This window comes from Inhella sp. (genome assembly GCF_041912635.1).
Classification (GTDB): domain Bacteria; phylum Pseudomonadota; class Gammaproteobacteria; order Burkholderiales; family Burkholderiaceae_C; genus Inhella.
On the sequence record NZ_JAYRMO010000014.1, the window covers coordinates 1 to 53,069 of the forward strand.

59 protein-coding genes, 1 pseudogene and 1 riboswitch (1 of these 61 running past the window's edge) are annotated in these 53,069 nt (G+C 68.6%); of the genes and pseudogenes, 37 read left to right on the plus strand and 23 right to left on the minus strand.

Features of this window, described 5'->3' with window-relative positions:
* Nucleotides 1–213: pseudogene (locus ACE3QP_RS09785) on the plus strand (hypothetical protein); the annotation flags it as partial.
* A 64-nt stretch (nt 214–277) separates the two neighbouring features.
* Here ACE3QP_RS09785 and ACE3QP_RS09790 read toward each other — a convergent pair.
* The 4 genes from ACE3QP_RS09790 to ACE3QP_RS09805 all read right to left on the minus strand — a co-directional run bounded on the left by ACE3QP_RS09790 (nt 278) and on the right by ACE3QP_RS09805 (nt 4,879).
* Entirely contained in the window at nt 278–688 is a 411-nt protein-coding gene (locus ACE3QP_RS09790) for a hypothetical protein (protein WP_374435627.1), read from the minus strand.
* A gap of 239 nt (nt 689–927) precedes the next feature.
* Nucleotides 928–2,226: an isocitrate lyase gene (aceA, locus tag ACE3QP_RS09795; RefSeq protein WP_374435628.1), complete on the minus strand. Its 1,299-nt coding sequence runs from the start codon at nt 2,224–2,226 to the stop codon at nt 928–930.
* A 236-nt stretch (nt 2,227–2,462) separates the two neighbouring features.
* Complete coding sequence (locus ACE3QP_RS09800; protein WP_374435630.1) at nt 2,463–4,280, minus strand: diguanylate cyclase domain-containing protein; 1,818 nt, start codon at nt 4,278–4,280, stop codon at nt 2,463–2,465.
* Entirely contained in the window at nt 4,277–4,879 is a 603-nt protein-coding gene (locus tag ACE3QP_RS09805) for a MarC family protein (RefSeq protein WP_198109237.1), read from the minus strand. Before ACE3QP_RS09805 ends, ACE3QP_RS09800 begins: the two co-directional genes overlap by 4 nt.
* A 113-nt stretch (nt 4,880–4,992) precedes the next feature.
* On the opposite strand from ACE3QP_RS09805, the gene ACE3QP_RS09810 reads away from it, so the two are divergent.
* Entirely contained in the window at nt 4,993–5,463 is a 471-nt protein-coding gene (locus ACE3QP_RS09810) for an Lrp/AsnC family transcriptional regulator (RefSeq protein WP_198109236.1), read from the plus strand.
* Nucleotides 5,464–5,465: 2 nt separating this feature from the next.
* On the plus strand, nt 5,466–6,548 hold the full coding sequence (locus ACE3QP_RS09815) for an ABC transporter substrate-binding protein (protein WP_374435632.1): 1,083 nt from the start codon (nt 5,466–5,468) through the stop codon (nt 6,546–6,548).
* A gap of 225 nt (nt 6,549–6,773) precedes the next feature.
* Here ACE3QP_RS09815 and xerD read toward each other — a convergent pair whose 3' ends face one another.
* From xerD to queG, 3 genes are read right to left on the minus strand one after another with little or no spacing between them, the layout of a single operon-like run.
* Nucleotides 6,774–7,661, minus strand: a complete 888-nt coding sequence (gene xerD / locus ACE3QP_RS09820) for a site-specific tyrosine recombinase XerD (RefSeq protein WP_374435634.1) — start codon at nt 7,659–7,661, stop codon at nt 6,774–6,776.
* Nucleotides 7,658–8,626, minus strand: coding sequence for a tripartite tricarboxylate transporter substrate binding protein BugE (locus ACE3QP_RS09825; protein WP_374435636.1), 969 nt, complete (start codon nt 8,624–8,626; stop codon nt 7,658–7,660). The genes xerD and ACE3QP_RS09825 overlap by 4 nt, the downstream gene beginning before the upstream one ends.
* A gap of 28 nt (nt 8,627–8,654) precedes the next feature.
* Entirely contained in the window at nt 8,655–9,776 is a 1,122-nt protein-coding gene (gene queG / locus ACE3QP_RS09830) for a tRNA epoxyqueuosine(34) reductase QueG (protein WP_374435638.1), read from the minus strand.
* Here queG and tsaE point away from each other — a divergent pair.
* Both tsaE and ACE3QP_RS09840 read left to right on the plus strand, forming a co-directional pair.
* Complete coding sequence (gene tsaE, locus ACE3QP_RS09835) at nt 9,775–10,266, plus strand: tRNA (adenosine(37)-N6)-threonylcarbamoyltransferase complex ATPase subunit type 1 TsaE (RefSeq protein ID WP_374435640.1); 492 nt, start codon at nt 9,775–9,777, stop codon at nt 10,264–10,266. The genes queG and tsaE overlap by 2 nt on opposite strands.
* Nucleotides 10,263–11,642, plus strand: coding sequence for an N-acetylmuramoyl-L-alanine amidase (locus ACE3QP_RS09840; protein WP_374435641.1), 1,380 nt, complete (start codon nt 10,263–10,265; stop codon nt 11,640–11,642). The genes tsaE and ACE3QP_RS09840 overlap by 4 nt, the downstream gene beginning before the upstream one ends.
* Before the next feature lie 4 nt (nt 11,643–11,646).
* Here ACE3QP_RS09840 and ACE3QP_RS09845 read toward each other — a convergent pair whose 3' ends face one another.
* A complete protein-coding gene (locus tag ACE3QP_RS09845; protein ID WP_374435643.1) occupies nt 11,647–12,297 on the minus strand; it encodes a DedA family protein in 651 nt (216 codons plus the stop codon).
* Nucleotides 12,298–12,390: 93 nt separating this feature from the next.
* Between ACE3QP_RS09845 and mutL the strand changes: the two genes are divergently transcribed.
* The 3 genes from mutL to miaA are packed head-to-tail and all read left to right on the plus strand — an operon-like array spanning nt 12,391 to nt 17,088.
* Nucleotides 12,391–14,265 (plus strand): DNA mismatch repair endonuclease MutL, encoded by a 1,875-nt coding sequence (gene mutL, locus ACE3QP_RS09850; RefSeq protein ID WP_374435645.1) that lies wholly within the window; start codon nt 12,391–12,393, stop codon nt 14,263–14,265.
* 10 nt (nt 14,266–14,275) lie between these two features.
* Entirely contained in the window at nt 14,276–16,168 is a 1,893-nt protein-coding gene (locus tag ACE3QP_RS09855; protein ID WP_374435647.1) for a pseudouridine synthase, read from the plus strand.
* A complete protein-coding gene (gene miaA / locus ACE3QP_RS09860; RefSeq protein ID WP_374435649.1) occupies nt 16,153–17,088 on the plus strand; it encodes a tRNA (adenosine(37)-N6)-dimethylallyltransferase MiaA in 936 nt (311 codons plus the stop codon). Before ACE3QP_RS09855 ends, miaA begins: the two co-directional genes overlap by 16 nt.
* Here miaA and ACE3QP_RS09865 read toward each other — a convergent pair.
* Nucleotides 17,076–17,939 (minus strand): substrate-binding periplasmic protein, encoded by an 864-nt coding sequence (locus tag ACE3QP_RS09865; protein WP_374435651.1) that lies wholly within the window; start codon nt 17,937–17,939, stop codon nt 17,076–17,078. The two genes, miaA and ACE3QP_RS09865, sit on opposite strands and share 13 nt — an antisense overlap.
* A 124-nt stretch (nt 17,940–18,063) precedes the next feature.
* On the opposite strand from ACE3QP_RS09865, the gene ACE3QP_RS09870 reads away from it, so the two are divergent.
* The 4 genes from ACE3QP_RS09870 to ACE3QP_RS09885 are packed head-to-tail and all read left to right on the plus strand — an operon-like array spanning nt 18,064 to nt 20,217.
* Nucleotides 18,064–18,930 (plus strand): SPFH domain-containing protein, encoded by an 867-nt coding sequence (locus ACE3QP_RS09870; protein WP_374435653.1) that lies wholly within the window; start codon nt 18,064–18,066, stop codon nt 18,928–18,930.
* 11 nt (nt 18,931–18,941) lie between these two features.
* Nucleotides 18,942–19,475 carry a hypothetical protein gene (locus ACE3QP_RS09875; RefSeq protein WP_374435654.1) on the plus strand — a complete coding sequence of 178 codons (534 nt, stop codon included), beginning with the start codon at nt 18,942–18,944 and terminating at the stop codon, nt 19,473–19,475.
* 2 nt (nt 19,476–19,477) lie between these two features.
* On the plus strand, nt 19,478–19,687 hold the full coding sequence (locus ACE3QP_RS09880; protein ID WP_374435656.1) for a hypothetical protein: 210 nt from the start codon (nt 19,478–19,480) through the stop codon (nt 19,685–19,687).
* On the plus strand, nt 19,687–20,217 hold the full coding sequence (locus ACE3QP_RS09885; protein WP_374435658.1) for a histidine phosphatase family protein: 531 nt from the start codon (nt 19,687–19,689) through the stop codon (nt 20,215–20,217). Before ACE3QP_RS09880 ends, ACE3QP_RS09885 begins: the two co-directional genes overlap by 1 nt.
* An 18-nt stretch (nt 20,218–20,235) precedes the next feature.
* On the opposite strand, the gene ACE3QP_RS09890 is transcribed toward ACE3QP_RS09885, so the two are convergent.
* The gene (locus ACE3QP_RS09890) at nt 20,236–21,507 is read right to left on the minus strand and encodes a pectin acetylesterase-family hydrolase (RefSeq protein ID WP_374435660.1); all 1,272 of its coding nucleotides are present in this window, start codon (nt 21,505–21,507) and stop codon (nt 20,236–20,238) included.
* Between the two features lie 121 nt (nt 21,508–21,628).
* On the opposite strand from ACE3QP_RS09890, the gene ACE3QP_RS09895 reads away from it, so the two are divergent.
* From ACE3QP_RS09895 to ACE3QP_RS09920, 6 genes are read left to right on the plus strand one after another with little or no spacing between them, the layout of a single operon-like run.
* Nucleotides 21,629–23,416, plus strand: a complete 1,788-nt coding sequence (locus ACE3QP_RS09895; protein ID WP_374435662.1) for an ABC transporter transmembrane domain-containing protein — start codon at nt 21,629–21,631, stop codon at nt 23,414–23,416.
* A 28-nt stretch (nt 23,417–23,444) separates the two neighbouring features.
* Nucleotides 23,445–23,699, plus strand: coding sequence for a type II toxin-antitoxin system CcdA family antitoxin (locus ACE3QP_RS09900; protein ID WP_374435664.1), 255 nt, complete (start codon nt 23,445–23,447; stop codon nt 23,697–23,699).
* A complete protein-coding gene (locus tag ACE3QP_RS09905; RefSeq protein ID WP_374435666.1) occupies nt 23,700–24,014 on the plus strand; it encodes a CcdB family protein in 315 nt (104 codons plus the stop codon). It begins immediately after the preceding gene.
* Nucleotides 24,014–24,823 carry a thymidylate synthase gene (locus ACE3QP_RS09910; protein WP_374435668.1) on the plus strand — a complete coding sequence of 270 codons (810 nt, stop codon included), beginning with the start codon at nt 24,014–24,016 and terminating at the stop codon, nt 24,821–24,823. The genes ACE3QP_RS09905 and ACE3QP_RS09910 overlap by 1 nt, the downstream gene beginning before the upstream one ends.
* On the plus strand, nt 24,820–25,302 hold the full coding sequence (locus ACE3QP_RS09915) for a dihydrofolate reductase (RefSeq protein WP_374435671.1): 483 nt from the start codon (nt 24,820–24,822) through the stop codon (nt 25,300–25,302). Before ACE3QP_RS09910 ends, ACE3QP_RS09915 begins: the two co-directional genes overlap by 4 nt.
* A gap of 6 nt (nt 25,303–25,308) precedes the next feature.
* Nucleotides 25,309–25,896: a DUF4337 domain-containing protein gene (locus ACE3QP_RS09920; RefSeq protein WP_374435673.1), complete on the plus strand. Its 588-nt coding sequence runs from the start codon at nt 25,309–25,311 to the stop codon at nt 25,894–25,896.
* Nucleotides 25,897–25,920: 24 nt separating this feature from the next.
* On the opposite strand, the gene ACE3QP_RS09925 is transcribed toward ACE3QP_RS09920, so the two are convergent.
* Nucleotides 25,921–26,130: a putative motility protein gene (locus ACE3QP_RS09925; protein ID WP_374435675.1), complete on the minus strand. Its 210-nt coding sequence runs from the start codon at nt 26,128–26,130 to the stop codon at nt 25,921–25,923.
* 111 nt (nt 26,131–26,241) lie between these two features.
* A complete protein-coding gene (locus tag ACE3QP_RS09930; protein ID WP_374435676.1) occupies nt 26,242–27,456 on the minus strand; it encodes a 6-phosphofructokinase in 1,215 nt (404 codons plus the stop codon).
* Between the two features lie 102 nt (nt 27,457–27,558).
* Here ACE3QP_RS09930 and ACE3QP_RS09935 point away from each other — a divergent pair, with 102 nt between their 5' ends.
* The gene (locus ACE3QP_RS09935; protein ID WP_374435678.1) at nt 27,559–28,173 is read left to right on the plus strand and encodes a superoxide dismutase family protein; all 615 of its coding nucleotides are present in this window, start codon (nt 27,559–27,561) and stop codon (nt 28,171–28,173) included.
* Nucleotides 28,174–28,183: 10 nt separating this feature from the next.
* On the opposite strand, the gene ACE3QP_RS09940 is transcribed toward ACE3QP_RS09935, so the two are convergent.
* Complete coding sequence (locus ACE3QP_RS09940) at nt 28,184–29,314, minus strand: hypothetical protein (protein ID WP_374435679.1); 1,131 nt, start codon at nt 29,312–29,314, stop codon at nt 28,184–28,186.
* A 130-nt stretch (nt 29,315–29,444) separates the two neighbouring features.
* On the opposite strand from ACE3QP_RS09940, the gene ACE3QP_RS09945 reads away from it, so the two are divergent.
* The gene (locus ACE3QP_RS09945; RefSeq protein WP_374435681.1) at nt 29,445–30,212 is read left to right on the plus strand and encodes an exodeoxyribonuclease III; all 768 of its coding nucleotides are present in this window, start codon (nt 29,445–29,447) and stop codon (nt 30,210–30,212) included.
* A gap of 1 nt (nt 30,213) precedes the next feature.
* The gene (locus ACE3QP_RS09950; RefSeq protein WP_374435683.1) at nt 30,214–30,762 is read left to right on the plus strand and encodes a PaaI family thioesterase; all 549 of its coding nucleotides are present in this window, start codon (nt 30,214–30,216) and stop codon (nt 30,760–30,762) included.
* Here ACE3QP_RS09950 and ACE3QP_RS09955 read toward each other — a convergent pair.
* From ACE3QP_RS09955 to ACE3QP_RS09970, 4 genes are read right to left on the minus strand one after another with little or no spacing between them, the layout of a single operon-like run.
* On the minus strand, nt 30,752–32,032 hold the full coding sequence (locus ACE3QP_RS09955) for an NAD(P)/FAD-dependent oxidoreductase (protein WP_374435685.1): 1,281 nt from the start codon (nt 32,030–32,032) through the stop codon (nt 30,752–30,754). The two genes, ACE3QP_RS09950 and ACE3QP_RS09955, sit on opposite strands and share 11 nt — an antisense overlap.
* Nucleotides 32,033–32,039: 7 nt before the next feature.
* Entirely contained in the window at nt 32,040–32,666 is a 627-nt protein-coding gene (locus tag ACE3QP_RS09960) for a bifunctional 4-hydroxy-2-oxoglutarate aldolase/2-dehydro-3-deoxy-phosphogluconate aldolase (protein ID WP_374435686.1), read from the minus strand.
* Between the two features lie 4 nt (nt 32,667–32,670).
* A complete protein-coding gene (edd, locus tag ACE3QP_RS09965) occupies nt 32,671–34,476 on the minus strand; it encodes a phosphogluconate dehydratase (protein WP_374435688.1) in 1,806 nt (601 codons plus the stop codon).
* Between the two features lie 59 nt (nt 34,477–34,535).
* A complete protein-coding gene (locus tag ACE3QP_RS09970) occupies nt 34,536–35,165 on the minus strand; it encodes an NTP transferase domain-containing protein (RefSeq protein WP_374435690.1) in 630 nt (209 codons plus the stop codon).
* Nucleotides 35,166–35,274: 109 nt separating this feature from the next.
* On the opposite strand from ACE3QP_RS09970, the gene pdxH reads away from it, so the two are divergent.
* Entirely contained in the window at nt 35,275–35,913 is a 639-nt protein-coding gene (gene pdxH, locus ACE3QP_RS09975) for a pyridoxamine 5'-phosphate oxidase (protein WP_374435692.1), read from the plus strand.
* Here the strand turns inward: pdxH and ACE3QP_RS09980 are convergent, their stop codons facing one another.
* The 5 genes from ACE3QP_RS09980 to msrA all read right to left on the minus strand — a co-directional run bounded on the left by ACE3QP_RS09980 (nt 35,914) and on the right by msrA (nt 39,084).
* Nucleotides 35,914–36,438: a DUF3299 domain-containing protein gene (locus ACE3QP_RS09980; RefSeq protein WP_374435694.1), complete on the minus strand. Its 525-nt coding sequence runs from the start codon at nt 36,436–36,438 to the stop codon at nt 35,914–35,916.
* Nucleotides 36,428–36,676 (minus strand): hypothetical protein, encoded by a 249-nt coding sequence (locus tag ACE3QP_RS09985; protein ID WP_374435695.1) that lies wholly within the window; start codon nt 36,674–36,676, stop codon nt 36,428–36,430. The genes ACE3QP_RS09980 and ACE3QP_RS09985 overlap by 11 nt, the downstream gene beginning before the upstream one ends.
* Nucleotides 36,677–36,683: 7 nt before the next feature.
* The gene (locus ACE3QP_RS09990) at nt 36,684–37,796 is read right to left on the minus strand and encodes an FtsX-like permease family protein (protein WP_374435697.1); all 1,113 of its coding nucleotides are present in this window, start codon (nt 37,794–37,796) and stop codon (nt 36,684–36,686) included.
* Nucleotides 37,797–37,886: 90 nt separating this feature from the next.
* The gene (locus ACE3QP_RS09995; RefSeq protein WP_374435699.1) at nt 37,887–38,552 is read right to left on the minus strand and encodes an ABC transporter ATP-binding protein; all 666 of its coding nucleotides are present in this window, start codon (nt 38,550–38,552) and stop codon (nt 37,887–37,889) included.
* Complete coding sequence (gene msrA, locus ACE3QP_RS10000) at nt 38,545–39,084, minus strand: peptide-methionine (S)-S-oxide reductase MsrA (RefSeq protein WP_374435701.1); 540 nt, start codon at nt 39,082–39,084, stop codon at nt 38,545–38,547. Before msrA ends, ACE3QP_RS09995 begins: the two co-directional genes overlap by 8 nt.
* Before the next feature lie 97 nt (nt 39,085–39,181).
* Between msrA and ACE3QP_RS10005 the strand changes: the two genes are divergently transcribed.
* On the plus strand, nt 39,182–39,940 hold the full coding sequence (locus ACE3QP_RS10005) for a YdcF family protein (protein ID WP_374435703.1): 759 nt from the start codon (nt 39,182–39,184) through the stop codon (nt 39,938–39,940).
* Nucleotides 39,941–40,118: 178 nt separating this feature from the next.
* On the opposite strand, the gene ACE3QP_RS10010 is transcribed toward ACE3QP_RS10005, so the two are convergent.
* Complete coding sequence (locus ACE3QP_RS10010; protein WP_374435705.1) at nt 40,119–41,693, minus strand: UbiD family decarboxylase domain-containing protein; 1,575 nt, start codon at nt 41,691–41,693, stop codon at nt 40,119–40,121.
* A gap of 201 nt (nt 41,694–41,894) precedes the next feature.
* On the opposite strand from ACE3QP_RS10010, the gene ACE3QP_RS10015 reads away from it, so the two are divergent.
* The 14 genes from ACE3QP_RS10015 to tolQ form a co-directional block, all read left to right on the plus strand.
* Nucleotides 41,895–42,701 (plus strand): transglycosylase SLT domain-containing protein, encoded by an 807-nt coding sequence (locus ACE3QP_RS10015; protein ID WP_374435707.1) that lies wholly within the window; start codon nt 41,895–41,897, stop codon nt 42,699–42,701.
* 26 nt (nt 42,702–42,727) lie between these two features.
* Nucleotides 42,728–42,853, plus strand: a riboswitch (ZMP/ZTP riboswitch).
* 53 nt (nt 42,854–42,906) lie between these two features.
* Nucleotides 42,907–44,151 (plus strand): serine hydroxymethyltransferase, encoded by a 1,245-nt coding sequence (gene glyA / locus ACE3QP_RS10020; RefSeq protein WP_374435709.1) that lies wholly within the window; start codon nt 42,907–42,909, stop codon nt 44,149–44,151.
* Nucleotides 44,152–44,157: 6 nt separating this feature from the next.
* A complete protein-coding gene (gene nrdR, locus ACE3QP_RS10025) occupies nt 44,158–44,601 on the plus strand; it encodes a transcriptional regulator NrdR (RefSeq protein WP_198109202.1) in 444 nt (147 codons plus the stop codon).
* 85 nt (nt 44,602–44,686) lie between these two features.
* Entirely contained in the window at nt 44,687–45,226 is a 540-nt protein-coding gene (locus tag ACE3QP_RS10030) for a GspH/FimT family protein (RefSeq protein WP_374435711.1), read from the plus strand.
* Nucleotides 45,217–45,675, plus strand: coding sequence for a type IV pilin protein (locus ACE3QP_RS10035; RefSeq protein ID WP_374435712.1), 459 nt, complete (start codon nt 45,217–45,219; stop codon nt 45,673–45,675). Before ACE3QP_RS10030 ends, ACE3QP_RS10035 begins: the two co-directional genes overlap by 10 nt.
* Before the next feature lie 94 nt (nt 45,676–45,769).
* Complete coding sequence (locus ACE3QP_RS10040) at nt 45,770–46,465, plus strand: PilW family protein (protein ID WP_374435713.1); 696 nt, start codon at nt 45,770–45,772, stop codon at nt 46,463–46,465.
* Nucleotides 46,462–47,742 carry a PilX N-terminal domain-containing pilus assembly protein gene (locus ACE3QP_RS10045; protein ID WP_374435714.1) on the plus strand — a complete coding sequence of 427 codons (1,281 nt, stop codon included), beginning with the start codon at nt 46,462–46,464 and terminating at the stop codon, nt 47,740–47,742. Before ACE3QP_RS10040 ends, ACE3QP_RS10045 begins: the two co-directional genes overlap by 4 nt.
* On the plus strand, nt 47,739–48,956 hold the full coding sequence (locus ACE3QP_RS10050; RefSeq protein ID WP_374435715.1) for a prepilin-type N-terminal cleavage/methylation domain-containing protein: 1,218 nt from the start codon (nt 47,739–47,741) through the stop codon (nt 48,954–48,956). Before ACE3QP_RS10045 ends, ACE3QP_RS10050 begins: the two co-directional genes overlap by 4 nt.
* Nucleotides 48,957–48,990: 34 nt before the next feature.
* A complete protein-coding gene (gene ribD, locus ACE3QP_RS10055) occupies nt 48,991–50,124 on the plus strand; it encodes a bifunctional diaminohydroxyphosphoribosylaminopyrimidine deaminase/5-amino-6-(5-phosphoribosylamino)uracil reductase RibD (protein ID WP_374435716.1) in 1,134 nt (377 codons plus the stop codon).
* Between the two features lie 34 nt (nt 50,125–50,158).
* Nucleotides 50,159–51,271: a bifunctional 3,4-dihydroxy-2-butanone-4-phosphate synthase/GTP cyclohydrolase II gene (ribBA, locus tag ACE3QP_RS10060; protein ID WP_374435718.1), complete on the plus strand. Its 1,113-nt coding sequence runs from the start codon at nt 50,159–50,161 to the stop codon at nt 51,269–51,271.
* Nucleotides 51,258–51,743 carry a 6,7-dimethyl-8-ribityllumazine synthase gene (gene ribH, locus ACE3QP_RS10065; RefSeq protein WP_374435720.1) on the plus strand — a complete coding sequence of 162 codons (486 nt, stop codon included), beginning with the start codon at nt 51,258–51,260 and terminating at the stop codon, nt 51,741–51,743. The genes ribBA and ribH overlap by 14 nt, the downstream gene beginning before the upstream one ends.
* Nucleotides 51,740–52,222 carry a transcription antitermination factor NusB gene (gene nusB, locus ACE3QP_RS10070; RefSeq protein ID WP_198109193.1) on the plus strand — a complete coding sequence of 161 codons (483 nt, stop codon included), beginning with the start codon at nt 51,740–51,742 and terminating at the stop codon, nt 52,220–52,222. The genes ribH and nusB overlap by 4 nt, the downstream gene beginning before the upstream one ends.
* Nucleotides 52,219–52,638 carry a tol-pal system-associated acyl-CoA thioesterase gene (gene ybgC, locus ACE3QP_RS10075; RefSeq protein WP_374435724.1) on the plus strand — a complete coding sequence of 140 codons (420 nt, stop codon included), beginning with the start codon at nt 52,219–52,221 and terminating at the stop codon, nt 52,636–52,638. The genes nusB and ybgC overlap by 4 nt, the downstream gene beginning before the upstream one ends.
* 25 nt (nt 52,639–52,663) lie before the next feature.
* Nucleotides 52,664–53,069 carry the 5' portion of a protein TolQ gene (gene tolQ / locus ACE3QP_RS10080; protein WP_198109191.1) on the plus strand. Its footprint extends 281 nt past the window's final position, so 406 of the gene's 687 nt are visible here — the first part of the coding sequence; it begins with the start codon at nt 52,664–52,666; its stop codon lies beyond the right edge, outside the window.

Consider the following 53,069-nt stretch of genomic DNA (forward strand, 5'->3'; position numbering starts at 1 on the left):
AAGAACGACGGGTTGCTGCGCCGGAACTGGCTCAAGGGCAGCCTGGGCGACGCAATGCATGCCTTGTTGTGCGGTGCCGGGCACAACCTGCGGCTGATCCTGGCGCACCTGCGGGTGCTTTTGCTGGGCTTGTTCGGCGTCGTGACACTGGCCGAGTGCCTGCTCAGCTCGCGATTAGCGCCCGACCCAATGGTGCCAGTCGGCGCGAACTGAGTTGTTCAGGGCCGACCAGTTATGGCCACATCTAGACATAAATGGATAGATGTGGCGTCCATATCTATCCGCTTTTTTGAGCCGCGCATTTGACGATCCGCGCTTCCAACCCGAGCGCCCTCACCTGCTGGGCAGGCAGGTACCAAAGCCGGCTCGCAGGGTCCCAACGGGCGCCAGCGGCTTGCAAGGTTGCGCGCAAGGTGCGCTCGCCGAACCCCAGCCGCAGCGCGACCTCGGCGTCGGGGCATGAGCGTCCGCGGATCTCGCGCACCTCCACCAGCAACTCCACCGTGGTGTAGCGGCGTTCGCCGGTGAGATCGACGCGATGGCGCACACAAACCAGATCAGCGCCGAAGCGCCTGGCGAGCTTGCGGGCACCGGCACTGTCGGGCGCTAGGGTCTTGATGACGCGCTTGGCCCGCAGGCTGAGCACGGGAAGTGGTTCCTGCCGTGCGTCCAGGCTGGTGTGAAACATGGCCGTCCTCCCTTCAACCGAATTCAACTGGGCACTGCGTCGGCGCCCTCATTGGCTGGACTGTGCCAGCTCCGGCCCTGCTGAGGGTTTGGCGCTTCCCCGCGGCTGCATGGGGCGGCGCCCAAGAAAAAGGGCAGCCAATTGGCTGCCCTGCTCTTCACTCATGCCTTGCCCCGAGAGACGGGGCAAGTCCTTCGCTAGGCGTCGCCGAGTCCGCAAGGACTCGGCTCGGCCCTGGCTCAGTGATGCGTGCCGTCCATGAATTGCTCGTCTTCCGTCGAGCCCTTCAGCGCCGCGGTGGAGGCGTTCGCTTCGATGGTGGTGGTCACGGCATCGAAGTAGCCCGTGCCCACCTCGCGCTGGTGCTTCACGGCGGTGAAGCCCTTCTCGGCCGCGGCGAACTCGGCTTCCTGCAGCTCGACGAAGGCGCTCATCTGGTTGCGGGCGTAGCCGTAGGCCAGGTTGAACATCGAGTAGTTCAGGCTGTGGAAGCCGGCCAGGGTGATGAACTGGAACTTGTAGCCCATGGCGCCCAGCTCGCGCTGGAACTTGGCGATGGTGGCGTCGTCCAGGTTCTTCTTCCAGTTGAAGCTGGGCGAGCAGTTGTAGGCCAGCAGCTTGCCGGGGAACTTGGCGTGGATCGCGTCGGCGAAGGCCTTCGCGAAGGCCAGGTCGGGCTTGCCGGTTTCGCACCAGATCAGGTCGGCGTAGGGGGCGTACGCCAGGCCACGGCTGATGGCTTGGTCGAGGCCGTTCTTGGTGCGGTAGAAGCCTTCGACGGTGCGCTCGCCGGTGCAGAAGGGCTTGTCGTTGTCGTCGATGTCGCTGGTCACCAGGTCGCCGGCTTCGGCGTCGGTGCGGGCCACCAGCAGGGTGGGCGTGCCCATCACGTCGGCCGCCAGGCGGGCGGCCACCAGCTTGGCCACGGCCTCGCGGGTGGGCACCAGCACCTTGCCGCCCATGTGGCCGCACTTCTTGGCGCTGGCCAGTTGGTCTTCGAAGTGCACGCCAGCGGCACCGGCTTCGATCATGGCCTTCATCAGCTCAAACGCGTTGAGAACGCCGCCGAAGCCGGCTTCGGCATCGGCCACGATGGGGGCGAAGTAGTCGATGTCGTCCTTGCCCTCGGCCCACTGGATCTGGTCGGCGCGGGCGAAGGTGGCGTTGATCTTCTTGACGACTTTGGGCACCGAGTCCACCGAGTACAGCGACTGGTCGGGGTACATCTCGCCATTGCTGTTGGCGTCACCGGCCACCTGCCAGCCGGAGAGGTAAATGGCCTTCAGGCCGGCCTTGACCTGCTGCATGGCCTGGTTGCCGGTCATGGCGCCCAGGGCGTTGACGAAGGGCTCGCTGTTCACCAGGCCCCAGAGCTTTTCAGCGCCGCGCTTGGCCAGGGTGTGTTCCACCTGGACGGAGCCACGCAGACGCACCACATCGGCGGCGGTGTAGCCGCGCTTGATACCCGCCCAGCGGGGGTTCTCGGCCCAATCCTTTTCGAGGGCGGCGGCTTGTTGTTCGCGGGTCAGCTTGCTCATGTCAAAACTCCTGAAGGGGAAGGAAACGAAAGCGGGAACGGACTCAAGACTAGGGACTTCCGCTTTCGGGAGCTTGACAATTGGGGTGCTACCCCTAGGAAAACTTTTCCTGCAAAAACAAGGGCTTAGCCTGCGCGTTTCGCGATGTGGATATGTAAATTTCATAGCGAGAAATGTCGGCGAGCGAATTTCTGGCGCCTTACCGCATTGCGAAATGCAAATTTCTTATCATGAAATCAGGCACTGAGGCAGACCCAGCGATTGCGCCCCCCGGACTTGGCCGCCGCCAGGCTGTGCTCCGCGCGCTGCAGCAGCCCGGCCGGGCTGTCCACATCGTCCGGCCAGGCGATCGCCACCCCGATGCTGATGCTGACGGTGGAAGCCGGAGCGCCCGGGGCCTGTGGCCAGCCGCGCGCACGCACGCGCAGTAGCAGTTCCTCCGCTTCCTGAGCGGCCCCTTGGGGGTCGGTGCCGGGCAGCAGCAGCACGAAGCGGTCAGCGCTCAGGCGCGCGGCCAGGTCGTCGGGCCGGCGCTGCATGCCTTCGAGCAGCTCGGCCAGGCCACGCAGCAGGGTGTCGCCGGCCACCTGGCCGTGGCGCTCGTTGTAGAGCTTGAAAGCGTCCACATCCAACACCAGCAGAGCGAGAGCTTGCGACTGGCGCTGGGCGCGGCGCCAGGCCTTGTCCAGCTCCTCCTCGAAGCGGCCGCGGTTGGCGATCTGGGTCAGGCTGTCGAGCGCCAACTGGCGCTGCAGTTCGGCCTGGGCCAGGGCCAATTCGTCGCTGCGCGTACTGACCTCCCCCTTGAGCGTGGACAGCGAACGCTGCACCTGCACGCCCATGTGGTTGAACAGCGCACCCAGGCGGCGCAGTTCGAGGATGGGCCCGTCCTCGGGCACGCGCACACCGCCCTGCCCCAACGCCAGGCCGCCGGCGGCCTGGCCCAGGGTGTCGAGCTCGCGCACCAGGCGTGTGAGCAGCGCGAACAGCAGCCCAATGGCCAGCAATGCCAGGGCCAGCACCCAGATCAGCGCCCAGCGCGCCTGCGCGCGCCAGGAACCGAGCAAGGCGTCCTCTTCCAACAGCACGCCCTGCAGCAGTTCCAAGCCGCCGGCGCCGCGCACCTCGCGCAGATTGAGCAGGTAGTACCGACCCTCGACCTGCAGCTTGACCGGGCGGTTCGTGGCCTCGGTGCGCTTGCCTTGGCGGCCGATCCAGTCGGCCACGGCGCGCAGCCGCGGGTCGGCCTGCTGGGCCAGCTGGCGCTGGTCGAGACGGATCGGGGTGTACTGGGCGTCGGCCTCGGTGGAGCTGGCGAGCAGTTGCCCATCCTGCTCGGCCACGAAGGCCAGGCCAGAGCGCCCCGCGAAACGAGCGGCCAGGAAGCGCGACAGCTGCACCAGACCCAGATCCGCCCCCGCCACGCCCAGCGGCCCCTGGCCCTGCGCACTGCGCAACGGCGCCGAAAGGCCCAGCCCCAGCGAGGCGTAGCTGCGATAGGCCACCACCGGGTACCAGCCCAGCTCGCCGCTCTGGGCGGCCCGCTGGTACCAGACCAGGCTGCGGCTGTCATAGGGTTCGCCGCGGTCTTCGAGCTCGGTGCGGCCGCTGCCCTCGTCGAGCACGCGGTAGCGCGTCAGCGGCCCACCGCGCTCGGCGGTGATGAGGCGCAGGCCGCCATCCACCGGGTGGCGCGAGGCGCTGATCAGGCCGCCATCCGGCAGCCCGATGCTGATGAAGGTCAGGTGCGGCTGGTGGCGGATCTGGTTCAGCAGACGTTGCTGCAACCGGGCGGGCGGCTCCAGCGGCAACAGGCCGAGGCGGAAGGCGCCGGCGTTTTCCTGCACCACATCGTGCGCCGAACGCAGCAGGCCCTGCAGGTGCTGCTCGACGCCGCTGGCGATCTCCTCAACCAAGCGCTGCTCGACGGACTCGCTGCTCACGCGCGCCGCGCGCCAACTCAGTGCGCCCACGCCCAGCGCCATGCCCAGCATCACCAGGATGGCCGGCGCCAGCAGCAGCCAGCGCAAGGGGTAGGCACGGCGGGTGCTCACAAGCCCCCCACGAAGTACCGCTTCAGCCCCGCCAGGATCATTTCCACCGCGATGGCCGTCAGCACCAGGCCCATCAGCTTTTCCAGCGCGGTGACGACCGAGTCCCCCAGCAGCTTGCGGATGCGCTCGGCCAGCAGCAAGGTGATGCCACAGACGGCCATGGCCACCGCCAGCGCGCCGACCCACTGGCCGATCTTCTCGGGCTGGCGCGAGGCCAGCAGCAGCACCGTGGCCATGGCCGAGGGCCCGGCCAGCAGGGGCACAGCGAGCGGAAAGATCAAGGGCTCCCGGCCGGGCGCCACGCCGTAGACCGATTCACCGTGGCTGGAAAAGATCATGCGGATGGCGACCATCAACAGGATCACGCCCCCGGCCACCTCGAGCGAGCGTTCGCTGAGGTGCATGACGCGCAGGAAACCCTCGCCGGTGTACATGAAGGCCAGCAGCACCAGGAAGGCGATGCCAACCTCGCGCACCGCCACGCGGGCCCTGCGTTCGCGCGGCACCTCGCGCATGATGGGGATGCAGATGGGCAGGCTGCCGAGCGGATCCAGCACAAGCAGCAGCAGGATCAGGGCCGAGACAAAGTTGTGGTCCATAGGGATGCAGCGCGGTTCCGGACCCGGTCATTCTGCGTGCGAAAAGTCCGCCGCCAGCGCGCGACGGGAAGGCTAGGATCGCGCAACAAACTTTCACTGCATCTCGGGGACAGATGGAAAGCGCAAAGCTAGACGCGATTGATTGCAAGATTCTCGAAGTGCTGCAACGGGATGGGCGGATTTCGAACGTCGATCTGGCGGCCGAGGTGCAGCTGTCGGCGCCGCAGTGCTTCCGGCGCGTGCGTGCACTCGAGGAGCGCGGCGTGGTGCGCGGCTACCGGGCGCTGGTGCAGCCCGCGGCGCTGGACCTGGGCGTGACCGCCTTCGTCAGCGTCAACATCGCCGCCGAGGCCTTCGAGCGGGTGCGCGACATCGAAGGCCTGCTGCGGGACCAGCCCGAGGTGCTGGAGATCCACACCGTCAGCGGTGACTGCGATTACCTGCTCAAGGTGGTGGCGCGCGATTTGCGCAGCCTGTCGCAGCTGCTGACCGACCGGCTGATGCAGATCAAGGGTGTGGCCGACGTGCGCTCGATGGTCTGCCTGGAAGAGGTCAAGGCGCCCGCCGCCCTGCCGGTGCGCTGAACATGCAACGCCGCCAGCTGCTCACGGCCCTGGCGGCGATCAGCAGCGCGGCCCAGGCCGCACCGCTGCTGCGCATCGGGGCCTCGGCGGCCCTCACCGGCCCGGCAGCGGCCTTGGGGCGGCAATACCACCTGGGCAGTCAGGCGGCGCTGCAGGCGGCCAATGACCAGGGCGGCATCCAGGGCCAGCCCTTGGCACTGGATCTGCTGGACGACGGCTACGAGCCCGATCGCGCCGTGGCCAACACCGAGGCCCTGGTGGGCGATGAACGCGTGCTGGCCCTGCTCGGCTATGTGGGCACGCCCACCAGCATGGCGGCGCTGCCTCTGGTCAAGCGTCACCAACTGGCGTTCGTCGGCCCTTACAGCGGCGCCGATGCACTATGGGAGCGCGCCAATCCGCAGGTCTACATGGTGCGTGCCAGCTACCGCGACGAAGCTCGCGCGCTCGCCCACGCCATCCGTGCCGACGGCGCTCGGCGCGTCAATGTGTTCTACCAGGCCGACTTGTACGGCCGCGCGGGGCTGGAAGCCCTGCGCGACGCCGTAACCGCTGCAGGCATCGCATTGGGCGCGGCAGACACCGTGAAGCGCAACACCGTGGAAGTGAGCGCCGCGGTGAACACGCTGACGGCAAACGCCGAGGCCATCTACATGGTCAGCACCTACGAGACCTGCGCGGCTTTCGTCGCACAGGCTCGCAAGGCCGGCTACCGCGGGCGCTTCTATTCGCTGTCGTTCGCCGGGCGAGAACCCCTGCGTGCCGCCCTGGGTGGCAGCCTGCAGGGGCTGGTGTTCGCCCAGGTGGTGCCGGACCCGGAGGACGCCCAACTGCCGGTGGTGGCGCAGTACCAGCGCGCCTTGCGGGCCATGGGTGCCAGCGCGTTTGACTCGATCAGCCTGGAGGGCTACCTGGCCACCCGCGTGCTGCTTGAAGCCTTGCGCCGCGTCAACGGTCCGATGACCCGGGCCGGCGTGCTGCAGGCCCTGGCTGGCCTTGGCCGGCTGGATCTGGGTGGCTACACGGTGCAGTACGGCGCCAGCGAGCGGCGCGGTTCGCGCCTCGTTCGCATCGTGCGGGACTAGGGCCTGTTCACACGACGGGAAGCCACGCGAAAGGGCCTGGCCGCCTGGGCGAGCCGGGCACCGACGGATGCCGGCCGGTCAGGCCCTTTCCCTTCGGGTTGCCTCCAGAAAGGGCGCCCACTTCGTTACGAAGCCTTGCCGTGGTCCCGCCACGCCTGCGGCTTCGCGCCTCGTTGGCGCCCTTTCTGGAGGCAACGCGCTGGCTTCCCGTCGTGTGAACAGGCCCTAGCCTCTCGGATGGTGCTGCGCCACCAGCGCCTTGAGCCGCTCGCGCGCCACATGGGTGTAAATCTGCGTGGTGGACAGATCGGCGTGGCCCAGCAGCAGCTGCACGGCGCGCAGGTCGGCGCCGTGGTTGAGCAAATGGGTGGCGAAGGCATGGCGCAGGGTGTGCGGTGACAGCGGCACCTGCACACCGGCCTGCGCGGCATAGCGCTTGATCAGCTTCCAGAACATTTGCCGGCTCATGGCCGCGCCCTGCACGGTGACGAACAGCGCCTCGCTGCGCCGTGCCCCCAGCAAGGCGGTGCGCGCTTCGGCCAAGTAGCGCTGGATGGCAGCGCGCGCCGGCTCACCGATGGGCACCAGGCGTTCCTTCTCGCCCTTGCCGCGCACCCGTACCAGGCCGTCGCGCAGGTTCAGGCCGACGCTGGGCAGCTCCACCAACTCGCTGACGCGCAGGCCGCTGGCGTACAGCAGTTCCAGCATGGCGCGGTCGCGCAGGGCCAGCGGGCCGTCTTCGCCCGGCGCAGCCAGCAGGGCCTCCACTTGGGCCTCGCTCAGCACCTTGGGCACGCGCAGCGCCTGGCGGGCGGCGTTCAGGCGCAGGGTCGGGTCTTGCTGGATGCGGCCCTCCCGCAGGGCCCAGCGGTAGTAGCGCTTGAAGCTGGACAGACGGCGGTTGGCGCTGCTCGCCTTGCTGCCGGCGTGGCGGGCCAGGGCATAGGCCTGCAGATCGGACTCACGCGCGGTATCGAGGGCCTGCCCCTCGGCTTCCAGCCAGGCTGCCAGGCCCTGCAGATCGCGCGCATAGGCCTCGCGGGTGCGCTCGCTCAGGCCTTCTTCGAGCCAGAGCGCGCGCACAAAGGCCTCGATGCCCGCGGTCGAATTCACCCTTCGAGCTTGAGCTTCTGCCGCTCAACGACCTTCTTGTAGACCGCGAACTCGGCGGCGATCTGCTCGGCGAACTGCTCCGGCGTGTTCAACACCAGCAACGAGCCGGTGTCCTCGATGCGCTTTTTCACATCCGCCAGCTCGCAGGTGCGCTTGGCGGCGGCGTGCAGCTTGGCTACGAGCTCACGCGGCAGGCCCTTGGGCGCGTGCAGGCCGTAGTAGGCCATGCGGTTCACCGGCTCCAGCTTCAGTTCGGCGAAGGTGGGCACATTGGGCAGTTGCGCCAGCCGCGCCGGCGCGGCCACCACGATGGGCACCAGGCGGCCATCCTTGATGTGCGGAAGAGCCGAGGGCAGGTTGTCAAAAATGATCGGCACCTGGCCCGCCACCACATCATTCAGAGCCGGGCCGGCGCCGCGGTAGGGGATGTGAACGATGAAGCTGCCGGTCAGGCTCTTGAACAGCTCGGTCTGCAAATGGCCGATGCCGCCGGTGCCCGAGCTGGCGTAGCTGTAGTGGCCGGGCTTCTTCTTGATCTCGGCCAGAAAGCCGGCGTAATCGCGAGCCGGGAAGCTCGGATGCACCGCGATCACGTTGGGCGTGGCGGCGATGTTGATGATGGGCGTGAAATCGGTGAGCGGCTGGTAGGCGATGCGCGGGTTGATGGCCGGGTTGGCCGCCGTGGTGGACACGGTGGCCATGCCGATGGTGTAGCCGTCGGGGGCGGCGCGCGCGATCTCGGTGGCGCCCACGACACCGCCGCCGCCGGCCCGGTTGTCCACCACCAAGGTGGCGCCGAGCGCGGGTTGGATGCGTTCTGCCAGCACGCGGGCAATGATGTCGGTGGTGCCGCCGGGGGCAAAGGGCACGATCAGGCGCACCGGCTTGGCCGGGTAGGCCTGGGCCAGCAGCTGGGGCGACACGCCCAGGGCGGCGGCAAGGGTCAGCAGGTCTCGGCGTTGCATGCGGGGGCTCCGGAAGTTCGGAGCGATGCTAGGCCGCCGTGCCGGCGTGGCCACCTGGGGCTTGCGCGAGGGCCCATTCGATGTGCTCGGCCAGCTGAGCGTCGGCTGCGGGCAGTGCGGCCTGCAGGGCCGTGCGGAGGGCGGGATCGCCGCTGGCGCGCAGCGCGTTGCCCAGGGCCACGGCCAGGTTGCGGCGCCAGCGGCGGATGCCGATGCGGCGGATTGGCGAGCCCTCGGTGCGGCGCAGGAACTCGGCCTCGTCCCAGGCCCACAGCGCGAGCAGGCTGGGCTGATTCAGCGCGTCCCGGCTGTCGAAATCCGGCAGGCTGCTGCGCTGGGCGAACTTGTTCCAGGGGCAGGCGAGCTGGCAGTCGTCGCAGCCATAGATGCGGTTGCCCATCGCCGCGCGCAGCTCGGGCGGAATCGGGCCGTCCTGCTCGATCGTCAGGTAGGAGATGCAGCGGCGCGCGTCCAGGCGGTACGGCGCCACGATGGCGGCCGTCGGGCAGACGTCCAGGCAGGCCGTGCAGGCGCCGCAGTGGGCGCTTTCGGGCGGCGTGGGTGGTAGCGCCAGGTCGACGAGGATCTCGCCAAGAAAGAACGTGGAGCCGGCCTCGCGGCTCAGCGTCAGCGTGTGCTTGCCGCGCCAGCCCAGGCCCGAGCGGCTGGCCAGCTCCACTTCGAGCAGCGGCGCCGAATCGGTGAAGCAGCGGTGGCCGAAGGGGCCGATCTCGGCAGCGATCTGGTCGGCCAGCTTTTGCAAGCGCTGGCGCAGCACCTTGTGATAGTCCCGGCCGCGGGCATAGATCGACACCTGAGCCTGGGCAGGCAGGCGCAGGCCCTGCCACTCGATGGCGCGCCAGTCATCCGGGGAGCTGCGTGGCAGGTAATCCATGCGCGCAGTGACGACACTCAGCGTGCCGGGCACCAACTCGGCCGGGCGCGCGCGCTTGAGCCCATGGGCGGCCATGTAGTCCATGTCACCATGAAATCCGGCCTGCAGCCAGGCCAGCAGGCCAGGCTCGGCCTCGTGCAAGTCAATGGGGGCGACGCCGATTTGGGAGAATCCCAGCGCCCTGGCCCAGGCTTCGATCTTGGGCAGCAGCGCGGCGGTGTTCACAGCCGGCTGGCCGGGCCTCTCAATCTCCATGGCTGCGATTCTAGAAACGCCTTCCCTGCTGCATTGGCCTGACGAGGCCGCCACCCAGGCTGCCGCCGCGCGCTTGGGCGCTTGCCCCGAGCTTTTTCCGGCCCTGCTGCTGCTGGAAGGCGGCCTGGGTGCGGGCAAGACTACCCTGGTGCGGCACCTGTTGCGCGCGCTGGGTGTGCAGGGGCGCATCAAGAGCCCCAGCTACGCCGTGCTGGAAAGCTATGAACCGCCGGCGGGTGAGGTGCACCACTTTGACTTCTACCGTTTCAGCGACCCGCGCGAGTGGGAGGACGCCGGCTTTCGCGAGCTGCTGGCTGGCCCCGGCCTGAAGCTGGTGGAGTGGCCCGAACACGCCGCCGGCCTGCTGCCCCAGGCGGATCTGCGCCTGCAGATCGAGGGCGCGGACGATGGCAGCGAAGACATCCGTAGCGTGCAGGCCCAGGCGTTCACGCCCCGCGGCCGGGTGCTGCTGAAGGCCCTGGCCGGATGAGCACGCGCCGCCTCTTGCTGCTGCACGGCGCCTTCGCCTGGACCTGGCCGCTGGCCGCGCGCGCGGCCACGACTCCCGCGGCCGGCGCGGACGCCAACCTGCTGGCCGTGCGCCTGTGGCCGGCGGCGGCCTACACCCGCGTCACGCTCGAATCGGACCGGCCGCTGGCGGCCCGGCATTTCGTCACCGAGGCGCCGGAGCGCCTGGTCATCGACATCGACGGCCTGAGCCTTTCGCCGCGGCTCAAGGAGCTGGTGGCCAAGCTGCAGGCCGACGACCCCTTCATCGCCAGCGTGCGCATCGGCCAATACCAGCCGCGCGTGGTGCGTCTGGTGTTCGACCTGAAGCAGGGCATCGCCCCGCAAGTCTTCACGCTCGCCCCGGTTGCGGCCTACCAGCACCGCCTGGTGCTGGACCTCTACCCTGCCCCGGGTGCTGCCGACCCCCTGCTGGCCCTGCTGCAGGAGCGCGAGAGCAATGCCAAGGCGGCGGCCGAGGACATCAATGACGCGCTGGGCGAATGGATCCAGAAGCTGCCACAGGACAAGGCCAGCAGCCCGGCGCCTGCGCCAGTGCCAGCCCCCGCCGCTTCAGGCCCGGCCGCCCCGGCGCCTGCGCCGGCGGCATCCGCCCCGCCGCCGCCCAGCTCGCGCAAGCCGCGCGTGGAGCGCCTGGTCGTGGTGGCGCTCGACCCCGGCCATGGCGGCGAGGACCCCGGCGCCATCGGCCCCACCGGGTTGCGCGAGAAGGACGTGGTGCTGGCAGTGGCCAAGCAGCTGCGCGAGCGCCTGCTGCAGGAGCCCAATGTGCGCGTGCTGATGACGCGCGACGCCGACTACTTCGTGCCCCTGCACGAACGCGTGCGCAAGGCGCGGCGCGTGGGCGCCGATCTCTTCGTCTCCATCCATGCCGACGCCTTCATCCGCCCGCAGGCACGCGGTGCCTCGGTGTTCGCGCTGGCCGACAAGGCCGCCACCAGCGCCGCCGCGCGCTGGCTGGCCGAGAAAGAGAACGCTGCCGACGCCGTCGGCGGCCTGAACCAGCTCGCCGTCAAGGACGAGACAGTGCTGCGCGTGATGGCCGACATGAGCACCACGGCGCAGATCAAGGACAGCCTGCAGCTGGGCTCCGAGGTGCTGGGCCAGATCGGCAAGGTCGGCCGCCTGCACAAGCCGCGTGTCGAGCAGGCCGGTTTCGCGGTGCTGAAGGCGCCCGATGTGCCCTCGATCCTGGTCGAGACCGCCTTCATCTCGAACCCCGAGGAAGAGGCCAAGCTGCGCGACCCCGAGTACCAGCGCGAGCTGGTGCAGGCCCTGGCCAAGGGCCTGCTGCGCTACCTGGGCAAGCGCACCCCGGTAGCGCGGCGCAGCAGCTGAGGGCTCAGCCGGCCGCCTTCTGCTGCCGCTGGGCGCGCCAGCCGCCGACGATGGCAATCAGCCCCGGAATGATGATCAGCGCCCAGATCACCTTCTCCATGTGCGCCTTCACGAGCGGGATGTTGCCGAAGGCATAGCCCAGCAGAACCAGGCCGACGACCCAGATCGTTCCGCCCAGGACGTTGAAGGCGGTGAACTTGCTGCGCGTCATCTCGGCCACCCCGGCCACAAAGGGCGCAAAGGTGCGGATGAAGGGCATGAAGCGGGCGATGACGATGGTGATGCCGCCGTGGCGCTCGTAGAACTCGTGCGCGGCGTTGAAGGCCTTCTTATTGAAGAAGCGGCTCTGCTCCCACTGGAAGACCTTGGGGCCGAAGTAGCGCCCGATCGAGTAATTGCACTGGTCACCCAGGATGGCGGCCACCAGCAGCACGGCAATCGCCAGCGGCAGGTTCATGGCGCCGACGCCACACAGCGCGCCCACCACGAAGAGCAGTGAGTCGCCCGGCAGGAAGGGCATCACCACCAGGCCGGTCTCGACGAAGACGATGGCAAACAGCAGCGCGTAGACCCACAGGCCGTAGCTCGCCACAAAGCTCTCGATGTGGCGGTCGACGTGCAGGATGAAGTCAATCAGCAGGGCAAGGATTTCCATGGCGCGCGATTTTGGCCGGCCGTGCGGGGCCACCCTGGGATACTCGGGCCCTCGTCTGCGGGATCCCCGCTGCTCCACCCTCCCCCGCCCGCCATGACCGAAACCGCCCTGGCCGCCGCCATGCCGGTACGCCGCCCCATCGCCGAACTGCCCGACGAGCTGGTCAGCCAGATCGCCGCCGGCGAGGTGGTGGACCGCCCCGCCGCCGCCGTGCGCGAGCTGCTGGACAACGCCCTGGACGCCGGCGCCACGCAAATCACCGTGCGCCTGCTGGGCGGCGGCATCCGTTGCCTCACGGTGGAAGACGACGGCATGGGCATCCCACCGGAAGAACTTCCGCTGGCGCTGCGCCGCCACGCCACCAGCAAGATCCGTGACCTGCGCGAGCTGGAGTGCGTGGGCAGCCTGGGTTTCCGGGGCGAGGCCCTGGCGGCCATCGCCTCGGTGTCCGATTTGTCCATCACCAGCCGCACGCCCGAGGCCGCGCACGCCACGCGCCTGGACGCCCGCTCGGGCGAGCTGCGCGCCGCCGCGCGCGGCCGCGGCACCACGATCGAGGTGCGCGAGCTCTTCTTCAACACCCCGGCGCGCCGCAAATTCCTCAAGACCGAGGCCACCGAGCAGGCGCATTGCCTGGAAGCCTTGCGCCGCCAGGCGCTGGCCTACCCGGAGGTGGGCTTCGCGCTGTGGAGCGAAGGCAAGCTGGTGGAGCAATGGCGCCCTGCCCCCCGCCAGCAGCGCCTGGCCGATGTGCTGGGTGAAGATTTCGTGGCCGCCAGCCGCGCCTTCGAATGGGAGGTGCCGGCGCTGCGCATCCTCGGCCGCCTGGGCCTGCCCGAGGCGGCGCGGGCGCGGGCCGATCTGCAGTACCTGTACGTCAATGGCCGCTTTGTGCGCGACCGCACGCTCGCCCACGCCCTGCGCTCGGCCTTCGACGACGTGCTGCACGGCCAGCGCCAGCCCAGCTACTGGGTGGCGATCGACATCAACCCCGAGCTGGTGGACGTGAACGTGCACCCCACCAAGAGCGAGGTGCGCTTTCGAGACAGCCGCGGCCTGCACCAGCAGCTGCGGCGGCTGGCGGTGGAGGCGCTGGCGCAGTCCCGCGCCGAAGCGCTGCCCGCGGCCGAGCCTGCCCCCACGGTGAGCTACAGCCTGGCGCCCGCCGCCAGCCCGCTGCGCGCCGCCGAAGCAACCGCCTTCAGCAGCCCGCCCCCGCTGGCGATGCCGCGCGAGCAGACGGCCCTTTCCTGGGCCGCGCCGCGCAGCGAACCCGCACCTCCGGAGCGCGACGCCTGGCTGGCGCGCCTGACGTCGCCCGTCGCGCCCGTTGTGGCCGTTGCGGCCAGCGCGCCCACCGCGGCGGCCCCCGCCCCGGTGCAGGACGAATGGCCGCTGGGTCGCGCCATCGCCCAGCTGCATGGCATCTATGTGCTGGCCGAGAACCGCCAGGGCCTGGTGCTGGTGGACATGCACGCCGCGCACGAGCGCGTGCTGTACGAGCGCTTCAAGCAGGCGCTGGCGCGCCGCATGGACGCGCAACCGCTGCTGATCCCGCTCGCCTTCGCCGCCTCGGCCGAGGAGCTGGCGCTGGCCGAAGCCCATGCCGACACGCTGATGCAGCTCGGCCTCGACCTCAGCCCGCTGGGCCGCCAGCAGCTGGCCCTGCGCAGCCGCCCAGCCCTGCTGGACGGCGCCGACCTCGTGGCCCTGAGCCGCCAGGTGCTGGCCGACCTGGGCCAGCACGGCGGCAGCCAGGTGCTGGAGCGTGCCCAGCACGATCTGCTGGCCACCATGGCTTGCCACGCGGCGGTGCGGGCCAACCGCCAGCTCAGCCTGACCGAGATGAACGCGCTGCTGCGCGACATGGAGCGCACCGAGCGCGCCGACCAATGCAACCACGGGCGCCCCACCTGGCGCCAGCTCAGCCTGCGAGACCTGGACGCGCTCTTCCTGCGCGGCCGTTGAGGGCCACCCTATGACCGACGACGACAAGAAGAAATCCACCCTCAAGCTCAAGGGCAGCGCCGCGCCGCGCGGCGACCGTGCCCCCGTGCGTGGCATGAACACCCCCAAGAAGCGCCCAACGCTGGCCGAAGCCCAGGCCGAGCGCGAGCAGCGCGCCCGGGAGCGGCCACCACGGCGCGAGGACGGCGGCGGGTTTGGCGGTCCGCGTACGGACCGCCCACGTGGTGAAGGCGGTCCTCGCGGGGACCGCCCGCCGCGTGAGGGAAGTTCGTTTAGCGACCGCCCGCCGCGTCGTGATGACCGTGGGCCAGGTGGCCCGCGTGGGGACCGCCCGCCGCGTGAAGGCGGTTCGTTCGGCGATCGCCCGCCGCGTCGCGATGACCGTGGCTTTGCCGGTCCCCGGGGGGACCGTCCGCAACGCGAGGGCGGCCCGCGGGGTGACCGTCCGCCGCGTGAAGGCGGCTCCTTCGGTGACCGCCCACCGCGCCGCGATGACCGTGGCTTCGGCGGCCCGCGTGCGGACCGCCCGCCGCGTGAAGGCGGTTCGTTCGGTGACCGCCCCCCGCGCCGCGATGACCGTGGCTTCGGTGGCCCGCGGGGTGACCGCCCGCCGCGTGAAGGCAATTCGTTTGGTGACCGCCCACCGCGCCGCGACGACCGCGGCTTCGGCGGCCCGCGGGGCGACCGCCCGCCGCGCGAAGGCGGCTCCTTCGGCGACCGCCCACCGCGCCGCGACGACCGCGGCTTCGGCGGCCCGCGGGGCGACCGCCCGCCGCGCGAAGGCGGCTCCTTCGGCGACCGCCCACCGCGCCGCGACGACCGCGGCTTCGGCGGCCCGCGAGGCGATCGCCCGCCGCGTGAAGGCGGCTCCTTCGGCGACCGCCCACCGCGCCGCGACGACCGTGGCTTCGGCGGCCCGCGGGGCGACCGCCCGCCGCGCGAAGGGGGCTCGTTTGGTGACCGCCCACCGCGCCGCGATGACCGCGGCCCGGCCGGCCCGCGCACCGATCGTCCGCCGCGCGAAGGCGGTGCCTGGGGCGAGCGCCCGCTGCGACGTGACGACCGCCGCTTCGAAGGCCCACGCGAGGACCGTCCGGCCCGCCAGGCCACGCCGCGCATCAATACCGAGGCCGAGGGCGAACGCCTCTCGAAGGTCATGGCCGACCGCGGCCTGGCCTCGCGTCGCGAGGCCGACGAGTGGATCGAAATGGGCTGGGTGCGCGTGGACGGCAAGCTGGCCGTGCTGGGCCAGCGCGTGGCACCCGAGGTGCAGATCGAGATCGACCCCGCCGCTCACAAGCAGCAGGCGCAGCGCGTCACCATCCTGCTGCACAAGCCCATCGGTCTGGTGTCCGGCCAGCCGGAGGACGGCTACGAGCCCGCGGTCAGCCTGATCCGCCCCGACACCCGCTGGGCCGAGGACCCGACCCAGGGCCACATTCACTTCAACCCCGCCCAGCTGCGTGGGCTGGCGCCGGCCGGCCGCCTGGACATCGACTCCACCGGCCTGCTCGTCTTCACCCAGGACGGCCGCGTGGCCAAGGCGCTGATCGGCGACGACAGCGAGGTCGAGAAGGAGTACCTGGTGCGCGTGGCGCCGGTCGATGCCCCTGAGGGCGAGGCCGCGGCCCCGATGCACAGCTTCCCGGAAAGCCAGCTGGCCTTGCTGAACCATGGCCTGGAGCTGGACGGCGTGCAGCTGCGCCCGGCCAAGGTCAGCTGGGCGAACGAGGACCAGCTGCGTTTCGTTCTGCGCGAGGGCCGCAAGCGCCAGATCCGCCGCATGTGCGAGCTGGTCGGCCTGAAGGTGCTGGGCCTGAAGCGCGTGCGCATGGGTCGCATTCCGCTTTCCGCCTTGCCGATGGGCCAGTGGCGCTACCTGGCACCTTGGGAAAAATTCTGAGCCCGCTGATCCTCGTCGGCCCCACCGGGGCCGGCAAGACGGCGGCCGCGCTGGCCCTGGCCGCGCGGCTGCCGCTGGAGATCATCAGCGTCGACTCGGCGCTGATCTACCGCGGCATGGACATCGGCAGCGCCAAGCCCACGGCGGCCGAACGCGCGGCGGTACCGCACCATCTGATCGACATCCGTGACCCGCTGGAGAGCTACTCGGCGGCGCAGTTCGTGGCCGACGCGCAGCGCTGCGTGGCCGACGTGCAGGCGCGCGGCCGCCTGCCGCTGCTGGTGGGCGGCACCATGCTCTACGTGAAGGCGCTGCGCGAGGGCCTCTCCGACATGCCGCCCAGCCGCCCCGAGCTGCGCGCCCAGCTGGACGTCGAGGCCGCTGCGCGCGGCTGGCCCGCGCTGCACGCCGAGCTGGCGGTGGGCGACCCGGTGACGGCCGCCCGCCTGCACCCCACCGACAGCCAGCGCATCCAGCGCGCCCTGGAGGTGCTGCGGGGCACCGGCCGGCCGCTTTCCGACTGGCATGCGCGTGCCGCACGTAGCGCCGGGGTGGATTGGCCGCTGATCAGCATCGAAACCGACGACCGCGCCTGGTTGCACCAGCGCCTGGATGCCCGCTTCGACGCCATGCTGGCCGCGGGCTTTCTGGACGAGGTGCGCGCCCTGCGCGCGCGCGGCGACCTGAACCTGGAACTACCCTCGATGCGCTGCGTGGGCTACCGCCAGGCCTGGGAGGCCCTGGATGAGGCCGACCCGCCCAACCTGAAAACGCTGCGCGAGCGGGCCCAGGCGGCGACACGCCAGCTGGCCAAGCGCCAGATCACCTGGCTGCGCAGCATGCCCACGCGCATCCGGCTGGAGGCCAAGGACGCGCGCCCCGAGGGCTTGGCCAGGCAGCTGCTCGACTACATCCAGTAGCGCTCCGAGATCAACCGATCCTCCTCGCTGAGCATCGGGTTCGGAATCTCCAGCCGCAGGCGCTTGTCCAGCCGGGCCTCGGCCAGCACCTTTTGCACATAGGGGTGGGTTTCGAACAGGCGCTGGTAGGCGCCGCTGGCGTGCAGGGCCTGCAGTCCGCTCTCGATCTGCCGCGCCAGCACCTCGTTCTGGCGCCGCACGAAGAAGACGTTGTCGCTGCGGTAGCTCAGCACCAGGCGCGGCTCCACCATCAGTTCGGGGAACTGCGCGGCGCGCGCGGCCAGCTCGGCCGGCGCCTCGTTGGCGCCGCGCGGGAAGTAGTCGATGCCGCCGCGCGCCAGCATGCGAAAGAGCGCGTCATAGGTGTTCGTCAGCACCTTGAGCCCGGCGGCTTGCAGGATCTGCGTGTCCACCCAGCCCGTGCCCTGGCCGGCCGTGAAGGCAGCCAAATGGTCAAGCTTGCGCACCAGGGCGAACTCGGCCTCGCGCTCACGATGCATCAGAAAGATGCGCTGGCCAATCAGGCCGCGGTAGATGGGAATGCGCACCGGCCGCAGCACCTGCTCGATCTCCCGCCCCAGGCTGCTCCAGATGAAATCGATATGGCCAGCCTCCAGCTCCTTGATGGCGCGGCTGCGCTCCATCACCTGATCGGAGGCCTGCACGTCAACCTCCAGTCCGTGCAGGCCCAAGGCGGCGCGCAGCAGGGCGAGCGGAAAGTGGATGCGCGGGTCGTCCGGCGTGGCGGAAAAGCGCGCGAAGCGCAGTTGCAGGGGCTCGGCGCGTGTGCTCAGGGGCAGCGCGGCAGCCAGGGCAAGCAAGGGTCGACGGCGCACAGGATGCAGGGGCATGGAAGGGCGGTTGCGGGCGCACTCTACGTCCCGCACGGCCGCACACCGCCCCGAACAAACCAGTTGCATGGACATCCGCCCTGCGCGTAAAGTGATATCACTTTGATCTGAATTGGAGGCCCACATGAAGGTAAGCAAGGAAACCCCGGCGCGCAGCGCCGACGGCTATGTGATGGGCGCCCTGGGCCTGGGTCTGCTGGTGGCGGGCGGGCTGCTGCTGGTGCGCGCGGGCCAACCCCTGCTGGGCCTGCCGCTGCTGCTGGCGGGCGGCCTGGTGATGGCTGGGCTGTACATGCTGGCGCCCAACCAGGCGGCGGTGCTGACGCTGTTCGGAGCCTACATCGGCAGCGACCACCAGGCCGGCCTGCGCTGGGCCAACCCGCTGGCCTTGAAGCGCAAGCTCTCGCTGCGTGATCGCAACCTGAACGCCCCCACGCTCAAGGTCAACGACGCGCGCGGCAACCCGATCGAGATTTCCGCCGTGGTGGTGTGGCGGGTGCGCGATTCCGCCCAGGCCCTGTTCCAGGTGGACGACTACGAGGCCTATGTGCGCGTGCAGGCCGAGGCGGCCATTCGTCATCTCGCCGCCTGTTACGCCTATGACGAGGGAGAGGACCTGAGCGATGGCGCTATCACGCTGCGCGGCGGCCAGGACGCCGTGGCCCAGGCCCTGCGCAGTGAATTGCAGGCCCGCTTTGACGACGCCGGTGTGGAAGTGCTGGACGCCAAGCTCAGCCACCTGGCCTACGCCCCCGAAATTGCCCAGGTGATGCTGCGCCGCCAGCAGGCCGAAGCCATCATCAGCGCACGCCAGAAGATCGTGCACGGGGCGGTCAGCATGGTGGAGGCGGCGCTGCAAGGCCTCTCAGAGCGCAAGATCGTCGAGCTGGACGACGAGCGCAAGGCGGCGATGGTCAGCAACCTGCTGGTGGTGCTGTGCTCGGACAAAGACACGCAGCCGATCGTCAACACGGGCACGCTTTACAACTGAGGCCAACTGCCGTGCAGCGATTCTTCACGATCGTCTGGCTGGGTTGCCTGCTGCTCTTTTTCGTCAGCAGCTTCTGGCTGCCGGAGCGGGTGGGCGACCCAGGCAAGGAAGTGCCGCGTGCGGTTTACGTGGTGCTGATGGGCTTCTGCCTGGTGAGCGTGCCCTGGTTCGTCGGGCCCGGCATGGTGCGCCTGCTCCAGGGCAAGGGGAGTGGTGGGGTGAACATCCCGCATGCCGAGTACTGGTTCGAGGGCCAACGCCGCGAAGCCAGCCTCAGGCGCCTGGAACCGTACCTGCTGGAGATCGGGTGCTTGACGGCCGTGTTCCTGGTGGCCGTCTCCGCCTCGACCCACTTTCCTGGGGCATTGTTCTTGGGCATGAAGCTCGGACTCGTGGTGACACTGGGCTTGACGGCCCTGCTGCTGCTCTCGGTCGCGCTCTGGATGCTTCGTGTCAAGCGCGCCTTTCCTAAACCGCCTACCGACGCACTGGAGCGGCCGGCTGATCTCCGCCGCCCCCGCCGGCCTCGCCGCCCCGGTGACTAGCTGTGGCCAGCCCCGGCAAGAAATCTTTCCCCCTGCGCGTCGACCCCGAGCTGTGGGCCGAGGTCGAGCGCCTGGCGGCGCAGGAACTGCGCAGCGTCAATGCCCAGGCCGAGATGCTGCTGCGCGAAGCGCTGACGCGGCGCGGCCTCAAGCTGGGCGTGCCACGCGGGCGCACCGCTCCCGCTCCCCCAGCCGAAACCAAGGAGGACTGATGCGAACCCTGCTCTTCACTCTGGCGCTCTTGCTGGGCGCCAGCGCGGCCCAGGCCCTGCCGGACCTAGTGCTGCTGGTGCGCCACGCCGAGAAGTCCGCCGAGCCCGGGCGTGACCCGGGGCTTTCCGAGGCCGGGGAGCGCCGCGCCGAAGCCTTGGCCGAGGCCCTGGCGCACAGCGGCGTGCGGCATGTGCTGGTCAGCGCCGCCCGGCGCACCCAGGCCACGGCCGCCCCACTGGCCCGTCGCTTGGGCCTGCAGGCCCAGGTGGTGGGCTTCGAAGGCGGCGTGGCGGGCCATGTGGCCGAGCTGACCCGTCAGCTGCAGGCATTGCAGGGCATGGTGCTGGTGGTGGGCCACAGCAATACCTTGCCAGAACTGCTGCAGGCGCTGGGCGGCCCGCGCTGGCCGATGCTGTGCGAAAGCAGCTACGGCCAGGCCTGGGTGCTGCGCCCCGGCGCACTCGCCCAGGTGCTGCAGCTGCGCTACGGCGCGCCCGACCCCGAACGCGAAGGGCCCGACTGCCTCTGAGGCACAAGCCTCAGCCGCTCAGGGTGCTGGGCAGGGCCAGCTGACCAAGCAGCCTGCGCAGGCAAGGTTGCTCCAATGGCCACCCTGACCATGCCCCAGGCCATTGGCTTGGGCTTCTTCGCCGAAGCCCCGCACACGACCTGCGAGCAAGTCACCCACCCAGCTCGCCACACTCATGCCACCGGACTGTTCGGCGTAGAAGCGCGGATCGGTCAGCAGCATGTGAAACGGGCCGGCGGCAACGTAATAGCGGAAATTGCCCAGACTGGCGGCGCGGCTCTGCAGCTCAGTGCTCATGCGGTTGTGCCAATCCACTTCCGGCCGCGCCGGGCAGCTGCCGCCGCCGTAGCCTGCGGCCATCGCCGCGTAGAAACCGATCTGGACGGGGTCAAGATGAGGCGTGATCTGCGCGTAACGGCCGAAGGGGTCAGAGCGGGCGGCACGCCTGATCAGGTCCCCGCTGGGTACTGCAGCGGCGTTGGGGCCAAAAACCCAGGGAGCAATCTGCGGATTCCAGCTCTTCCGGCCCGGTAGGCTGGTGTCGAAGGCAGCAGGTAGCACGCCTTGTGCGGAGTCGGCCAACACATGCATCTGCGCGCCCGGATAGAGCATGCCGACCCAGTGCGCATTGACCGCCGCGCCATAGCCGCCGGCACTCTGGCCTGCCACCAGCACCTGGCGAGGCCCCCGCACATGCCGGCGTACCCAGTCCAGCACCACCATGAAGTTGTCGTAGCCGCGATGCTGGATGCTCAGGGTCTGCCCGGCGGGTAAGCCCACAAAGGGATTCGCCACACTGGTGTAGCTGCGCGCGGCCGAGCCGATGTGCACATCGCCCGTGCAGTAGGGGATGTACACCATGTCCCAATCGCGCACCGGATTGTTGAGGTCGCTGGTGCGGAACAGCCCATCCATCTGTGCCGGGTTGGTGCTTGGTGGCACTTGCGTGTCGAAGAACTGCGGCACCTCTGGTGGCAGTCCGACGCGGGGGAAGCTGCAGCTTTGGCCGTCCCAGCAAGCGCCGCCTCCTTCGAAGAACACCAGCAGCTTGCGTACGGTGCCGCGACGTGTCCAAAATGAAAAGCGCGGGTCCGAGCCTGGGAAGCCCGAGCAGCGCGCTTCGTGACGACGTCCGTCCAGGCCGATGACCGGCGCAGGGTCTTCGATCTTCTGCCAGCCCTGCGGCTGCAGGACCTCCGGGCTGCTTGTGGCATCGATCCCGCCCGCATTGGCAAGCCCAGCGCCCAGCAGCGTGGCGCCAAATAGCGCCATCTTGAAACGTTTGTACACAGTTTGACTCCCTGACGACAGTTGCGGTGGGGCGGTGTACCGGCTGTGGAACGCTTTGCCCAGGGGGCTTGACCGAGTGCCCCCCTCGAACCAGGGAATGCCCGTGGCAGCATGCGCGCCCATGTCAGCCCATTCCAATGACCGACCCAAAGCCCAGACCCCGCGTGCGCTGGCGGGCTTGCTGCCGTTCTTGCGCCCCTACCGCGGCCGCATCACCCTAGCTGCGCTGGTCCTGGTGGCGGCCGCACTGACCACTCTTGCTTTTCCAGTGGCCCTGGGGAGCCTGGTGGATGCCGGCCTGCTGCCGCAGGGCCGCGGCCAGCAGCTCCTGGCGCTCCGCGAGCACTTCCTGCTGCTGTTCGGCGTGGGTGTGGCGCTGGGCCTGTTCTCAGCCCTGCGTTACTACGCCGTCACCTGGCTGGGCGAGCGCATCACGGCCGATTTGCGGGCCGCGGTGTACCGGCATGTCATCGGCCACAGCCCGTCCTTCTACGAGCACACCCGCACCGGGGAGGTGTTGAGCCGTCTGACCACCGACACCACCCTGGTGCAGACGGTGGTGGGCTCTTCGCTCAGCATGGGCCTGCGCAACGCCATCATGGCCCTGGGTGCCCTGGTGATGCTTGTGGTCACCAACCCGGTGGTGATGGGCCAGGTGCTGGGGGTGCTGCTGCTGGTGCTGGCGCCCACTCTGGTGTGGAGCCGGCGCGTGCGGCGCCTCAGCCGCGACAGCCAGGACCGGGTGGCGGATGCGTCCGCCATCGCCGGCGAGGTGCTGAACGCCATCCCGGTGGTGCAAAGCTACGGTCAGGAACCGCGCGAGGGGCAGCGCTTCGCAGACGCGACCGAGGCCGCGTTCACCAGCGCCCGCCAGCGCGCGCGCACCCGGGCTTTGCTGGTGGCCTTTGTGATCGTCGCCAACTTCGCCGCGTTGCTTTGGGGCCTCTACCAGGGCACGCAAGCTGTGATCGCCGGACGCATCAGCCCTGGGCATTTGAGTCAGACCGTCGTCTACGTGGTGCTGCTGCTGGGCTCGGTGGCGGTGCTGGCCGAGGTGTGGGGCGATTTGCTTCGCGCCGCCGGCGCCACAGAGCGCCTGATGGAACTGCTGGCCAGCCGCTCGCCGGTGCAGGAGCCCATGCAGCCGCGCCCCATTCCCGCTGCACAGGGCGGCGCACAGTTGCGCTTGCGGGGTGTGCAGTTCCACTACCCCAGCCGGCCTGACACGCTGGCCCTGGCCGACTTCGATCTCGATATCGCCCCGGGCGAAACCGTAGCTCTGGTGGGGGCGAGCGGCGCGGGCAAGAGCACGGTGTTCCAGCTGGTGCAACGTTTCTATGATGCCGAGGCCGGCCGCATCGAGCTGGACGGCGTGCCGGTACACGAACTGAGCCTTCACACCTTGCGCGATCGCATCGGCCTGGTGCCGCAGGAAGCCACGATCTTCTCGACCGACGCGCTGGAGAACATCCGCTACGGCCGGCCGGAGGCTAGCGAGGCGGAGGTGATCGAAGCCGCGCGCGCCGCCCAGGCGCATGAATTCATCAGCGCCCTGCCGCAGGGCTACAAGACCTATCTGGGCGAGCGCGGGGTGCGCCTCTCGGGCGGACAGAAGCAGCGCATCGCCATCGCCCGCGCCATCCTGAAGAACCCGCCGCTGCTGCTGCTGGATGAGGCCACCAGCGCGCTGGACGCCGAGAGCGAACGCCTGGTGCAGCAGGCCCTGGACGCCGCGATGGCCGGGCGCTCGACCCTGGTGATCGCGCACCGCCTGGCCACCGTGCAGCACGCCACCCGCATCGTGGTGCTTGAACAAGGCCGGATCGTCGAAACCGGCACGCATGCCGAGCTGGTGGCGCGCGGCGGCGTGTACGCCCGGCTGGCTGCCCTGCAATTCGGACGCGCATAATTCATGCGCATGTTTTGTGGAGGCCGCCATGCTGCGCTTTGATGACGCCCCCAAGCGGGCCACCAACCTGAGCCTCAACGCCAAGGTGCTGGACGCCGCCAAGGAGCTCGGCATGAACATCTCCGCCACCGTGGACGAGTTACTGGCCGCCGAGGTGCGCCGCCGTTACTGGGAGCGCTGGAACGAGGACAACCGCGAGGCCATCGCCGACTACAACGCCCGCATTGAGCGCGAAGGACTGCCGCTGACGCGCTACCGCAGCTTCGCCAAGGGAGGCGAGTGAGTGGCTCGCTTTGACGTCTACGCCAACCCGGAGCCGGCCGAGCGCACCACCATCCCCTTCCTGCTGGATGTGCAGAACGACTACATCAGTGGGCTGGCCACCCGGGTCGTCATTCCGATGCGTGCCGAGGCCGAGTTTGGCCGGCCGGCACGCGGGCTGAACCCGGTCTTCCTGGTGCAGGAGCAGGCGGTGGTGCTGGACACCGCCGCCATGGCCGCCGTGCCCGCCCATCTGCTGCGCAAGCCCCTGCTGAGCCTGCGCGCCCAACACGCCGTCATCACCACGGCGCTCGACACCCTTTTTGGCAGCTTCTGATGCAACGCCCGCTCCGCTCCACCTTCGAAGACTTCATGCGCCATGTGCACGAGCAGGGCGTGCTCAAGGCCGACCGTACCGGCACCGGCACCCGCTCGGTGTTCGGCTACCAGATGCGCTTCCCGCTGCACGAGGGCTTTCCACTCGTCACCACCAAGAAGGTGCACTGGAAGAGCATCGTGCTGGAGCTGCTGTGGTTTCTGCGCGGCGACAGCAATGTGAAGTGGCTGCAGGAGCGCGGCTGCACCATCTGGGACGAGTGGGCGCGCGCGGACGGCGAGCTCGGCCCCGTCTACGGCGTGCAGTGGCGCAGCTGGCCCAAGCCGGACGGCGGCCACATCGACCAGATCAGCGAGCTGCTGCAGCAGATCAAGAGCAACCCGGACAGCCGACGCCTGATCGTCAGCGCCTGGAACGTCGCCGACCTGCCGCAGATGGCCCTGATGCCTTGCCACGCGCTGTTCCAGTTTTACGTGGCCGAGGGCCGCCTGAGCTGCCAGCTCTACCAGCGCAGCGCCGACATCTTCCTGGGCGTGCCCTTCAACATCGCCAGCTATGCGCTGCTGACGCACATGATTGCGCAGCAGTGCAACCTGGAGGTGGGCGACTTCATCTGGACCGGGGGCGATTGCCATCTTTACAGCAACCACACCGAGCAGGTCGAGACCCAGCTGGCGCGCACGCCCTACCCCTTCCCTGTGCTACGCATCAAGCGTCGGCCGGCCTCGCTGTTCGAGTACGAGCTGGACGACTTCGAGCTGGTGGACTACCAGCACCATCCGCTGATCAAGGCGCCGGTGGCGGTATGACGAAACTGGTGCTGGTGGCGGCCATGGGCCGCGGGCGCGAGCTGGGCGCCAACAACCAGTTGCTCTGGCATCTGCCCGAGGACATGGCCCACTTCAAGGCCATCACCCTGGGCAAACCGGTCCTGATGGGCCGCAAGACCTGGGAGTCGCTGCCGCCGCGCTTTCGCCCCCTGCCGGGGCGCCGCAACCTGGTGCTGACGCGCGGACCGGCCATCGAAGGTGCCGAGACCGTGCGCTCAATCGACGAAGCGCTGGCGCTGTGCGCCGAAGCTCCCGAGTTGTGCGTCCTCGGCGGGGCAGAGGTCTATTCACAGGCGCTGCCGCTGGCCCAATCGCTGGCCCTGACCGAGGTGGATGGCCACTTCCCCGCGGCCGATTGCTGGTTCCCACCCCTGCCCATCCCCTTGCCGGACAGCCCCTGGCTGCAATCGGCCACGGGCCTTGCCTACCGATTCCACAACCTCCCATTGAAGGACTGATCCCCCATGAGCGGACACGGTTTCCACGTCCACGGACCGCATGACCACGAAGTCGAGCACGCGGTGCATGCCAAGGCCCACGGCGCCGAAGGCCTGAAGGGCCAACTGGCGGTCATCACCGCCGTGCTGGCCACCATTGGCGCGCTGTTCAGCTACCAGGGTGGCGCCACCCAGGCCAATGCGGGCCTGTTCAAAAACGACGCCGCCATCAAGAAGACCGAGGCTTCGAACCAGTGGGCCTACTACCAGAGCAAGAGCAGCAAGCAAAACCTCGCCGAACTGGCGGTGGCCTTGCTGCCCGAGGGTGAACGGCGCGCCACCTACCAGGCGGAAATCCAGCGCTACAAGGCGGAAAAAGACGAGATCAAGGCCAAGGCCGAAGGCCTGGAGCAGGAATCGGCCGCGTTCGAGAAGAAGAGCGACGCCCAGATGCACGAGCACCATCGCTGGGCGCAGGCCACCACGGCGCTGCAGGTGGCCATTGCGCTGGCCGCCATCGCCCTGCTGACCGAACGGCGCTGGCTGGAATGGGGCACCGTGGCCCTGGGCGGCGTGGGCGTGGCGCTGGGCGGGCTGGCCTGGTTCCACATCTGAGCGCTGGCCGGCGGGCCGAGGCGCTCAGGCGTAGGTATCGACCTGGGTGCCCAGGCTGCCCTCGGAAGCGCGTGGGGTCTGGGGCAGCGCTTCCAGCAACTGCGCCGCGTTGGCCTCCTGCTGCTGCATCGCCTGTTTCAGGACGAGCAGGGCCGCGGCCCCTTGCACGGTGCCGGCCGGAATGGCCGATGCGCTGGAAACGACCCCAGGGCTGAGCGAGGTGATGGATGACATGGCAGCTCCTGGTCTGGGGGGACTCTGCTCATTTCGGCCGATCCGCCGCAAGCTTGAGAGGAATTTGCACGCCCCCCGTGAGCTCGCGCTCGCCCCTCCATACGCTGAGCTTCAGGCCTTCAGCACCTTAGGCACCGGGTTGGGCCGCAGGCGGAAGGCGTCCGGCATGCCCGAGCCCAGCAAAGGGCGCAGATAGAGCCGAAACGCGTCGGTCACATCGGTGCCACTGGCGCTCAGGAACTCATCTTCCATGGTGCGCGTCTTGCCCGCCACGGCTTCCAGCGGCAAAAGCTCGTAGTCGGCCGAATAGAACCCGGTGCGCCGGATGGCCACCGAGCCGTTCGAGGCGCCCCACATCGCGTACTGCACGGCTTTTTCGCCCACCTCGCGGGCCTCGCGCTGGTCCACGTCGGAGACGCAGCCCACGAAGCTGCGCTGCAGATAGCCGAAGGTGTCGCCGCGCACGCGCTTGATCTTGAGCTTGGCCTTGATCTCCTCGCACAGCAGATCGGCCAGCGCACCGCTGCCGCTGAGTTGCACATTGCCGTGCGCGTCGCGCTCCAAGTCCTTCGCCAACTTGGCCAGGATGGGCATGCCAGCGGCATCGTGGATGCCCTCGCTCACCGCCACGACGCAGCGGCCATAGCGGTCCATCGTCGCTTTCACGTCCGCCAGGAAGCGTTCGATCTCGAACACGCGCTCGGGCACATAGATCAGGTGCGGGCCGTCGTCGGGGAACTTCTTGCCCAGCGCCGCGGCGGCCGTCAGGAAGCCCGCGTGGCGGCCCATCACCACACCGATGTAGACACCCGGCAGGGCCGCGTTGTCGAGATTGGCGCCGGCGAAGGCCTGGGCCACGAAGCGTGCCGCGCTGGGGAAGCCCGGCGTGTGGTCGTTCAGCACCAGGTCGTTGTCAATCGTCTTGGGGATGTGGATGCAGCGCAGCGGGTAGCCGGCCTTCTGCGCTTCCTCGGCCACGATGCGGATGGTGTCGGAGCTGTCATTGCCGCCGATGTTGAAAAAGTGCTCGATGCGATGCGCCTGCAGCACCTTGAACATTTCCTGGCAGTAGGCCAGATCGGGCTTGTCGCGCGTGCTGCCCAGTGCCGCCGCCGGTGTATTGGCCACCAATTCAAGGTTGTGGCTGGTTTCCTGCGTCAGGTCGACGAAATCCTCGTTGACGATGCCGCGCACCCCGTGGCGAGCGCCATACACACGCTGGATGCCCAGGTGGCGCCGCGCTTCCAACACCACGCCAACCAGGCTTTGGTTGATGACGGCGGTGGGGCCGCCACCCTGGGCGACAAGGATCTTTCCTGAGGACATGGCGCACTCCCGAATCGTGATGGCGCATGGTAGCCAGCCCTGCCTTGGCGCTCAGCCGGGCTTGGGCTATGGTCCGCGCCTCCTCACTTCCAGGGAAACGTCATGAATTTGCATCAGAAACTGGGCTGGGCGGCGCTGATCCTGGGCCTGCAGGCCTGTGCGTCGCAAGACAAGCCCGATGCCCATGCGGCACACGGCAGCGAAGCTGCCCAGCCCGCCAAGCACGACATGGCCATGCACAAGGAAGGCATGGGCCACAAGATGCACGACATGGGCGGCATGGCCATGGCCAGCCTGAGCCCGGCCGCAGCCGGTGGCGCCACCGGCCTGGTGATGTTCCATACCAAAGGCGAGGACCTGATGGTGCACGTCAAGGCCAGCGGCTTCGCACCCGGCACCGCGCATGGCTTCCATGTGCACGCGAACGGCAACTGCGCCAGCCCGGACTTCAGCAGCGCCGGCGGCCACTTCAACCCGGGCGCCCACCCCCATGGCCCGCAGGACGCTGCGCGCCACGCCGGCGACATGCCCAATCTGCAAGCCGACGCCCAGGGCAAGGTGGATCAGAAATTCGTGCTGAAGGGCGCCAAGCTGCAGGGCGAAACGGGGCTGGTGGGCCGGGCCGTGATCGTCCACGCCGACCCGGACGACTTCAAGACCCAGCCGACCGGCAACTCAGGCGCCCGCATGGCCTGCGGCGTGATCGCCGCGCACTGAGCCGGCCGCCTCAGATCGGCGCGCCGTTGACCGTACCGGACTTCAGTTCGGTGGTCTGCGTCGTGCCGCTGCCGCTGCCGACGATGCGTGCCGGCAAGCCGCGCCCGACGATGTACCAGGTGGTGGTGCTGACGTTGGGCGTGGCGGCATCCACCTGACGGTAGCGACAGGTGTCCCAACTGCGGCCCTGCACCTGGATGGTCTCGCGCGCCTCGAAGCTCACGGTCTCGGTCAGGCTGGAGTTGCTCACCATCGGCGGCGTGGTGACGCCCGCCACGGTGGTGGTGGTGGTCGTGGTGTAGCCGTTGGTGCGGGTCAGGGACTGACCGGCCTGCAACGTGAACTCGCTGTTCAGGAAGGGCGGGGTGTTAACCGTCTTGACGTTGGTGACGGAGTTGCCCACCACCGGCACCACCACCGAGGTCTCACTTTCATTGCCCAGGTGGCGAATCAGGCCGTTGTCGGCGGCTTGGGCGTATTGCTTGAGCTTGATGGTGCTGCTCTGCGTTCCCGGGATGTTCAGGCTGTTGGTCTGTGTCAGCGCCAGGCGCACCGCGCTCTGGCCCTCGAAGCTGGTGGCGGCCTCCACCAGCGCATCGGTCTGGAACTCACCGCTGCCATTGACGGCACCGCTCATCGTCAGGGCGTAATTCAGGGTGTAGCGGTTGCCGATGGCCAGCGCCTGGCTGGCCGGCTGTGCACACGCATTCAGCGTGCCCGTACCGCCACCGCCGGGCGAGCACAGCGAGGGGTAGACGCCACAAGCATCCGCCTGGATCTGGCTGCTCCAGTCGCTGATCTTGCCGAAGGACTGCAACTGGCCGCCGGTGAATTCACCCAGGCCGTAGATCTCGCCGCTGGGCGTGACGCCCAGGTAGTTGCCGGTCGAGTAGGCGCGGATGGTGTAGTCCACCCCCAGGTAGTTGAAGGGCTGACTGGCTGGGTTACCGGGGAAGAGCGTGGGAAATTTGTACTGCGCCCAATCCATCACCTCCTTGGCGCCCACGCTGGGTAGGGTGGCCAGCGCACGGCGTTGCGGGCCCGTGTCGGTTCGAGCCTGCGTCAGGCTGGGGGGTTCCTCGCCGCCGCCGCAGGCGGTCAGCAAGGCGGGCAGGACAAGGCTCAGGGCATGGCGGCGCATCGGTTCACTCCCCAGGAGGGCGGTTGGCAGGTGGCGGAACGCGGCAAGATACCCGGGTGCCGCCGGGCCGTCACCCCCCCGGTTTGGCTACCATCCGCGCCCCTCTCCTGCTCTGCTTCGCAGTCTCGCCGTGCAAATCGCCACCTGGAACGTCAATTCCCTCGCCGTGCGCCTGCCGCAGCTGCTGGACTGGCTGCAAGCCAACCCGGTCGACGCATTGGTGCTGCAGGAAACCAAGCTCACGGACGACAAGTTCCCGCAAGCCGAGATCGAGGCCGCCGGCTACCAGGTCAGCTTCCACGGCCAGAAGACCTACAACGGCGTGGCCCTGCTGAGCCGCGGCCCGCACGAGGCTGTCGTTAAGAACATCCCCGGCTTTGCCGACGAGCAGGCACGCGTCATCGCCGCCACCGTGGCGGGCGTGCGCGTCATCGGCGGCTATTTCCCGAACGGCCAGGCGCCCGGCAGCGAGAAGTTCACCTACAAGATGGCCTGGCTGGACGCCCTGCAGGCCTGGCTGCGGCAGGAACTGGCCGCGCACCCGCAGCTGGTGCTGCTGGGCGACTACAACATCGCCCCCGAAGACCGGGACGTGTACGACCCGGTGGCCTGGGCCGGCCAGATCCACTGCACCGACGAGGAGCGCGCGCACTTTCGCGCCCTGCTCGGCCTGGGCCTGGTGGACGCCTTCCGCCTGTTCGAGCAGCCACCCAAGAGCTGGAGCTGGTGGGATTACCGCAACCTGGCCTTCCGCAAGAACCAGGGCCTGCGCATCGACCACATCCTGGTCTCCGCCGCGCTGCAGCCGCAGGTGAGCGCCTGCGTCATCGACAAGCTGCCGCGCAAGAACGAACGCCCGAGCGACCACGCGCCGGTCGTCGTCACTCTGAAAGTTTGATATGAGCGATTCCGTCCTGCAAGACTGGCTGGCGGCCGAAGAGGCCGTGCGCCAGCGCCAGCGTGCCCATGCGCAACCCACCTTTGGCGAGCTGGTCAAGCCCGAGGAGGCCGCGGGCCTTTCCGGCCTGCAGATCATGCAGGGCATGGTCGAGGGCCGCTTCCCCGCACCGCCCATCTCGCACACGCTGGACTTCATCCTCGTCGAGGTCGAAGAAGGCCGCGCCGTGTTCCAGGGCGAGCCGCTCTGGCACCACTACAACCCGCTCGGCACCGTGCACGGCGGCTGGTTCGCCACCCTGCTCGATTCGGCCCTGGGCTGCGCCGTGCACAGCACCATGAAGCCGGGCGAGAGCTACACCACGCTGGAGATCAAGCTCAACCTGGTGCGGGCGCTGAAGGACAAGCAGCCGCAGCGCGTGCGCGCCATCGGCCGCGTGCGCCACCGCGGCCGCCAGATGGCCACGGCCGAGGCCGATCTGGTCGGCCCCGACGGCAAGCTCTACGCGCACGCCAGCACCAGCTGCCTGGTGTTCCCCGCTAACTTCTGAGCCAATCCCTGAACTCGGCCCAGCTGTACTGCGCCTGCGCCGCCAGCAGTCCGGCCGGGCCGTAGACCGGGCTCAGCCCGTAGCGCTGCCAGAGCGCATCCAGGGGCTGCTTGCGGCTGATGGCTTCGGCCAGCAGTTCGCCGGCCACCGTGGTGGGCGCCACGCCATGCCCGCCGAAGCTCTGCGCGTACCAAAGGCCCGACGCCAGCTCGCCCAACTGCGGCATCTGGTGGCGGGCATAGCTCATCAGCCCACCCCAGGCATGGCTGATCTGTACGCCCTGCAGCTGCGGATAGACCTTGCGCAGGTCCTGCCGCAGCAGCTCGGCGATGCGCGCCGGTTCGCGTTCCAGGATGGAGATGCGCCCGCCCCAGAGCAGACGGCCGCTTTCCAGCTTGCGGTAGTAGTCGAAGGCAAAGCGGTTGTCGTAGATGGCGGCGTTGCAGCGCACCGGTTGCTGAGCCTCCGCCAGCGGCTCGGTGCACATCACGTAGGTGGCGATGGGCAGGCGGGCGCGCGTCAGGCGCGGCGCCACCCCGCGCAGGTAACCGCCACCAGCCAGCACCAGTTGCTGGGCACGCACGCGCCCTCCCTCTTCGGTCTCCAGCTCCCAGCCCTGCGCCAAGCGGCGCAGGGCGCGCACGCCGCTGCGCTCAAACACTTGGCCGCCGTCCACCGCGATCGCCGCCGCCAGGCCGCGCGCGTACTTCAGCGGGTGGAAGTGGAAGGCATCGCGCTCCAGCAGGGCCGGTCCGTAGCGCTCGCTGTCCAGCCACTGGCGCACCTGTGCGGCGTCGATCTCGTCCCATTGCACGCCGAACTGCTCGCGCAGCAGACCCGCTTCGGCGCGCAGGCCGGCCAGGCTGGCGGGGGTCTTGAACCAATCGACCCAGAGCGCGCCACCCTCCACACGCTCGCACTCAATGCCCAGGGTCTCGATGCGGCGGCGGATCGTGGCCACGGCCTCGCGCGTCAGACCATAGAGCGTGCGCGCCTTGACGGCGCCCAGGTCCCTCAAGAGCGCGCCGGGCCCGCGGCTGAAGCCGCCGAACACGAAGCCGCCATTGCGGCCCGAAGCGCCGTGGCCCACGCCCTGCTGCTCCAGCAGCACCAGATCCTTGATGCCGCGCTCCTGCAGGCCCCGCGCTGCGGCCAGGCCCGCAAAGCCACCGCCCAGGATGGCCACTTCGCATTCCTGCGTTTGCCCGCCCAGAGACGGAAAAGCCAGCGACGGGGCGCTGGCTTCGTACCAGGTTTGACCGGAAATCATCCGGCCATCATGCCGCACGCAGCTGGCTGGCCTCCTGGGCAAGACGGGTGATACCGGCCCAATCGCCGCGCGCCAACAGCTCCTTCGGGCACAGCCAGGAGCCACCGCAGACCTTGACGTTGGGCAGCGCCAGGAACTGCGGCGCCGTCTCGGGCGTGATGCCGCCGGTGGGACAGAAAGACACGTCCGGGAACGGACCGGACAGACCCTTGAGCATGGCGATGCCGCCCACCGCCGTGGCCGGGAACAGCTTGAGAAAGTGATGCCCATGGTCGTTGGCCTGCATCACCTCGCTGGCGGTGGACACACCGGGCAGCAGGGCCAGCTCCGCCGCGCGGCAGGCGGCCGAGAGCTCGGGCGTGAAGCCGGGGCTGACGGCAAACACAGCGCCGGCGTCCTTGGCGGCACGTGCATCGGCCACCGTGCGCAGCGTGCCGGCGCCCACGACGGCCTCGGGCACGGCGCGCGCCATGGCCTCGATGGCCTGCAGCGCCACGGCACTGCGCAGGGTCACTTCCAGCACCCGCACGCCCCCGGCCACCAGGGCTTGCGCCAGGGGCACGGCATGTTCGAGTTGCTCGACCACGATGACGGGAATGATGGGCCCGTAGGCGGGCAGCTTCAGCAGGTCCATGAAGTCAGATCCAGGTGATGGCGCCTTGTTCGGCGGCCGTGACGTTGCGGCGCATACCGCCGAAAAGTTCGCGGCCGAGGCCGTGGGCGTTGTCTTCCGCCGCGGCGGGGTCGAGTTGTGCGAGCTCGCGTGTGGCCCACTCGACTTCCGGCACCAAAGCCTGCAGCGTGCCGGCCACCGCATCCAGGCGCACCAGGTCGCCATCGCTCAGTTTGGCCAGCGGCCCGCCGGCCAGGGCTTCGGGGCTGACATGGATGGCGGCCGGCACCTTGCCAGAGGCGCCGCTCATGCGGCCATCCGTCACCAGCGCCACCTTGAAACCCTTGCCCTGCAGCACGGCCAGCGGTGGCGTCAGTTTGTGCAGCTCCGGCATGCCATTGGCACGCGGGCCCTGGAAGCGCACCACCACGACGACATCACGCTCCAGCTCGCCAGCCTTGAAGGCCGCCAGCATGGCTTCCTGGCTGGCAAAGATGCGCGCCGGCGCTTCGATGACATGACGCTCCTCCGGCACGGCCGAGACCTTGATGACGGCGCGACCCAGATTGCCTTCCAGCAGCTTCAGGCCTCCGCTGGCGCTGAAGGGCTCGGCCACGCCGCGCACCACCGAAGGCTCGGGCGGCTGGGCCGGCAGTTCACGCCAAACCAAGTTAGAACCGTCCAAACCGGGTTCGCGCGTGTGGGCACGCAGGCCCTCCGCGGCCATGGCCGGCGCGTCGAACATCAGCCCTGCGTCCAGCAACTCGCGCATCACGAAGCCAGGGCCGCCCGCCGCCTGAAACTGGTTCACATCGGCGCTGCCATTCGGGTACACACGCGCCAGCAGGGGCACGACGGCGCTGAGTTCGGAGAAGTCGCTCCAGTCGATCAGGATGCCCGCGGCACGCGCCACCGCCACCCAGTGGATGAGATGGTTGGTGCTGCCGCCAGTGGCCAGCAGGGCTGCCATGGCGTTGAGGATGCAGCGCTCGTCCACCAGCGCGCCAATCGGCTTGTCCAGCCCGGCCAGCAGCAGGCGCACGGCCTCGTCGGTCAGCGCCTGGCGCAGGCCGGAGTGCGGGTGCACAAAGGCGCTGCCTGGCACATGCAGGCCCATGGCCTCCAGCAGCATCTGGTTGGAGTTGGCCGTGCCGTAGAAGGTGCAGGTGCCGGCGCCGTGGTAGGCGGCGTTCTCGGCCTCCAGCAGTTCGGCGCGGCCCACTTTCCCTTGCGCGTAGAGCTCGCGCACCTTGGCCTTGTCGCTGTTGCTCAGGCCCGAGGCCATCGGGCCGGCCGGCACGAACAGCGTGGGCAGGTGGCCGAAATGCAGGGCGCCGATCAGCAGGCCCGGCACGATCTTGTCGCAGATGCCCAGCATCAGTGCGCCGTCAAACACATCGTGGCTCAGCGCGATGGCGGTGCCCATGGCGATGGTGTCGCGGCTGAACAGGCTCAGCTCCATGCCGGGCGTGCCCTGGGTGACGCCATCGCACATCGCCGGCACGCCGCCGGCCACCTGCACGGTGGCGCCCAGGCGGGCGGCAGCGGCGCGAATCTGCGCCGGGTAGCCCTCGTAGGGCTGATGCGCCGAGAGCATGTCGTTGTAGGCCGTCACCACCGCCAGATGGGGCGCGCGCTCAGCCACGATGCGCAGCTTGTCGGAGGGCGGCAGCGCCGCTACGGCGTGCGCCACATTGGCGCAGCCCAAACGGTCCGAGCCCCGCGGGCGCTGGCGCAGGCGGCGCACTTGCGCCAGGTAGGCACCGCGCGTGGGCGCGGAGCGCTCGACCACGCGTTGCAGGACGCGCTCTAGAACCGGGTGCAGGGACATTGCATGTAACTCACGGTACCGAAATCAGGTAACCATATTACATGCGCCGCCTTCAAGACTCAACGCGAGAGGGGCATTGGGCGTGAACTCAGTTCGGCGGGATCGGCGTTGCGCACGCGCTCCAGGTCTTCTTCGGTGTCCACATCAATCAGCACGCCGGGGTCGTCCACCTCAACGGGTTGCGCCGCGTAGCGCGCGAGCAGGCGCCGCGCCCCTTCATCCCCTTGCAAGGCAATGAGCTCCGAGTACAACTCGGCCCCGAAGCCCACCGGGTGCCCGCGCCGCCCCCGGTATTGGGCGAACACGACCGGGTCCTGCATCAGGCGCGCCGCTACGGCGCGCAGGGTGCTCGGCTTTACGAGCGGCATGTCGCCGGGCAGGATCAACCAGCCGGTGGCGGAGGCGGCAGCACTCACGCCGGCCGCGATCGAGCGGCCCATGCCATCGCGCCCGCCGCGCGGGCTGGGCAGCACCACCACATCGCGCGCTGCCACTTTGCTGCGGATGGCCGCGGCCAGGGGCTCGGTGCACACCACCAGCACACGCATCTGCGCGGCCAAAGCCGCCTCCAGGGTGCAGCCCAGTACGGTGCTGTCCCCCAGTGTTTGCTCCAGTTTGTGGCCCGAGCCACCAAAACGTGACCCGCGACCCGCAGCCAGCACGATCACCACGGGTAGCCCGGTGTTCACACACGCTCTCCTTGGCTTTTTCCGCACTGGAAGGATGCGCCCGGCCCTGCACCGACCCAATGGGGCCTTCCATTAAGTGTTTGCCGCCCCCCGGGGCGATACTGAGTACATGAACTGGCTGGCAGACATGCGCAAGAGCTATGAGCGTGGCGCACTCGATGAAGAACACTCGGCGGAGCAACCGCTGAAGCAATTCCAGCAGTGGTTCAAGGAGGCCCTGGACGACAAGGTGCTCGAACCCAACGCCATGACCCTGGCCACTGTCGGACCCGAGGGGCGCCCGTCGACACGGGTGGTGCTCGTCAAGGACTTCGACGAGCGCGGTCTGGTCTGGTACACGAACTACGAAAGCCGCAAGGGGCATGAGTTGGCTGCCCACCCCTTCGCCGCCCTGCAGTTCCATTGGGTGAGCCAGGAGCGCGTGGTGCGCATCGAAGGCCGGGTGGAGCGAGTCAGCGACGCCGAGAGCGATGCCTACTACCTCAGCCGTCCGCTCGACTCCCGCCTGGGAGCCTGGGCCAGCCCGCAGTCACAAGTAATCAGCGGGCGTGCGGTGCTGGTGGCCAACGCCGCCAAGGTGGCCGCGCAGCATGGACTGTCCCCCAAGCGGCCGCCGCATTGGGGCGGATTTCGCCTGGTGCCGGACCAATGGGAGTTCTGGGCCGGCCGGCCCAGTCGGCTGCACGACCGGCTGCGCTATCGCCTGCAACCCGATGGCAGTTGGCTGCGCGAGCGCTTGGCGCCGTAGTCAGTTGACGGGCTGGGCCTCGACCACGCGGTAGAACAAGCCGTAGGGGTCGTCCTTCAACACGGCCAGCAGGCCCTCCATCACCACCGGCTCCAGCGTGTAGCGCACCGCCACCGTGCTGCGCACCTCAATCAGCCCTTCGGGGCCGGCCGGCACACAGAAGTTGCAGGTGGTGGGCACGCTGGAGAGAAGGAAGTGCTTCTGCTTGTCGCCTGGCTCCAGCGGCATCATGAACCCTTGCACCCGCACCTTCTGCTGGTGCAGCGCCTGTACGGCAGCCGGGAAGGTTGGCACGACCTTCTTCTTCTCGATCTTGGTCGTCACACCGCTCAGCAAGGACCAGGACAGCACGCCTTCCTTGTCCTCCAGCGGCTTGAAGGGACTGCGCGGGTCGTGGTAGCCGGGGCCTTGACCGACGAAGGGCGCCGCCGCTGCGGCATTGGTGCGCGGTTGCGCCGCCACCGCAAGTGAGGCAGCCGCAAGAGCAGCCAGCAGCAGGGTGCGCAGGGGGAAATCAATGCTCATGTTTAAGGCCGCAGTACTTGCCGATCGCCAAGCCCTTGCAGGCGGTCTGCAGGGTCATCAGACATTGAGCCTCGGGCTGGCCGGATTCCAGGCAGCGCGCGGCCTCTTCGTGGGCCTTGGCCATCGCGCGGTGGCGCTCGATGTCCTTGCGCACATGCGCGTCCAAGGCGGGTTTCGATTGTGCCAAGACCGCACCGCCCGACAGGGCGATGAGCAGCAGCAGGATGGGCGCTTTCATGACGGATTCAATGTGGTGTCTGGAGCAGTTGCGTGACGTCGGCGCGCAGCGCGCGCCAGGCAGGCAAGGCAGCGGCCAGCAAGGCCACCGCCAAGCCCAAGGGGAATAGGGCCCATTCCTGCGGGCTGAAAAAGTCCGGCGCCAGCGGAAACGCTTGCTGGGCGGACAACCAATGCGCCAGCGCCGCCAGGCCCAGGTGGGCCAGGCCCAGGCCCAGGCCGACCGAGAGTGTCACCAGCATGACGGCCTGCCAGCCCACTAGGGCAGCGAGCCGGCGCGCGGGGGCGCCCATCAGGCGCAGCAGGGCCAGGTCGCCCTGACGCTCGCGCACCATGGCCAGCAGTGTGATGAAGACCGAGAGCAGCGCACTCAGCAAGAGCAGCAATCCAAAACCTTGCAACACCTCGCGGCCGGCGCCCACCATTCGCAGCAAGCGCGCGGTCTCCAGGGCCGGCGCGGCCGCCTGGAGGCCATCCTGGGCATTCACCCAACGCGGCAGCAAGGCGGCCCCAAGGGGGCTGCGGTAGCGCACCAGCAGCAGCGTCACCTCGCGCTCGGCGGCCAGCGCGGCACGGTCGGAATCGTCCAGCGCGTGGTGTTCCTCGTGCACCTGCCAGACCGAGGCCAGATCGGTCAGCACAAGCCGATCCAGCACCGAGCTGCTGCGCGCCAGCACGCCGACCACCTCGAACTGTTGATCGCCGTGTTCATGCCCACCCTCCCCCAGGCCATGGTTGCCGGCAAAGTGGTCGCCTGGCTTCAGGCCCAGCGCGGTAGCCACCTCGGCGCCCAGTACGGCCTGCATCGGTGCCGTCCATAGGCGCCCTTGCTGCAAACGGGCGCCGTACAGATCGACATAGGCCGGCGTGGCGCCGACGATGCGCCAGCCCTTCAGGCTGTCGCCCAATGAAAGCGGCAAGACCTCGGCCACCAACGGCTGCTGCTGCAACTGCTGCACAGTCTCCAGCGGGATGTTGCCGGTCGGCGTGTCGAGGTGAAAGACGCCGGCCAGCATGATCTGCATCGGGCTGCCCTTGGCCCCGACGACGAGGTCAATGCCGGCGAGATCGCGGCGCACGCGCTGCTCCACCTGCTCGCCCACCAGCAGCACAAAAGCCACCGTCCCCCCAGCCCAGCGCCAGCAGCAACAGGTTCAAGCCGGTGGCCAAGGGGTGCAGCCACAGCAGGCGCCAGGCCAGGCGCAGGCCGCTCAGCATGCAGGCTCCAGCTGCAAAGCCTTCAGGCCAGTCAGTGTGGCCAAGCCCTGCACCACGCGCGCGTCGTGGGTGGCCACCAGCAGGCTGACGCCTTGCTCCTGCGCCAGTTCACACACCAGCTGCAGAAGCGCCGCCGTGGCGGCGTCATCCAGGCTGCTGCTCGGCTCGTCCAGCAGCAGCAGGCGGGGCCCGCGGGCCAGCGCGCGCGCCAACGCCACCCGCTGCATCTGCCCGACGCTGAGTTGGCTGGGCAGGCGCTCCTGCAGGCCTTCAAGCCCCAGGCGCTCGCAAAGACGGGCCAGGCGCGCCGTTTCGGGCGGGCGTCCAACGGCCAGCCAGGGCAGTTCCAGGTTCTCGCGCACGCTCAAACCTTCAATGAGATGAAGCCGCTGCGGCAGCACGCCCAGCACCTCCCCGCGCCAGGCATCGATGGCCGGGTTGCTGAGCGCCGACAAGGAGCGGCCCGCCAGCCAGACCTCGCCGGCACTAGCGCGGCGCAGACCGGCCAGCAGGGCGATCAGGCTGCTCTTGCCACTGCCCGAGGGGCCTCGCAACAGCAGGTGCTCGCCGGCATACAGCACACCATCCGCAAACTGCAGCCCTTCGGCACGTTGCGGGTAGTGCAGCGCCAGCCCGCTCCAACGCAAGAGCTCAGTCACGCAGCAGGGCCTTGAACTGCCGCTGGAACTTGTCCACCTTGGGGCCGACGACGAAGCTGCAGTAGCCGGCATCGGGATGGCGTTCGAAGTAGCGCTGGTGATAGTCCTCGGCGGCGCAGTAGCCGCGCTCGGGCTGAACCTCGGTGACGATGCGCCCGCCAAATTCGGCTTGCGCCTCTTGCAGCAGCTGCAGCACCTGCGCCTGCTGCGCATCGCCATGGGTATAGATGCCGGAACGGTACTGGGTACCGATGTCTGCCCCCTGCCGGTTCAGGCTGGTGGGGTCGTGAATGGTCCAGAACACAGCCAGCAACTGGGCCAGGCTGATCTGCGCGGGGTCGAAACGCAGCCGCACCACCTCGGCATGGCCGCTGGCGCCCGTGCAGACCTGCTCGTAATTCGGGTTGGGCAAGTGCCCGTTGCTGTAGCCAGACTCCACCTCGATCACCCCGCGGATGCGCAGGAACACGGCCTCCAGGCACCAGAAGCAGCCACCGGCCAGCGTGAGGGTTTCCAGTTGAGGAGCTTGCATGGGCAGGGCGTGTTTCTTGGGGGCGGGCAGGATAGCGGAGGCCCGCCCGCGCGCCGGAGCGCAGGGGCTTGACGAAGCCAGCTGCGAAGATTCGCGCATGCGCTCCGTGCTCGCCGCCCTGCTCCTGCCGCCCACCGGATTCCTGCTGCTGCTGCTGGCCGTGCTGGCGCTGATCAGGAGCCCGGCCCTGTGGCGGCGTGTCAGCCTGGCGGCGGCCTTCCTGCTGCTGTGGCTGGGTGGCAGTCTGGGCGTGGTGGTCCCGCTGGCGCATGCCTGGGCGCCGGCGGCCGTTCAACCCACGCTGGCGATGGTGCCCGCGCAGCGGCGTGAGCACACGCTGGTGCTGGTGCTCGGCGGGGGCGTGCGCAGGGGGGCAGGACCTGCGGGCGAATATGAACCCAACGCCGAAACCCTGGAGCGTCTGCACCGCGGCGTCTGGTGGGCGCGGCAATTCGACTTGCCGCTGGCCTTCACGGGAGGCCGTAGCCCGAACCCGCAACCAGACCAGCCAACCGAGGCGGCCGTGGTGCGTAGGGTGCTGGCGGCGCATTACGGCATGCTGCCCGCCTGGGCCGAAGACCGCTCCAGCAACACGGCCGAAAACGCGCGCTTCAGCGCCGAATTTCTGCGCCAACTGGGCGTTCGGCGCGTGCTGCTCGTGACCCATGCCTTGCACATGCCCAGGGCCATGCGGCACTTCCAGGCTGCTGCGCCGGGGGTTGAGTTCATATCCGCGCCGCTGAACCAGACGCTGCCGGCCACTTGGCGCCTGCTGGATTTCGTGCCCAGCCCGGAGGGCATCCGCATGGGGCGCTACCTCGCCTACGAGTGGCTGGCCAACGCAACCGGGCACTGAAAAGAGAAACCCCTCCCGGCCCGAAGGCCGGAAGGGGGCTGGTGGCATCGCACCACCGGTGGGGCTCCGCAGCCATTTGCTGCAGGGCTCCTGGCGCGCAAAGATTGCGCCATTGCTAAGGCCTCCGTCGAGGCCCGACAACATTAGGCGATGGCCCGCGGCCTTCAAGGAGAAATTTCTAGGACTTTTCCTCTTGACCGCGGCCACCAAACAGCTGGTCATACAGAGCGTCGGTCTTGCGGGTCACGTCCGCCGGCATGCGGATCACGCGCCCCCACTCACGATCGGTCTCGCCCGGCCACTTGTTGGTGGCATCCAGCCCGAGCTTGCCCCCCAGGCCGCTCACCGGCGAGGCAAAGTCCAGGTAGTCGATGGGGGTGTGATCCACCAGTAGGGTGTCGCGCACCGGGTCCACGCGGGTGGTGATGGCCCACATGACATCCGCCCAGTCGCGCAGGTTCACGTCCTCGTCCAGCACCACGATGAACTTCGTATACATGAACTGGCGCAGATAGCTCCAGACGCCGAACATCAGCCGCTTGGCATGCCCCGCGTAGGACTTGCGGATGGAGATCAGCGCCATGCGGTAGCTGCAGCCCTCAGGCGGCAGGTAGAAGTCGACGATCTCGGGGAATTGCTGCTGCAGCAGGGGCACGAAGACTTCATTGAGCGCCATGCCCAGCACGGCGGGCTCGTCGGGCGGCTTGCCGGTGTAGGTGGAGTGATAGAAGGCACCGCTGCGCTGCGTGACGCGGCTGACCTCGAACACCGGGAACCATTCCTGCTCGTTGTAGTAGCCGGTGTGGTCGCCGTACGGACCTTCGAGCGCATGCAAATAGCCGTCGCGCTCCATCAGGGGCATGCCCAGCTCGCTTTCACCCTTCCAGCCTGCCGGTGCGGGCGGGATGTGCCCCTCCAGCACCATTTCGGCGTGCGCAGGCACCTGCAGCGGCCAGCCTGGCTCGCCCACCGAGCTGTCCGCCAACTCGGTGCGGCTGCCGCGCAGCAACCCGGCGAACTGGTACTCGGACAGGCTGTCGGGCACCGGGGTCACCGCTCCCAAGGTCGTGGCGGGGTCAGCCCCGAGGGCCACGGCAATCGGAAACGGCTGCCCCGAGTTCGCCAGCCGGAAGGCGCGGAAATCCAGCGCGCCGCCGCGGTGCGCAAGCCAGCGCATGATCAATTGGCGATGGCCAATCAGCTGTTGCCGGTAGATGCCCAGGTTCTGACGCCGGCGCGGCTGCGCCACGCCTTGCGGGCCGCGCGTGATGACCAGGCCCCAGGTCAGCAGCGGCCCGACGTCCTCGGGCCAGCAATGCTGGATCGGCCAGCGGGTCAGGTCGATCTCAGAGCCTGCCAGCACCTCCTGCTGGCATGGTGGGCGCGACACCTGCTGGGGCCGCATCTGCCAGACCGAGCGGGCGAGATCGACCAGCCGGCCCACATCCTTCAGGCCCTTGGGTGGCTCGGGCTCACGCAGCCTGGCCAGCACATGACCAATTTCGCGCAGAGCCTGGGCGTCCTCGGCGCCCATGGCCAGGGCCACTCGGCGCACCGTGCCGAACAGGTTGGCCAGCACCGGCCGATCGCCCGGAACCGGGCGCTCGAACCACAGCGCCGGCCCGCCGGCGCGCAGCACCCGGTCGGAGAGCGCCGTCATTTCCAGCCGGGTGGCCACGGGTTCGCCCACCCGCCGGAGCTCACCCTGCGCTTCCAGCTGCGCCAGGAAGCCGCGTAGATCGGTGTATTTCATTCGAAAAGTAATAAGAGAGATCAGTCATTGAGTTGACTGGTTATTAGTCAACTTTAACAATCCGCGCCGATTTCAGGGGTAAACCCTGGATCCAAGGCGCCTCTGCCTCACCTGGTCAGTGTCACATGCACCCGGGCCGGGCCGGGTCGAGAGCAGGGCAACCGCAAAGGGAATTTCATGGCAAACCGAGCAACTGAGTGGATGCAAGGGCTGGTCCGCGGACTCGGGCTGTTTGCCCAGGATGTCGCGCACGGCCTGCTGGTGGTGAGCCACAACACCCTGGCGCTGTTGGGCCTGGGGCTGGTGACGATCGCCGCCCTGTTCGCCACCCAGAACGACCTGCGCGTGGGTCTGGAAAAGCGAGCACTAGCCTGGTTGGCCGAGCGGCACGAGGTGCGTGCCGAGGCCAACGGCGACACGCTTCAGGCCGTGGCCGAACCCGACGCGGTGCAGCGCGTGACCGCCGCCGACCCGACCGAGTTGACCAAGCAGCAATCGGCTCTCGCCCAGCATTTGGCACGCCGCTACAAGGTGGCGGTAGAGCCGGTCGCACGGCTGGTGCTGGAGGCCTGGCAGGCCGGCGAGCGCGCACGCATCGACCCCACGCTGGTGCTGGCCGTGATGGCCGTCGAATCGAGCTTCAACCCCTTTGCGCAGAGCCCGGTCGGGGCCCAGGGCCTGATGCAGGTCATGACCCGCGTGCACGACGACAAGTTCGAGGCCTTTGGTGGTCAGCGTGCAGCGTTCGACCCGGTGAGCAATCTGCGTGTGGGCGTGCAGGTCCTGAAGGAATGCATCCAGCGCGGCGGCTCGGTCGCCGATGGTCTGCGCTACTACGTAGGCGCGGCCAATATGGACGATGACGGCGGATACGCGGTGCGCGTGCTGTTCGAACAGGAGCAGCTCAAGGCCGTGCTGGCCGGTCGCAACCCCGCGCTGGTCCAACAACCGCGCCCACCCGCACCGCCGGCTCCGGCCTCTGCGGTGGCGCAAGTCGCCCACCTCTGAGCGCGTAGCGAGGCGCCGCTACACTGCCCGCGCCGCGTCACTGGCGATCAGGGGGCGAGCCCCCGAGGTGGACACCCACCGGGAAGCGCGGCCGGGCTTTGATGCCGCTTTTCAGCGGCGCCCGAACCGTGCCGTTCGCCTGGGCCACCCGCACCGCGTCGCGGTCTCGCGGGCCCTCCCCATCCGGAGCCACGCCATGCCCTCCATGCTTTCCCCCCTCGCCCTGCCCGAAGCCGATGCGGAACTCTGGGCCGCCATCCAGAAGGAAAACCAGCGCCAGGAAGACCACATCGAGCTGATTGCCAGCGAGAACTACACCTCGCGCGCCGTGATGCAGGCACAAGGCAGCCAGCTGACCAACAAGTACGCCGAGGGCTACCCTGGCAAGCGCTACTACGGTGGCTGCGAGTACGTCGACGTTGCCGAGCAGCTGGCCATCGACCGCCTCAAGCAGCTCTACGGTGCCAACTTCGCCAACGTGCAGCCGAACTCCGGCTCGCAGGCCAACCAAGCCGTTTTCTTCGCGCTGCTGCAACCGGGCGACACCATCCTGGGCATGAGCCTGGCCGAGGGCGGCCACCTGACCCATGGCATGGCGCTGAACATGAGCGGCAAGTGGTTCAAGGTGGTGAGCTACGGTCTGGACGCGCAAGAAGCGATCGACTACGACGCGATGGAGCGCCTGGCCCATGAGCACAAGCCCAAGCTGATCATTGCCGGTGCCTCCGCCTACAGCCTGCGCATCGACTTCGAGCGCTTCGCCAAGGTTGCCAAGGCCGTCGGCGCCTATCTGATGGTGGACATGGCCCATTACGCCGGCCTGATCGCCGCGGGCGAATACCCGAACCCGGTGCCCCACGCCGACGTCGTCACCTCGACGACGCACAAGAGCCTGCGCGGCCCGCGCGGCGGCGTGGTGCTGTGCAACGACGAGGCGATTGCCAAGAAGATCAACAGCGCCGTCTTCCCGGGCCTGCAGGGCGGCCCGCTGATGCATGTCATCGCCGGCAAGGCCGTGGCCTTCAAGGAAGCGCTGACGCCCGAGTTCAAGGCCTACCAGCAGCAGGTGGTGAAGAACGCCAAGGTGCTGGCGGACACCCTGATCGAGCGTGGCCTGCGCATCGTCTCGGGCCGCACCGAGAGCCATGTGATGCTGGTCGATCTGCGCCCCAAGGGCCTGACCGGCAAGGAGGCCGAGGCCATCCTGGGTGACGCCCACATGACCTGCAACAAGAACGGCATCCCGAACGACCCGCAAAAGCCCATGGTCACCAGCGGCATCCGCCTCGGCACGCCGGCCATGACGACGCGTGGCTTCAAGGAAGAGCAGGTGCGCGTCACCGCCCACTTGATCGCCGATGTGCTGGACGCGCCGCACGACGAGGCCGTGCGCGCCCGCGTGCGGGCCCAGGTGGCCGAGCTGACCAGGGCCTTCCCGGTCTACGGCTAAAACCTCATGCGCTGCCCGTTCTGCGCCCATGCCGAAACCCAGGTTGTCGAGACACGCGAGTCCGACGAGGGGGACGTGGTGCGCAGGCGGCGGCGCTGCCAAGGCTGCGAGAAGCGCTTCACCACCTACGAGCGCGCCGAGATCGCGTTGCCGATGGTGATCAAGAAGGATGGCTCGCGCGCTGACTTCGACCCCGCCAAGGTGCGTGCCTCCATGATGCTGGCGCTGCGCAAGCGCCCGGTCAGCACCGAGCAGGTCGAGTCGGCGATCGAGCGCATCCAGGAGCAGTTGCTGGCCGTCGGAAGCAAAGAACTGGCTTCCACCAAGATCGGTGAGCTGGTGATGCGAGAACTCAAGCGCATCGACAAGGTGGCTTATGTGCGCTTCGCGTCGGTGTATCGCAGCTTCGAGGACATCGACGAGTTCCGGCAGCTGATCCGGGAGATCTGAGCCACGTCCCCCTTTTGGGGGTGCTGACGCGCCCTCCATGACTTCCTACATTGCGCGCACTTCTTCACGAAGCAGGGAGCGCAAGATGGAACGCAATTCGACCCGCCGACTGGGCTTCAGCCTGTTCGAAACCCTGGTGACACTGGTGGTGCTGGCCGCCCTGGTCGCCCTCGTCGCCCCGGCCCTCAGCCAGATGGCGCACCGGCAGCGGCACCAGGCCCTGTTGCAGACACTGCAGGCGGATCTGCAGCAGGCGCGCAGCATGGCGCTCAGTGGTCTCGCGCCGGTGCGTCTGCGGCTTGAGCAGTTGCCGGACGGCAGCTGCTACGTGGTCCATCGCGGTCCCTCGGGTAGCTGCACTTGCACCGAAGGGGGCCAGGCGCAGTGCGAGCCGACCGGTGAGCTCCTGAAGACCCATTGGCTGCCCGCCTCCACCCGACTTCGGCTCGAAGGTAGCGTTAAGCAACTGGTCTTCCACCCGCGCTTTGGTACCGCCAGCACGGCAGGCACCTTCGCCATTCTGGGCCCCGACAACAGCAAGGCGGCCTTGATCGTGGCAATCACCGGCCGGATCCGCCGCTGTGCGACGGCCGAAAGCGGCTTGGGACTGCCGGCATGCCTGTGATCGTGCGTTCCGCAGTCGGCCCTCACGGATTCACGCTGATTGAGCTGATTCTTGCCGTGGTTGTGGTGTCCTTGCTGACCATGGTGGCAGTTCCCGCCTACCTGGAGCAACTCCGCAAGAGCAGAAGGGCCGATGCCCAGAGCCAATCCGCGCTCATTTCGCTGGCACAGGAACGCTACCGCCTCGGCCACAGCAGCTTCGCCAAGAACATTGGCGATTTGGCGGCGGAGGGGGTCGAGGCACTGTCGGCTGGCGGCCACTACCACGCCAGCATCGACGAGGGCACGGGCGTGGGCTACACCGTCACCATCCGTCCGGTGCCGGGAGGCCGACAAGCCGGCGACGCTCAGTGTGCGGAGTTCAAGGTCGTGATGCTCCGAGGCGGCCTGACCCGCATCGCAAGGGATTCCGGTGGCGGCGATTCAAGCCGCCGCTGCTGGCCGCAATGAGTGCCGCCATGCGCTTTGAGCAGGCGCAGGCGCCCAAGCCGCTTCGATAGCGGCCGGTTTGAAGCGAACAGGACAACAGCCGAGGGAGGCCAGCATGGCAAGACATCAGCAACGAGGTTTCAGTCTGGTCGAGTTGATGGTTGGCATCACGGTCGGCCTCATTGCGGTGGCAGGGGCCTCGACGGTTGCCGTCCATCAACTCACGGAACACAAGCGGCTGGCGCTGGAAGCGCAGACCCAGCAAGAACTGCGCGCCGCTGGCGAAATCATGGCCAGGGAACTGCGCAAAGCTGGCTCCTGGGGGTCGCCTGAGTTGGGGCTGTGGTCTGAGCGCAACCCGGCGCCGCGCGTCAACCCCTACACGGAGCTCATCGTGGGCGACGACGGCCGCCGCATCGAGTTCTCGTACAGCAAGTCTTTGGACATGGCAGCGGATTTCGGAACGGACAACGCGACCGTCCCCGCGGAGGACGAGCGTCGCGGCTTTCGCCTCAAGGGGCAGCAACTTGAGTTCAAGCTGGGCAGTGGTGGCTACCAGCCCCTGACCGACCCTGCCACGCTGGTCATCACCCACTTTGAAGCGAAGGTCATTGCCACGAGTTCGCAGCTGGCCAGCCGTTGCTTCAAGCCATGCGAGCCAGGCAATGACCAGTGTCCGCCCCAACTCACAGTACGCAGCGTGCAGATCGCAGTCGAGGGCCACGCTCGTCATGACAGCCAGGTCAAGCGCAGACTGAACTTCACGACCCGCTTGAGTGCAGACCAATTGAGCGGGAGTTGTCAGGCATGAAGATCCACACGGCGCACAGAGGCGCGGCCACCCTGGTGGTCGTGATGGTGCTGTTCTTCGTGATGGCCTTGGTCGCCACCTATGCGAACCGCAACCTGGTGGTCGAGCAACGCATTGCCGCCAACTACCAGGAGGTGGCATTGGCCACCGAGATGGCGATCAAGGGTGCCGACACGCTCCTCACCCTGCTGAATGCGCCCAATGTGTCGGCTCAGTGCCAAGTCAGTTCGGCCGGCGCCAATACCCTGCGCGAGCGCCTGCTGAGCATCGATGACGCGGGCAAGGTCAGCCCCCATGTTCCCGATAACCGGTTGGGCGATGGTCAGACGGACGTCGTGATCTGTGACCAACCCACAAAGGGCGACTGGGCTTGCCAGTGCCCCCTGAACGACAAGCCCGTAGGACTGCCTGAGGCCAGCACACGCAGCAGTTCAGCCAGGCTGCGCATCAGCGCAACCCTGCCGGGTACGGGCCACCTTGAACTCACCTCACTCGGCTGCGCGCAGGGCAGTCAAAACTGCCGCGAGGCCTGGGACAGCGGGGCGAGCGACGACAGCGTGGCCTTTTATGCGCAAGTGAAACGCAAGGTGCGCCTGGTGCTGGTGAGCGCCTTGAAGATGCCACCGAGTAGCGCATTGGTGGCAACCGGCAGCTTGAGCTTGGGGGGCGGCATGGCTGCCGTGAATGACGATCCGTCGACCGGTGGCATCGCCATCCAGCATGGCTTGCCGGCGACGGGTGCACTCGATCATGTGCGTGGGCCGGGTGGCAGCGGCAAGGACTTCGCCATCCTGATGAATCCGGCGCTCAACAGCCTCAGCGCCGAAGCCTTTTTCCAACGCAGCTTCGGCATGGGCATGGACGACTACCGGCAGCAGGCGGCGGTCGATCGCTTGGACTGCAGCGGCGACTGCGCGCAGACCCTGCGCGAAAGAATCGGCGCCGGTGCCCAGGTGCTTTGGCATGACGGCGACTTGAGCCTGGCCAGCGACGCCACGCTCGGCAGCAAGACCCGCCCCATCGTGCTGATCGTCAACGGCGCATTGCGCATTCAGGGCGCGCTGCGTATCCACGGCCTGGTGTTCGCGGCCGGAAACGCCGAGTGGCTGAGCGGCAGCATGGGCGCATCGTGGCTCAACGGCGCCTTGCTGGTGGCGGGCAACTGGGTTTCCAGTGCAGGCGTGCAACTGCGCCATGACCCCCAGGTTCTCAATCGATTGAAGGTGGCCGCCGGCACCTTCGTGCGCGCGCCTGGTGGCGCCTGGAGCGAGCAATGACCTGTGACCCTTCCCCTGCTTCGTCCCGTCGTCAGCGCCGTCAGCGTGGCGCCTCCCTGATCGAAGCCTTGGTGGCGCTGCTCGTCATGGGCTTCGGCATGCTGGCCATTGCCGGAATCAATGCCAAGCTGCGACACAGCGGGGACTTCGCCAAGCAGCGTGGCGAGGCCAGCCAGCTGGCGCGCAATGAAATGGAGCGTCTCCGGGGCTTCGTGGCCCTTACGCGGGATGCCTCGCATGCACCCACCGCCCTGGTCTTCGATGAAATCGTCGACGGCACCTGGGATGTACCCGGCACCAGCACCACCTACACCGTCTCGCGTGCCGTCAGTGCGGCGCCCGCGGGGGCACGGGTGGTTCGCGTCGCCGTGACCTGGCTGGACCGCCGCAGCACCGACAGCAACAACCCGAACAAGCTGCAGTACGAGATGCTGCTGCCCGCGGAAGACCCGAAGCTGGTGGCCAGTCTCTACGCCCCGCCCGAGAACCAGGTCAGCCAGCGGCGGCCGCTCGATCGCCACCCCGCCATCCCCTTGCGCGCGCGCAGTCTGGACACCACGGTCAGCGTGTTCAAACCGATCGCCAATGGCACCGTGGCCTGGGTGTTCAACAACATCTCGGGCGTGCTTACCGGTGTCTGCACGGTCAGCGCAGCCAGCACCCACGCGTCGCTCACCCTGGCCGATGTGTCCAGTTGTGTGAACAACCAGGGCTCCGGCTCCTACCTGTTGCGCGGCCAGGTGCGCTTCTCGCTCGGCAGCCCGCCCAATTCCGCAACCCCGAACGATGCCGTGCACGCCCTAGGGGTGGAGATCGTGCTCGACAGTGCAGTGCATATCGGCAGCCCCGAATGCGTCGCCGACAGCAGCGAGAACGTCGCCGTGGGCATCCAGGCCGTCGACTACTACTGCCGCATCCCGGCGCGCGAGCCTTCCGTGGGTGATGCGGAGCTCTATTGGTCCGGCACGGCCAACCTGACCGGCCTGAGCCTCGCGGCAGGCGGCTACCGGGTCTGTCGCTACAGCGCCGACTATGACGGCAACGGCAACATCGACAACGCCGAACACCCGGCGCGCTACCTTCGTCTAAATGCCTCGCTGGCGCAGCAGAACTTCCTGGTCGTGCGCTTCGATGAGGCCTGTCCAGCCGGCCAGGCCGTGGACCTGGATGCGGGGGTGTTCAGCAACACCGCGACGGCGGCCCACCAGCCCTGAACAAGCGACCCGGTGCGCTGGCTAGACTGGCGCGATGACCGAATCCAGCCCCCTCGCTGCCGTCAATTGGCTCGACCCGCAGCAAGCGATGGCGGCCGTGCTCGACGTCGCCGCGCAGGCCATCGGGCTCAGTGATCCGAATCCCCGAGTGGGCTGCGCCATCGTGTCGCCCGCAGGCGAATTGCTCGGGCTGGGTCATACCCAGCAGGCCGGAGGACCGCACGCCGAGGTGATGGCGTTGCGCGACGCGCAGGCGCGCGGTCAGGACGTGCAGGGCGCCACCGCCTATGTGAGCCTGGAACCCTGCTCGCACCATGGCCGCACCCCACCCTGCTGCGACGCGCTGATCCGCAGCGGTATCGCCCGGGTGGTGGTGGCCCTGGGGGACCCCAACCCCCTCGTGGCGGGCCAGGGTCTGGCGCGTCTGCGCGCCGCGGGCCTGCAGGTCGAATTCGGCCCGCGAGCCGCCCAGGCCGAGGCGCTCAATTGCGGATTTATGCAGCGCATGCGTACCGGCAGGCCCTATGTGCGGCTGAAATGGGCCTCCAGCCTGGATGGCCGCACCGCCCACCCGGACGGCCGCAGCCAATGGGTCACGGGGCCCGCAGCGCGCGCCGACGGACATGCGTGGCGGAAGCGCGCCGGCGCGGTGCTGACCGGCATTGGCACCGTGCTGGCTGACGACCCGCGCCTGGATGTGCGAGAAGTTCCCAGTGCCCGCCAACCGCTGCGGGTGGTGCTGGATCGTCAGCTGCGCCTGCCGGCACAGGCGCGCATCCTGCAGGGTGAACCCATCCTGATCGCCCACGGTGCGGGCGCCACCGGTACGCGGCCCGACCTGCTGGACCGGGGCGTGGAACTGCTGGAACTGCCGCTGAATGAACAGGGCCGGCTCGATTTGGCCGTGCTGCTCGATCGGCTCGGGCAGCGCCAGATCAATGAGCTGCATGTCGAAGCCGGCGCCCGGTTGAACGGCAGTTGGCTGGCCGAAGGCAGGGTGGACGAGTTGCTGGTGTACCTGGCGCCGCGCCTGCTCGGTCCAGGCCTGGGCTGCGCCGAACTGCCCGGGCCCGTGCCGCTGAACGACGCGCAGCGCTGGCAATGGATCGATGTCAGCCCCGTCGGCGGCGATTTGCGCCTGCGCCTGCGACGCCCGGGTTCGCCCTAGTGCGGCCGCCACGGCCCCCTAGAATCGCGCCCCTATGCCAATGTCCCCCATCCCCGAGCTGGTGGCCGAGCTGGCGGCCGGCCGCATGGTCGTCCTGATCGACGACGAAGACCGCGAGAACGAGGGCGACCTGGTGCTGGCGGCTGACTGCGTCACGCCAGAAGCCATCAATTTCATGGCCAAGTTCGGCCGCGGCCTGATCTGCCTGACCCTGCCCCGCGAAACCTGCGAGCGCCTGCGCCTGCCGCCCATGGCGCAGCGCAATGGCACCCAGCATGGCACCGCCTTCACGGTCTCCATCGAGGCAGCCACCGGCGTCAGCACCGGCATCTCCGCTGCCGACCGCGCGCGCACCATCCAGGTGGCCGTGGCCCCGAATGCGCAGGCCGCGGACCTGGTGCAACCCGGCCATGTCTTTCCGCTGCAGGCCCAGGAAGGCGGCGTGCTGATGCGCGCCGGCCATACCGAAGCCGGCTGCGACCTGGCCCGCATGGCCGGCCTGAGCCCCACCGCCGTCATCTGCGAAATCATGAATGACGACGGCACCATGGCCCGGCTGCCGGACCTGGAGCGCTTCTGTGCCGAACATGGGCTGAAGATCGGCACCATCGCCGACCTGATCGAGTACCGCAGCCGCCACGAAAGCCTGATCGAAGTGCTGGCGCAGCGCCCGCTGAACACCCGCCATGGCCGCTTCGAGGCCACCCTGTACCGCGACCACAGCGGCGCCCAACACCTGAGCCTGCACCGCGGCCAGTGGCAGGCAGGCGATGCCGTGCTGGTGCGCGTGCACGAACCGCTGAGCGTGCTGGACCTGCTGGAATGCGATGGCAGCCGCCACAGCTGGGCGCTGGACAGCGCCCTGGCCACCCTGGCCGCCGCGCCGGCCGGTGTGGCCGTGCTGCTGAATTTCGATGCCGCCGATTTGGCCAGCCAGTTCGGCCTGCGCGCCGAGCCCAGCGCCGCCGCACGCAGCACGGCGGACCTGCGCATCTACGGCGTGGGCGCACAAATCTTGCGCCATCTGGGCGTGCAGCGCATGCAATTGCTCGGCAGCCCGCGCCGCATGCCCAGCATGACGGGCTACGGCCTCGAAGTCACCGGCTTTTTGCCCATGAATGCGGAGGCGGCTCATGCAGGGCGCTGATCAAGGCCAGGCCAAGTTTCTGGATGGCCGCGGCTTGCGTGTCGGAATCGTGCGGGCGCGCTTCAACGACGCCTTGACCCAGGCGCTGCAAGACGCCTGCGAACGCGAGCTCGTCGCCCTGGGCGCCGAGGTGGTGGCCCGCCACACCGTGCCGGGCGCCCTGGAAGTGCCGCTGGCCCTGCAGGCCCTGGCGCGGCGCGGCGGCGTCGATGCCCTGGTGGCGCTGGGCTGCATCATCCGCGGCGAGACCTACCACTTTGAGCTGGTGGCCAACGAAAGCGGTGCCGGTGTCACACGCGTCGGGCTGGATTCCGGCCTGCCGATCGCCAATGCCATCCTGACCGTCGAGAACGAGGCCCAGGCCTGGGCTCGCGTGGACAAGGGCCGCGATGCCGCCCAGGTAGCCGTTGAAATGGCGCGCCTGTGCGCCGAACTCGACACCCATTCCAACCGTTCCGGAGACCGTTTGTGAGCGCCGCCCCCAGCAAGACCCGTCAGGCCCGACGCCAATCGCGCCAAGTGGCCCTGCAAGGGCTCTACCAGTGGCTGCTGTCCGGCGAGGATGCCGGCAGCATCGACGCCCACCTGCGCGACCAGGGCGGTTACGCCAAGTGCGATCAGGCGCATCTGGACCTGCTGCTGCACGGCTGCATCCGCGAAGCCGGCGCCCTGGATGCCGTGCTGGCCCGCCATGTCGACCGCCCGACCAAGGACCTGTCGCCGGTCGAGCATGCCGCCCTGCTGATCGGCGCCTTCGAGCTGCAGCACTGCATGGACGTGCCCTACAAGGTCGTCATCAACGAAGCCGTGGAACTGGCCAAGGGCTTTGGCGGCACGGACGGCCACAAGTACGTGAACGGCGTGCTAGATCGCGTGGCGGCCCAGTTGCGTGCGGTGGAAGTCGAGGCGGCACGCGCCGGCCGCGCGAGCCAAAAAGCCAGCCGCCCGTGAGCCCCGGCTTCCGGCTGACGCAGCGCGTCTACTGGGAAGACACGGACGCCGGCGGGGTCGTCTACTACGCCAACTACCTGCGCTTCCTGGAGCGCGCGCGCACCGATTGGCTGCGCAGCCTGGGGCTCCAGCAGGAACGCCTGCGCCACGAGGCCGGCTGGGTCTTCGTGGTGGCCCATGTGGACGCCCGCTACCTCAAGCCCGCGCGCCTGGACGACCTGCTCGACATCAGCGCCGAGATCCTGCAACTGGAGCGCGCCAGCGTGCTGTTCGGCCAGCAGGTACGGCGCGGGGATGAACTGCTGCTCGATGCCAAGGTGCGCGCCGCTTGCGTGGATGCCCAGAGCTTCAAGCCGCGCCGCCTGCCGCCCGACCTGACCGAGCAACTCCAGGGCCTGCTCAGCAAGCCCGCCTGAACTCACCGCTACTGCGCCAAGCCCCATGAACCAAGACCTTTCCATCTTTGCCCTGGTGGCCCAGGCCAGCCTGATCGTGCAGCTGGTCATGGCCGCATTGCTGATCGTCTCGGTGGCCAGCTGGAGCGTGATCTTCAGCAAGCTCTTTGCGCTCGCACGCGTGAAGAGCGCCAACGAGGCCTTCGAGCAGGAATTCTGGAGCGGCCGCAACCTCAATGAGCTCTACCAGGGCGCACAGCAAAAGCCCCAGGGGGCGCCGCTGGAGCGCATCTTTGCCTCGGGCATGCGAGAGTTCCTGAAGCTGCGCGAGCGCCGTGTCACCGACCCCGGCGCCATGCTGGACGGCGCCCGCCGCGCCATGCGCGCCAGCTACCAGCGCGAGCTCGATGCGCTGGAGTCGCATCTGTCCTTCCTGGCCTCGGTCGGTTCGG

Coding starts and splice junctions, on each gene's coding strand:
- aceA (WP_374435628.1), bottom strand. CDS start 2,226: ATGAGCAAGCTGACCCGCGAACAACAAGCCGCCGCCCTCGAAAAGGAT.
- ACE3QP_RS09925 (WP_374435675.1), bottom strand. CDS start 26,130: ATGTCATCCATCACCTCGCTCAGCCCTGGGGTCGTTTCCAGCGCATCG.
- ACE3QP_RS09865 (WP_374435651.1), bottom strand. CDS start 17,939: ATGCCCCTGCATCCTGTGCGCCGTCGACCCTTGCTTGCCCTGGCTGCC.
- ACE3QP_RS09895 (WP_374435662.1), top strand. CDS start 21,629: ATGTCAGCCCATTCCAATGACCGACCCAAAGCCCAGACCCCGCGTGCG.
- ACE3QP_RS10045 (WP_374435714.1), top strand. CDS start 46,462: ATGAAGATCCACACGGCGCACAGAGGCGCGGCCACCCTGGTGGTCGTG.
- nrdR (WP_198109202.1), top strand. CDS start 44,158: ATGCGCTGCCCGTTCTGCGCCCATGCCGAAACCCAGGTTGTCGAGACA.
- ACE3QP_RS09955 (WP_374435685.1), bottom strand. CDS start 32,032: ATGATTTCCGGTCAAACCTGGTACGAAGCCAGCGCCCCGTCGCTGGCT.
- msrA (WP_374435701.1), bottom strand. CDS start 39,084: ATGCAAGCTCCTCAACTGGAAACCCTCACGCTGGCCGGTGGCTGCTTC.
- ACE3QP_RS09940 (WP_374435679.1), bottom strand. CDS start 29,314: ATGCGCCGCCATGCCCTGAGCCTTGTCCTGCCCGCCTTGCTGACCGCC.
- queG (WP_374435638.1), bottom strand. CDS start 9,776: ATGGAGATTGAGAGGCCCGGCCAGCCGGCTGTGAACACCGCCGCGCTG.
- edd (WP_374435688.1), bottom strand. CDS start 34,476: ATGTCCCTGCACCCGGTTCTAGAGCGCGTCCTGCAACGCGTGGTCGAG.
- glyA (WP_374435709.1), top strand. CDS start 42,907: ATGCTTTCCCCCCTCGCCCTGCCCGAAGCCGATGCGGAACTCTGGGCC.
- ACE3QP_RS09950 (WP_374435683.1), top strand. CDS start 30,214: ATGAGCGATTCCGTCCTGCAAGACTGGCTGGCGGCCGAAGAGGCCGTG.
- ACE3QP_RS10040 (WP_374435713.1), top strand. CDS start 45,770: ATGGCAAGACATCAGCAACGAGGTTTCAGTCTGGTCGAGTTGATGGTT.
- ACE3QP_RS09885 (WP_374435658.1), top strand. CDS start 19,687: ATGCGAACCCTGCTCTTCACTCTGGCGCTCTTGCTGGGCGCCAGCGCG.
- ACE3QP_RS10035 (WP_374435712.1), top strand. CDS start 45,217: ATGCCTGTGATCGTGCGTTCCGCAGTCGGCCCTCACGGATTCACGCTG.
- ACE3QP_RS09815 (WP_374435632.1), top strand. CDS start 5,466: ATGCAACGCCGCCAGCTGCTCACGGCCCTGGCGGCGATCAGCAGCGCG.
- ACE3QP_RS10005 (WP_374435703.1), top strand. CDS start 39,182: ATGCGCTCCGTGCTCGCCGCCCTGCTCCTGCCGCCCACCGGATTCCTG.
- tsaE (WP_374435640.1), top strand. CDS start 9,775: ATGGCTGCGATTCTAGAAACGCCTTCCCTGCTGCATTGGCCTGACGAG.
- ACE3QP_RS09790 (WP_374435627.1), bottom strand. CDS start 688: ATGTTTCACACCAGCCTGGACGCACGGCAGGAACCACTTCCCGTGCTC.
- ACE3QP_RS09935 (WP_374435678.1), top strand. CDS start 27,559: ATGAATTTGCATCAGAAACTGGGCTGGGCGGCGCTGATCCTGGGCCTG.
- ACE3QP_RS09960 (WP_374435686.1), bottom strand. CDS start 32,666: ATGGACCTGCTGAAGCTGCCCGCCTACGGGCCCATCATTCCCGTCATC.
- ACE3QP_RS09930 (WP_374435676.1), bottom strand. CDS start 27,456: ATGTCCTCAGGAAAGATCCTTGTCGCCCAGGGTGGCGGCCCCACCGCC.
- ribD (WP_374435716.1), top strand. CDS start 48,991: ATGACCGAATCCAGCCCCCTCGCTGCCGTCAATTGGCTCGACCCGCAG.
- ACE3QP_RS09920 (WP_374435673.1), top strand. CDS start 25,309: ATGAGCGGACACGGTTTCCACGTCCACGGACCGCATGACCACGAAGTC.
- ACE3QP_RS09845 (WP_374435643.1), bottom strand. CDS start 12,297: ATGGAAATCCTTGCCCTGCTGATTGACTTCATCCTGCACGTCGACCGC.
- ACE3QP_RS09855 (WP_374435647.1), top strand. CDS start 14,276: ATGACCGACGACGACAAGAAGAAATCCACCCTCAAGCTCAAGGGCAGC.
- ACE3QP_RS09825 (WP_374435636.1), bottom strand. CDS start 8,626: ATGCAACGCCGAGACCTGCTGACCCTTGCCGCCGCCCTGGGCGTGTCG.
- ACE3QP_RS09810 (WP_198109236.1), top strand. CDS start 4,993: ATGGAAAGCGCAAAGCTAGACGCGATTGATTGCAAGATTCTCGAAGTG.
- ACE3QP_RS10010 (WP_374435705.1), bottom strand. CDS start 41,693: ATGAAATACACCGATCTACGCGGCTTCCTGGCGCAGCTGGAAGCGCAG.
- ACE3QP_RS09980 (WP_374435694.1), bottom strand. CDS start 36,438: ATGAGCATTGATTTCCCCCTGCGCACCCTGCTGCTGGCTGCTCTTGCG.
- ACE3QP_RS09910 (WP_374435668.1), top strand. CDS start 24,014: ATGCAACGCCCGCTCCGCTCCACCTTCGAAGACTTCATGCGCCATGTG.
- ACE3QP_RS10015 (WP_374435707.1), top strand. CDS start 41,895: ATGCAAGGGCTGGTCCGCGGACTCGGGCTGTTTGCCCAGGATGTCGCG.
- ribH (WP_374435720.1), top strand. CDS start 51,258: ATGCAGGGCGCTGATCAAGGCCAGGCCAAGTTTCTGGATGGCCGCGGC.
- ACE3QP_RS09870 (WP_374435653.1), top strand. CDS start 18,064: ATGAAGGTAAGCAAGGAAACCCCGGCGCGCAGCGCCGACGGCTATGTG.
- ACE3QP_RS09985 (WP_374435695.1), bottom strand. CDS start 36,676: ATGAAAGCGCCCATCCTGCTGCTGCTCATCGCCCTGTCGGGCGGTGCG.
- ACE3QP_RS09840 (WP_374435641.1), top strand. CDS start 10,263: ATGAGCACGCGCCGCCTCTTGCTGCTGCACGGCGCCTTCGCCTGGACC.
- ACE3QP_RS09900 (WP_374435664.1), top strand. CDS start 23,445: ATGCTGCGCTTTGATGACGCCCCCAAGCGGGCCACCAACCTGAGCCTC.
- ACE3QP_RS09805 (WP_198109237.1), bottom strand. CDS start 4,879: ATGGACCACAACTTTGTCTCGGCCCTGATCCTGCTGCTGCTTGTGCTG.
- ribBA (WP_374435718.1), top strand. CDS start 50,159: ATGCCAATGTCCCCCATCCCCGAGCTGGTGGCCGAGCTGGCGGCCGGC.
- mutL (WP_374435645.1), top strand. CDS start 12,391: ATGACCGAAACCGCCCTGGCCGCCGCCATGCCGGTACGCCGCCCCATC.
- ACE3QP_RS09915 (WP_374435671.1), top strand. CDS start 24,820: ATGACGAAACTGGTGCTGGTGGCGGCCATGGGCCGCGGGCGCGAGCTG.
- pdxH (WP_374435692.1), top strand. CDS start 35,275: ATGAACTGGCTGGCAGACATGCGCAAGAGCTATGAGCGTGGCGCACTC.
- ACE3QP_RS10030 (WP_374435711.1), top strand. CDS start 44,687: ATGGAACGCAATTCGACCCGCCGACTGGGCTTCAGCCTGTTCGAAACC.
- ACE3QP_RS10050 (WP_374435715.1), top strand. CDS start 47,739: ATGACCTGTGACCCTTCCCCTGCTTCGTCCCGTCGTCAGCGCCGTCAG.